At 29.6% G+C, this 57671-nt stretch carries 63 protein-coding genes and 1 other RNA gene (1 of these 64 running past the window's edge); 51 read left to right on the top strand and 13 right to left on the bottom strand.

Annotated features, from left to right (window positions below; translation table 11 throughout):
- From B3N22_RS00830 to ppdK, 18 genes are all read left to right on the top strand, one after another.
- Positions 1–567, top strand: the 3' portion of a protein-coding gene (locus tag B3N22_RS00830; RefSeq protein WP_286904118.1) for a CPBP family intramembrane glutamic endopeptidase. The gene continues 237 nt to the left of window position 1, outside the view; the window shows 567 of its 804 coding nt (coding positions 238–804); the start codon falls outside the window, past its left edge; the stop codon is at positions 565–567.
- A gap of 119 nt (positions 568–686) precedes the next feature.
- The gene (gene prmA / locus B3N22_RS00825; RefSeq protein ID WP_286904124.1) at positions 687–1628 is read left to right on the top strand and encodes a 50S ribosomal protein L11 methyltransferase; all 942 of its coding nucleotides are present in this window, start codon (positions 687–689) and stop codon (positions 1626–1628) included.
- 12 nt (positions 1629–1640) lie between these two features.
- Positions 1641–2387, top strand: a complete 747-nt coding sequence (locus B3N22_RS00820; RefSeq protein WP_286904117.1) for a 16S rRNA (uracil(1498)-N(3))-methyltransferase — start codon at positions 1641–1643, stop codon at positions 2385–2387.
- On the top strand, positions 2387–3694 hold the full coding sequence (mtaB, locus tag B3N22_RS00815) for a tRNA (N(6)-L-threonylcarbamoyladenosine(37)-C(2))-methylthiotransferase MtaB (protein ID WP_286904116.1): 1308 nt from the start codon (positions 2387–2389) through the stop codon (positions 3692–3694). Before B3N22_RS00820 ends, mtaB begins: the two co-directional genes overlap by 1 nt.
- Positions 3695–3706: 12 nt before the next feature.
- Positions 3707–4051, top strand: a complete 345-nt coding sequence (locus B3N22_RS00810) for a histidine triad nucleotide-binding protein (RefSeq protein ID WP_286904115.1) — start codon at positions 3707–3709, stop codon at positions 4049–4051.
- 119 nt (positions 4052–4170) lie between these two features.
- On the top strand, positions 4171–4347 hold the full coding sequence (gene rpsU, locus B3N22_RS00805) for a 30S ribosomal protein S21 (protein WP_021801013.1): 177 nt from the start codon (positions 4171–4173) through the stop codon (positions 4345–4347).
- A 44-nt stretch (positions 4348–4391) separates the two neighbouring features.
- Positions 4392–4841 (top strand): GatB/YqeY domain-containing protein, encoded by a 450-nt coding sequence (locus B3N22_RS00800; RefSeq protein WP_073018782.1) that lies wholly within the window; start codon positions 4392–4394, stop codon positions 4839–4841.
- Between the two features lie 145 nt (positions 4842–4986).
- A complete protein-coding gene (yqfC, locus tag B3N22_RS00795) occupies positions 4987–5271 on the top strand; it encodes a sporulation protein YqfC (protein ID WP_286904112.1) in 285 nt (94 codons plus the stop codon).
- Positions 5272–6408 (top strand): sporulation protein YqfD, encoded by a 1137-nt coding sequence (gene yqfD, locus B3N22_RS00790; protein ID WP_286904110.1) that lies wholly within the window; start codon positions 5272–5274, stop codon positions 6406–6408.
- A 27-nt stretch (positions 6409–6435) separates the two neighbouring features.
- Positions 6436–8493 (top strand): HD family phosphohydrolase, encoded by a 2058-nt coding sequence (locus tag B3N22_RS00785; RefSeq protein ID WP_286904108.1) that lies wholly within the window; start codon positions 6436–6438, stop codon positions 8491–8493.
- 1 nt (position 8494) lies between these two features.
- The gene (gene ybeY / locus B3N22_RS00780) at positions 8495–8998 is read left to right on the top strand and encodes an rRNA maturation RNase YbeY (RefSeq protein WP_286904106.1); all 504 of its coding nucleotides are present in this window, start codon (positions 8495–8497) and stop codon (positions 8996–8998) included.
- Between the two features lie 12 nt (positions 8999–9010).
- On the top strand, positions 9011–9709 hold the full coding sequence (locus B3N22_RS00775) for a diacylglycerol kinase (RefSeq protein WP_073018790.1): 699 nt from the start codon (positions 9011–9013) through the stop codon (positions 9707–9709).
- Between the two features lie 19 nt (positions 9710–9728).
- Complete coding sequence (locus B3N22_RS00770) at positions 9729–10136, top strand: cytidine deaminase (RefSeq protein WP_414632210.1); 408 nt, start codon at positions 9729–9731, stop codon at positions 10134–10136.
- Between the two features lie 8 nt (positions 10137–10144).
- Complete coding sequence (gene era / locus B3N22_RS00765; RefSeq protein ID WP_073018794.1) at positions 10145–11035, top strand: GTPase Era; 891 nt, start codon at positions 10145–10147, stop codon at positions 11033–11035.
- Between the two features lie 12 nt (positions 11036–11047).
- Positions 11048–11791 (top strand): DNA repair protein RecO, encoded by a 744-nt coding sequence (gene recO, locus B3N22_RS00760; RefSeq protein ID WP_238902517.1) that lies wholly within the window; start codon positions 11048–11050, stop codon positions 11789–11791.
- Between the two features lie 2 nt (positions 11792–11793).
- The gene (locus tag B3N22_RS00755; RefSeq protein WP_073018799.1) at positions 11794–12396 is read left to right on the top strand and encodes a DUF4342 domain-containing protein; all 603 of its coding nucleotides are present in this window, start codon (positions 11794–11796) and stop codon (positions 12394–12396) included.
- 201 nt (positions 12397–12597) lie between these two features.
- Entirely contained in the window at positions 12598–13227 is a 630-nt protein-coding gene (gene ccpN, locus B3N22_RS00750) for a transcriptional regulator CcpN (protein WP_238902516.1), read from the top strand.
- 72 nt (positions 13228–13299) lie between these two features.
- Positions 13300–15930, top strand: coding sequence for a pyruvate, phosphate dikinase (gene ppdK / locus B3N22_RS00745; protein WP_238902515.1), 2631 nt, complete (start codon positions 13300–13302; stop codon positions 15928–15930).
- 41 nt (positions 15931–15971) lie between these two features.
- Here ppdK and B3N22_RS00740 read toward each other — a convergent pair whose 3' ends face one another.
- The gene (locus B3N22_RS00740; protein WP_073018804.1) at positions 15972–17036 is read right to left on the bottom strand and encodes a CotS family spore coat protein; all 1065 of its coding nucleotides are present in this window, start codon (positions 17034–17036) and stop codon (positions 15972–15974) included.
- 196 nt (positions 17037–17232) lie between these two features.
- Here B3N22_RS00740 and B3N22_RS00735 point away from each other — a divergent pair, with 196 nt between their 5' ends.
- The 14 genes from B3N22_RS00735 (at position 17233) to minE (ending at position 28432) form a co-directional block, all read left to right on the top strand.
- On the top strand, positions 17233–18261 hold the full coding sequence (locus B3N22_RS00735) for a deoxyguanosinetriphosphate triphosphohydrolase (protein WP_286904100.1): 1029 nt from the start codon (positions 17233–17235) through the stop codon (positions 18259–18261).
- A 207-nt stretch (positions 18262–18468) separates the two neighbouring features.
- Positions 18469–20244 carry a DNA primase gene (gene dnaG, locus B3N22_RS00730; RefSeq protein ID WP_286904098.1) on the top strand — a complete coding sequence of 592 codons (1776 nt, stop codon included), beginning with the start codon at positions 18469–18471 and terminating at the stop codon, positions 20242–20244.
- A gap of 26 nt (positions 20245–20270) precedes the next feature.
- Positions 20271–21383: an RNA polymerase sigma factor RpoD gene (gene rpoD / locus B3N22_RS00725; RefSeq protein WP_073018821.1), complete on the top strand. Its 1113-nt coding sequence runs from the start codon at positions 20271–20273 to the stop codon at positions 21381–21383.
- Between the two features lie 66 nt (positions 21384–21449).
- The gene (locus B3N22_RS00720) at positions 21450–22337 is read left to right on the top strand and encodes a PH domain-containing protein (RefSeq protein WP_286904097.1); all 888 of its coding nucleotides are present in this window, start codon (positions 21450–21452) and stop codon (positions 22335–22337) included.
- 12 nt (positions 22338–22349) lie between these two features.
- Positions 22350–23048 (top strand): tRNA (adenine(22)-N(1))-methyltransferase, encoded by a 699-nt coding sequence (locus B3N22_RS00715; protein ID WP_286904096.1) that lies wholly within the window; start codon positions 22350–22352, stop codon positions 23046–23048.
- A complete protein-coding gene (locus B3N22_RS00710; RefSeq protein ID WP_286904095.1) occupies positions 23045–23845 on the top strand; it encodes a Nif3-like dinuclear metal center hexameric protein in 801 nt (266 codons plus the stop codon). The genes B3N22_RS00715 and B3N22_RS00710 overlap by 4 nt, the downstream gene beginning before the upstream one ends.
- Before the next feature lie 135 nt (positions 23846–23980).
- Positions 23981–24328 carry a hypothetical protein gene (locus B3N22_RS00705; RefSeq protein WP_073018832.1) on the top strand — a complete coding sequence of 116 codons (348 nt, stop codon included), beginning with the start codon at positions 23981–23983 and terminating at the stop codon, positions 24326–24328.
- A gap of 64 nt (positions 24329–24392) precedes the next feature.
- Positions 24393–24734: RNase P RNA component class A (gene rnpB, locus B3N22_RS00700), an RNA gene on the top strand.
- A gap of 218 nt (positions 24735–24952) precedes the next feature.
- Positions 24953–25231 (top strand): hypothetical protein, encoded by a 279-nt coding sequence (locus tag B3N22_RS00695; RefSeq protein WP_286904094.1) that lies wholly within the window; start codon positions 24953–24955, stop codon positions 25229–25231.
- 87 nt (positions 25232–25318) lie between these two features.
- Complete coding sequence (locus B3N22_RS00690; RefSeq protein ID WP_286904093.1) at positions 25319–26251, top strand: sensor histidine kinase; 933 nt, start codon at positions 25319–25321, stop codon at positions 26249–26251.
- A gap of 25 nt (positions 26252–26276) precedes the next feature.
- Entirely contained in the window at positions 26277–26504 is a 228-nt protein-coding gene (locus tag B3N22_RS00685) for a response regulator (protein ID WP_286904091.1), read from the top strand.
- A gap of 70 nt (positions 26505–26574) precedes the next feature.
- Positions 26575–26991 (top strand): LytR/AlgR family response regulator transcription factor, encoded by a 417-nt coding sequence (locus B3N22_RS00680; protein WP_286904089.1) that lies wholly within the window; start codon positions 26575–26577, stop codon positions 26989–26991.
- 372 nt (positions 26992–27363) lie between these two features.
- On the top strand, positions 27364–28161 hold the full coding sequence (gene minD / locus B3N22_RS00675; protein ID WP_286904087.1) for a septum site-determining protein MinD: 798 nt from the start codon (positions 27364–27366) through the stop codon (positions 28159–28161).
- 13 nt (positions 28162–28174) lie between these two features.
- Positions 28175–28432, top strand: coding sequence for a cell division topological specificity factor MinE (minE, locus tag B3N22_RS00670; protein WP_286904085.1), 258 nt, complete (start codon positions 28175–28177; stop codon positions 28430–28432).
- Between the two features lie 50 nt (positions 28433–28482).
- Here minE and B3N22_RS00665 read toward each other — a convergent pair whose 3' ends face one another.
- Positions 28483–28707, bottom strand: coding sequence for a hypothetical protein (locus B3N22_RS00665; RefSeq protein ID WP_073018839.1), 225 nt, complete (start codon positions 28705–28707; stop codon positions 28483–28485).
- Positions 28708–28841: 134 nt separating this feature from the next.
- Between B3N22_RS00665 and B3N22_RS00660 the strand changes: the two genes are divergently transcribed.
- Positions 28842–29384, top strand: a complete 543-nt coding sequence (locus tag B3N22_RS00660; protein ID WP_286904083.1) for an AAA family ATPase — start codon at positions 28842–28844, stop codon at positions 29382–29384.
- 85 nt (positions 29385–29469) lie between these two features.
- Positions 29470–29931: a hypothetical protein gene (locus B3N22_RS00655; RefSeq protein ID WP_286904081.1), complete on the top strand. Its 462-nt coding sequence runs from the start codon at positions 29470–29472 to the stop codon at positions 29929–29931.
- Between the two features lie 34 nt (positions 29932–29965).
- Here the strand turns inward: B3N22_RS00655 and B3N22_RS00650 are convergent, their stop codons facing one another.
- Positions 29966–30331, bottom strand: coding sequence for a hypothetical protein (locus B3N22_RS00650; RefSeq protein WP_286904079.1), 366 nt, complete (start codon positions 30329–30331; stop codon positions 29966–29968).
- 205 nt (positions 30332–30536) lie between these two features.
- Here B3N22_RS00650 and B3N22_RS00645 point away from each other — a divergent pair, with 205 nt between their 5' ends.
- Entirely contained in the window at positions 30537–30689 is a 153-nt protein-coding gene (locus B3N22_RS00645) for a hypothetical protein (protein ID WP_286904077.1), read from the top strand.
- A 44-nt stretch (positions 30690–30733) separates the two neighbouring features.
- On the opposite strand, the gene B3N22_RS00640 is transcribed toward B3N22_RS00645, so the two are convergent.
- From B3N22_RS00640 to B3N22_RS00620, 5 genes are all read right to left on the bottom strand, one after another.
- Positions 30734–31771: an alanine racemase gene (locus tag B3N22_RS00640; RefSeq protein ID WP_286904075.1), complete on the bottom strand. Its 1038-nt coding sequence runs from the start codon at positions 31769–31771 to the stop codon at positions 30734–30736.
- Positions 31772–31851: 80 nt separating this feature from the next.
- Positions 31852–33141, bottom strand: coding sequence for a lipid II:glycine glycyltransferase FemX (locus B3N22_RS00635; protein WP_286904073.1), 1290 nt, complete (start codon positions 33139–33141; stop codon positions 31852–31854).
- A gap of 88 nt (positions 33142–33229) precedes the next feature.
- Positions 33230–34375 carry a TolB-like translocation protein gene (locus tag B3N22_RS00630; protein ID WP_286904072.1) on the bottom strand — a complete coding sequence of 382 codons (1146 nt, stop codon included), beginning with the start codon at positions 34373–34375 and terminating at the stop codon, positions 33230–33232.
- A gap of 2 nt (positions 34376–34377) precedes the next feature.
- Positions 34378–35832 (bottom strand): sensor histidine kinase, encoded by a 1455-nt coding sequence (locus B3N22_RS00625; protein WP_286904070.1) that lies wholly within the window; start codon positions 35830–35832, stop codon positions 34378–34380.
- Between the two features lie 9 nt (positions 35833–35841).
- Entirely contained in the window at positions 35842–36537 is a 696-nt protein-coding gene (locus tag B3N22_RS00620; RefSeq protein ID WP_286904068.1) for a response regulator transcription factor, read from the bottom strand.
- A 259-nt stretch (positions 36538–36796) separates the two neighbouring features.
- Between B3N22_RS00620 and B3N22_RS00615 the strand changes: the two genes are divergently transcribed.
- Complete coding sequence (locus B3N22_RS00615; protein ID WP_286904066.1) at positions 36797–38800, top strand: methyl-accepting chemotaxis protein; 2004 nt, start codon at positions 36797–36799, stop codon at positions 38798–38800.
- 160 nt (positions 38801–38960) lie between these two features.
- Positions 38961–40061 carry a GGDEF domain-containing protein gene (locus B3N22_RS00610; protein WP_286904064.1) on the top strand — a complete coding sequence of 367 codons (1101 nt, stop codon included), beginning with the start codon at positions 38961–38963 and terminating at the stop codon, positions 40059–40061.
- A 70-nt stretch (positions 40062–40131) separates the two neighbouring features.
- Here the strand turns inward: B3N22_RS00610 and B3N22_RS00605 are convergent, their stop codons facing one another.
- Complete coding sequence (locus B3N22_RS00605) at positions 40132–40986, bottom strand: CorA family divalent cation transporter (RefSeq protein WP_286904062.1); 855 nt, start codon at positions 40984–40986, stop codon at positions 40132–40134.
- Between the two features lie 117 nt (positions 40987–41103).
- Here B3N22_RS00605 and namA point away from each other — a divergent pair, with 117 nt between their 5' ends.
- The 4 genes from namA (at position 41104) to B3N22_RS00585 (ending at position 45141) form a co-directional block, all read left to right on the top strand.
- Entirely contained in the window at positions 41104–42120 is a 1017-nt protein-coding gene (gene namA / locus B3N22_RS00600; protein WP_286904060.1) for an NADPH dehydrogenase NamA, read from the top strand.
- Between the two features lie 154 nt (positions 42121–42274).
- Positions 42275–42652, top strand: coding sequence for a helix-turn-helix transcriptional regulator (locus B3N22_RS00595; protein ID WP_073018869.1), 378 nt, complete (start codon positions 42275–42277; stop codon positions 42650–42652).
- Between the two features lie 20 nt (positions 42653–42672).
- Positions 42673–43257, top strand: a complete 585-nt coding sequence (clpP, locus tag B3N22_RS00590; protein WP_286904057.1) for an ATP-dependent Clp endopeptidase proteolytic subunit ClpP — start codon at positions 42673–42675, stop codon at positions 43255–43257.
- A 144-nt stretch (positions 43258–43401) separates the two neighbouring features.
- Entirely contained in the window at positions 43402–45141 is a 1740-nt protein-coding gene (locus B3N22_RS00585; RefSeq protein ID WP_286904055.1) for a methyl-accepting chemotaxis protein, read from the top strand.
- 58 nt (positions 45142–45199) lie between these two features.
- On the opposite strand, the gene B3N22_RS00580 is transcribed toward B3N22_RS00585, so the two are convergent.
- A complete protein-coding gene (locus B3N22_RS00580) occupies positions 45200–45541 on the bottom strand; it encodes a hypothetical protein (protein WP_286904053.1) in 342 nt (113 codons plus the stop codon).
- A 230-nt stretch (positions 45542–45771) separates the two neighbouring features.
- On the opposite strand from B3N22_RS00580, the gene B3N22_RS00575 reads away from it, so the two are divergent.
- Entirely contained in the window at positions 45772–46485 is a 714-nt protein-coding gene (locus B3N22_RS00575; RefSeq protein ID WP_286904051.1) for an ATP-binding protein, read from the top strand.
- Between the two features lie 100 nt (positions 46486–46585).
- The gene (locus tag B3N22_RS00570; RefSeq protein ID WP_238902491.1) at positions 46586–47554 is read left to right on the top strand and encodes a Gfo/Idh/MocA family protein; all 969 of its coding nucleotides are present in this window, start codon (positions 46586–46588) and stop codon (positions 47552–47554) included.
- Between the two features lie 45 nt (positions 47555–47599).
- On the opposite strand, the gene B3N22_RS00565 is transcribed toward B3N22_RS00570, so the two are convergent.
- Positions 47600–49441, bottom strand: a complete 1842-nt coding sequence (locus tag B3N22_RS00565) for a zinc-binding metallopeptidase family protein (RefSeq protein ID WP_286904047.1) — start codon at positions 49439–49441, stop codon at positions 47600–47602.
- A gap of 119 nt (positions 49442–49560) precedes the next feature.
- Here B3N22_RS00565 and B3N22_RS00560 point away from each other — a divergent pair, with 119 nt between their 5' ends.
- Complete coding sequence (locus B3N22_RS00560; protein ID WP_073018882.1) at positions 49561–50145, top strand: TetR/AcrR family transcriptional regulator; 585 nt, start codon at positions 49561–49563, stop codon at positions 50143–50145.
- A 97-nt stretch (positions 50146–50242) separates the two neighbouring features.
- Positions 50243–50719, top strand: coding sequence for an HIT family protein (locus B3N22_RS00555; RefSeq protein WP_286904043.1), 477 nt, complete (start codon positions 50243–50245; stop codon positions 50717–50719).
- A 26-nt stretch (positions 50720–50745) separates the two neighbouring features.
- On the opposite strand, the gene B3N22_RS00550 is transcribed toward B3N22_RS00555, so the two are convergent.
- The gene (locus B3N22_RS00550; protein ID WP_286904041.1) at positions 50746–51453 is read right to left on the bottom strand and encodes a YjgB family protein; all 708 of its coding nucleotides are present in this window, start codon (positions 51451–51453) and stop codon (positions 50746–50748) included.
- Positions 51454–51660: 207 nt separating this feature from the next.
- Here B3N22_RS00550 and B3N22_RS00545 point away from each other — a divergent pair, with 207 nt between their 5' ends.
- Together B3N22_RS00545 and B3N22_RS00540 are read left to right on the top strand one after the other, a co-directional pair.
- Positions 51661–52086: a DUF3788 domain-containing protein gene (locus B3N22_RS00545; protein ID WP_286904040.1), complete on the top strand. Its 426-nt coding sequence runs from the start codon at positions 51661–51663 to the stop codon at positions 52084–52086.
- A gap of 320 nt (positions 52087–52406) precedes the next feature.
- Positions 52407–52961: a GNAT family N-acetyltransferase gene (locus B3N22_RS00540; RefSeq protein ID WP_286904039.1), complete on the top strand. Its 555-nt coding sequence runs from the start codon at positions 52407–52409 to the stop codon at positions 52959–52961.
- Positions 52962–53009: 48 nt separating this feature from the next.
- Here B3N22_RS00540 and B3N22_RS00535 read toward each other — a convergent pair whose 3' ends face one another.
- Positions 53010–54137, bottom strand: coding sequence for a tocopherol cyclase family protein (locus tag B3N22_RS00535; protein WP_286904038.1), 1128 nt, complete (start codon positions 54135–54137; stop codon positions 53010–53012).
- 158 nt (positions 54138–54295) lie between these two features.
- Between B3N22_RS00535 and B3N22_RS00530 the strand changes: the two genes are divergently transcribed.
- The 4 genes from B3N22_RS00530 (at position 54296) to B3N22_RS00515 (ending at position 57635) form a co-directional block, all read left to right on the top strand.
- Positions 54296–54868, top strand: a complete 573-nt coding sequence (locus B3N22_RS00530) for a phosphatase PAP2 family protein (protein WP_286904037.1) — start codon at positions 54296–54298, stop codon at positions 54866–54868.
- Positions 54869–54949: 81 nt separating this feature from the next.
- A complete protein-coding gene (locus B3N22_RS00525; RefSeq protein WP_286904035.1) occupies positions 54950–55345 on the top strand; it encodes a metal-dependent hydrolase in 396 nt (131 codons plus the stop codon).
- 283 nt (positions 55346–55628) lie between these two features.
- A complete protein-coding gene (locus B3N22_RS00520) occupies positions 55629–56372 on the top strand; it encodes an alpha/beta hydrolase (protein WP_286904033.1) in 744 nt (247 codons plus the stop codon).
- An 18-nt stretch (positions 56373–56390) separates the two neighbouring features.
- Positions 56391–57635, top strand: coding sequence for a glycosyltransferase (locus B3N22_RS00515; RefSeq protein ID WP_286904031.1), 1245 nt, complete (start codon positions 56391–56393; stop codon positions 57633–57635).
- Positions 57636–57671 lie beyond the last annotated feature (36 nt).

Genomic DNA, 57671 nt, shown 5'->3' with positions numbered 1-57671 from the left:
CTCAAAACTGTATTTTATGTCAAGAATAAAATAGCTCTCTATTTGTTCGTTATTGGAGGGCTTGCGCTTTATTTTTTGACTCATATGGTAGTTACAGGAACCACTAAAATGGTCCTTCCATTTTATATGATTTTTCTTTCTTTGCCTGGCAATCTTATTATTGGTGGCTTAGAGGAATCTGGTTGGATGTACGTATTGCAGCCTAGACTTGATAAAAAATATGGTTTTATTATATCTTCTATTTTGGCTGGCCTCATTTGGATTCCATGGCATATCCCACTTTTCTTTATTCCAGGTACGAATCATGGAGATGGACTAATTAACTTTTGGATGTTTTCGGTTCAACTCATTGCGTTTCGTTTTTTCAACGGAGCAATTTACAAGATATCAGGAAAAGGCCGTGTGTTTATGTGTGTATTATTTCACACCATGTTTAACGCAGCATCCCCTCTATTTGGTACAATGACTATGACTTGGACAGGGACTATTGCTGCGAATTCTGTTATTGTTCTTGTGTCGATTATAACAGTTGTAATATACAACAAAAAGAGTAAACCAATAGTATAAAATAAGGTGATTAGGTAATATTTGATAGTCAATTGTTAATTATAAAATGCCATAGACATAATTACTCTTTACGTGTAAAATATTATATTAGTCAATGGATGTAGAAAGGAATGAATTTAATGCAAGGAACTTGGATGGAAGTTAAGGTAATAACAAAAAGCGAGGCTCTTGAACCAGTATCAGCTATTTTTTACTCGTTAGATTGTAAGGGGGTAGCTATAGAGGATCCTAATGATATATTAGATAGAGAGCAAGGACCTTTAACTTGGGATTTTGCAGATTTAAATATATTAGAATATAAAGGAAAAGCAGCTTGTGTAAAAGGGTATTTTGCAGAAGAAGATAAGATAGAAGAAGTAGTTACTTATATTAAAGAGAAAGTTGAAGAGCTAAAAGAAATGGGCTTCGATTTGGGAGATGCAGAAGTTATCTCTACAAAGATGAAAGAAGAAGATTGGGCAAACAACTGGAAGCAGTACTACAAACCAACTAAGATAGGTAAAAAGATTGTAATTAAACCTATATGGGAAGACTATAAGGCAGAAGGCGAGGATTTAATAGTTGAACTAGATCCGGGTATGGCTTTTGGCACAGGAACTCATGAAACTACTAGAATGTGTGTTGCGGCTTTAGAAAGATACACAAAAGAAGATACTGTAGTTTTTGATATAGGAACTGGTTCAGGAATTCTTGCAATAGTTGCAGCTAAACTTGGCGCTAAGCATGTAGTTGGTGTTGACTTAGACCCCGTAGCAGTAGACTCTGCAAAAGAGAATTTAACATTTAATGATGTTAACAATATAGAAATACTAGAAGGTAATCTTTTAGATGTAGTTGATGGAAAAGCAGATTTAGTTGTTGCAAACATCATAGCAGAAATCATCTGTATTTTAACTCCAGATGTTAAAAAGGCACTTAATAAAGATGGAATCTTTATAACATCAGGAATAATTCATGATAGAAGAGAACTAGTTATAGCTAACCTTGAAGAAAATGGGTTTGAAGTTATAGAAGTTAATAAAGATGGCGAGTGGAATTGTATAATTGCAAAGTTAAAATAAGGAGAGAAGAGAATGCATAAATTTTTTACTCCTAAAGAACTGTTTTATGAAAATGAGGCTAGAATACTAGGTGAAGACGTAAAACACATATATAGAGTTTTAAGACTTGAAGAAGGAGAAAAAGTAGTTATAAATAACCTTCAAGGAGAAGAGTTTTTAGGGAAAATAGCAGAAATAACTAAGACTGAAGTTAAAGTAGTTATAGATAAAAAGTTAGAAGTTAATAATGAAAGTCCACTTGAAGTATATCTTTTTCAAGGACTTCCTAAAGCTGCAAAGATGGACTTAATTGTTCAAAAAGGAACAGAACTTGGATTTAAAGAAATAACTCCAATAATAACTGAGCGAGTTGACGTTAAGTTAAAGGGCGAGTTTAAGAAGTTAGATAGACTTGAGAGAATAGCTTTAGAAGCTTCAAAACAAAGTAAGAGAACTTTTATACCTAAGATAAACTCTCCTATTTCTTTTAAAGAGTTAGAGGAAGAGTTAAAACTTATGGACTTAGTTGTAGTTCCTTATGAAAATGCTGAAAACTTTGGAGTTAAGTCTTTAGTTAAGAATATAGATAAAAGTATAAAAAAACTTGGGATTATAATAGGTCCTGAGGGTGGATTTGAAGAAGAAGAAATAGAAAAACTTAAAGATAATGGAGCTTATATTGTAACTTTAGGACCAAGAATTCTAAGAACTGAAACAGCAGGTTTTGTTTGTGGATCATTGCTTCAATATGAGCTTGGAGATTTAGGAGGAAATGAGTAATGAAAGTAGCATTTGCGACATTAGGTTGCAGAGTTAATGTATATGAATCAGAAGCTATGATGGAGAAGTTTATAAGAGAAGGATATGAAGTTGTAGACTTTAGCGAAGTTGCAGATGTTTATGTTATAAATACCTGTTCAGTTACTAACATGGGAGATAAAAAATCTAGACAGATGATTTCTAGAGGAAGAAGACAAAATCCAGATGCTGTTATTGCGGCGGTAGGATGTTACTCTCAGATAGCTCCTAATGAGGTTAGTAGCATAGAAGGTATAGATGTAGTATTAGGCTCAAGAAACAAGGGAGAAGTGGTCTATTGGGTTAATAAAGCTAAAGATGAAGGCAAGATGCAGGTTCAAGTTTCGGAAGTTCTTAGAAATAAGGAATTTGAAGATTTGAGAATCGAAGAGTATCAAGATAAAACTAGAGCTTTCTTAAAAATACAAGATGGTTGTAATAGATTTTGTGCCTATTGTTTAATACCATATACTAGAGGTGCAGTTTGCTCTAAAGACCCTAAAAAGGTTATTGAAGAAGTTAAAGTTTTAGCTGAAAATGGATTTAAGGAAATAATCCTTTCAGGAATACATATAGCTTCCTATGGAGTAGAATTAGATGAGAAGATAACTCTTATAGATATAATAGAGGAAATTGAAAATATAGATGGGATTGAAAGAGTTAGAATAGGATCTATTGATCCAACTTTCTTTACTGAAGAAGTAGTTGAAAGAATCACAAAGTTTAAAAAACTTTGTCCTCACTTCCATCTTTCATTACAAAGTGCTTCTAATGGAACTCTTAAAAGAATGAATAGAAGATATAACATAGAAGAATATGAAAGTATAGTTAATATTTTAAGGGGAAAGATAAAAGATGTGTCTTTAACTACAGACATAATAGTAGGCTTCCCAGGCGAAACAGAAGAAGAGTTTAATGAAACTTACGAGACTTTAAATAAAATAAAGTTATCTAAGATGCATATATTTAAATATTCCCCTAGAAAGGGTACTAGAGCTGCTGACATGGAAAATCAGATAGATGGAAATGTCAAAGAGGAAAGAAGTAAAAAACTAATAGAGTTAGATTTAAAAAATGAAAAAGAACTTATAGAAAAATATATAGAAACAGAAATTCCTGTTTTATTTGAGCAAAAGGTAAAAAATGAACAGGACTTATATGAAGGATATACTCATAACTACATAAAGGTTATAGTTTGTTCTAAAGAAAAAAACTTAATAGGTAAAATTATTAAAGTAAAAATAAATGATGCAGGAAATGGAGTAGCCTATGGAGAAATAATAGATTAAGGGGGTGAAAACATGAATGATTGTATTTTTTGTAAAATAGCAAAAGGAGAAATTCCGTCAAAAAAAGTCTATGAAGATGATAAAGTGTTTGTTTTTCACGATATAAACCCGGAAGCTCCAGTACATGTATTAGTTATTCCTAAAGAACATATAGCGAGTGCTAATGATATAGATGAAAGTAAAAGTGATATAATAGCACATATATACTTAGTTATCCATAAGATAGTAAGAGAACTAGGTATATCAGAGTCTGGCTACAGAATAGTTAATAATTGTGGTGAAGATGGTGGTCAAACTGTAAATCATCTACATTTTCATATTCTAGGAGGAAGAAGTCTTAAATGGCCTCCAGGCTAACAATAATTATATGAAGTTCTTGACATTGTAAAATATAGTATTGTATAATATAGCGTGTGTTGTTTAAAGCCCACGGCTGTGCATTATAACATATTAGCTAGCGGAGGGAGGGATAGTAGATGTCAGAAATTAGAGTTGGAGAAAATGAAACACTAGAAAGTGCTTTAAGAAGATTCAAAAGAAAATGCGCTAGAGCAGGTGTTCTTTCAGAAGTAAGAAAAAGAGAACATTATGAAAAACCAAGCGTTAAGAGAAAGAAAAAATCAGAAGCTGCTAGAAAGAGAAAGTTTAAATAATAGCAGAGTTCTATAAAAGAATTTCTTTGAAAGAAGGTATTATATTGCCAACAATAAAAGAAAGACTTCAAGAGGACTGGAAACAGGCTTTAAAGGCAAGAGAAAAATTTAAGGCTGAAGTTTTAAGCATGGCTAAAGCAGCTGTACTTTTAGTTGAAAAAACTAACAATGTCAAAATTGAAGATGAGCAAGTTATAGAAATTTTAGCAAGAGAAATCAAGCAAAGAAAAGAAGCTATGCTTGAGTTTGAAAAGGGAAATAGACAGGATCTTGTAGATAAGTCTAAGACTGAGATTGAGATTTTGCTAAATTACCTTCCTCAACAGTTAAACGAGAATGAAATTCTTGAAATTGTAAAACAAGCTGCGCTTGAAGTTGGTGCCAACTCTCCTAAGGAGATGGGAAAAGTTATGGCGAAAGTCAGACCTTTAACCGTAGGCCGTGCTGATGGTAAACTTGTAAGTTCAATTGTTAAAGAATATTTAAGTAAATAATTTTACGTTATAAAAGGAGTTCACTTTGTGAGCTCCTTTTTTACATGTCATGAAATATCAATATAAATGATATTTTTAAATTTGTAATTTAATAAACCACATCATCATAAATTAATATGAAATGATTTTTTTTTTGAGGGGTTTTATGGAGTCTAAGTGGAATAGAGCAAAAATGAAGTTAGCTGAAAACCTAGAAATACCAAATGATGTCATATTAAGTACGCCGAAAATAACTATCTCAAGTAATAATGAAATATCTATAGAGAATCATAAAGGGATAATAGCCTTTGAAAGAGAGTATATAAAGATAAATTCTAAAATAGGGACTATAACCATAAGTGGAAAAGACTTTGAGATAGCTTTTATTGGGGGGCAGACTATAGTAATTCAAGGAGAGTTCAAATCAGTAATTTATGAGGGGATGGGGTAAATGGAGATATTAAAAAAACTTAAAAAGGGAACAATAACTATAGAGGTAAGAGCTATGATTCCAGAGAAATTTATCAATTTACTTTGGAGTCATGGCATTTATTCTAAAAATATTAGAAAAGTTGATTTAACAACATTTCTTGTGGAGATAAACTTAGTAGACCTTAAAGAAGTTCAAACTATAGCCAAAAGAATAAATGCAAAAGTAAAGGTTGTTGGGAAAAAGGGTTTAGCTTTTTATCTTATAAAAGCTAAAAGGCAAGTTTCTTTATGTGTAGCTGGAATAATATTTTTGGGGGTTATGTTCTACTTGTCTACATATATTTGGAGTATAGAGATTAACACTAAAAAAATATTGTCACCTTTTGAGATTAGAAGACAATTAAATTCATTAAATGTAAAACCTGGTGTTAAGAAAACATCTTTAGATGTTTATGCTTTAGAAAAGCAGCTAGAAGACACGAATAGCGATATAATGTGGGTAAAAGCAAGAATAGAAGGCTCTACCTTAAAGGTAGATATTGAAGAGAAGGTAAACCCGCCAGAGATTAAAGAAAAAGAAGACAATGAAGGTGTAATTGCTAAGATGGACGGGGTTATAAAAAGGATTTATACAATTTCTGGAACTGCTGTTGTTAAGCCTGGTGATATAGTTAAGGCTGGAGATTTGCTTATAAAGCCATATCAAGGAAAAGAAGGGCTTGAATATCCAACTAAAGCAGAAGGTAAGGTTATGGCAAGTACGGCCTATGAAAAGATATTAGAGGTACAAATAAGCGGTAAGTCAAAAGAGAGAACAGGAGAAAAAGACAAAGCTATATATGTCGAAGTTCTAGGAAAGAAAATTTATCTAAAAAAGCCTATAAAAACATATAAGGACTATGATAAAATAGAAGTCAAAGATAACTTTATAAAAAGTGAAGTTTATTATGAGGTATCAGAGAAAGAGCTAAACTTAAACGAAGATGAAGTTAAGCTTGATGTGCTAAATAAGTCAAGAGAAGCAGTTTTAAAAGAGATTGATAAGAAAGATACCATAGTACAAGAAATTCAAGATGTTGAAAACATAGGGGATGGAAAAATCATAATAAAAAATAAGTTTATAGTAGAGCAAGATATATCACAAATGAACAATTAACTTTAATAATAAAAAGTAGGTGAAACTATGGCTAAGAAATTGGATAACCAAAGAAATATACAACTAAAAAGAATTTTAACTTTCTTATTCACCTTCTTATTAGCTTTTTTGATTTTAATGACTGCTATTGTCACTAAGAAATATAATTTAAATCCAGGGGATATAGCTAATGCGGATATAAAGGCCCCTAGAGATACAATAGATCAGATGGCTACAAAGGCTAAGGAAGATGAAGTTGTCCAGCAAATAGATAAACAGTATACATTGAAGACAGATGTATCAAAAACAGCAGAGGATAACATAAAAAACTTTTTTCAAAAGATAATAGCACTTAAAGATTCTACAGTACAAGAGAATGACAAAATAGCTGCTATAAAAACCTTAAATGTAGTTAAGTTAGATGATGAAGACTATAAATATTTACTTTCAGTTTCCAAAGAGGACATCACTTTATTTCAAAATAAGTCCTTAGAGATAATAGGACTTGTTTACAAGAAGAACATAGAAGAAGATAAGGCAGAAGATATACAAGCTGCAAAAAATGAAGTTGAAAACAACTTAAACAACAGTAGCTTTAACAGAAGACCTAGAGATATACTGAATCTTCTTATAACTTCTCAAATAAAACCTAACTTCTTTTATGATAAAGAAAAAACTGATGAAAAAATTCAAGAAGCACAGAAAAATGTCCCTAAGATAGTAATAAAGAAAAATCAAACTATAGTAAAAGAGGGAGAGCCTGTTACTGAGTCTCAGATAGAGCTTCTAAATGAATTAGGACTTCTTAAAAATTCTGCAGATGGAGATAGTTTATATGTATATTTTGTATTAGGTATATTTGTTGCTGTAATATTAACTATTGAATATTTTTATATTTATAAATATTACAGAAAGATTTTTGATAATACAAACAATCTAATACTTATAAGCATAATTAACATAATATCTTTAGTTTTAGCAAGAAGTACGGCTCTTATATCACCTTATTTAGTTCCAATGATATTTGGACCAATAATGCTAACTTTGTTATTGAACTATAAAATAAGTTTAGTAGTTAGTTTGTTAAACTGTGTTCTAATAAGTGGAGTTATAAGCTTTAAGCCAGAAGTTATGATTTTAGCTTTTGTTTCAAGTGTTTTAGGTTCAACTTCACTAAGAAAAATGCAACAAAGAAATGATATTCTTTTATCAACTGCATATATAGCACTTATGTGTGCAGTGCTTACATTTTCAACAGGTACATTATTATCAAATGATATGATGGAAGTGCTTGAAAGTACAGCTATGGGGGGAGTCGGTATACTTTTATCGGGAATACTTGCTATAGGATTTTTACCCGTATTTGAAACTACATTTGATATAGTAACTACTGTTAAGTTACTAGAACTATCTAATCCTAATAGTCCGCTGCTTAAGAAACTTTTAATGGAAGCACCAGGTACTTATCATCACTCAGTTTTAGTATCTAACTTAGCAGAGCTTGCAGCAGAAGAGATAGGTGGTAACTCAGTATTAGCTAGAATAGGTTCTTTTTATCATGATATAGGAAAAACAAAAAGGCCTTATTTCTTTAAAGAAAACCAAATAGGGAAAGACAATCCTCACGATAAAATAACTCCGAACTTAAGTACATTAATTATAACATCTCATGTTAAAGATGGACTTGAGATGGCTAAAGAATACAATTTACCAAAGGTAATAAGAGATATTATAGCTCAACATCATGGTACAACCTTGGTTAAGTATTTTTATTATAAGATGAAAAACTCACCAGAGGGTGGAGAAGAAGTTAAGGAAGCTGATTTTAGATATCCAGGACCAATACCAGAAAGCAAAGAAGCTGGGATAATAATGTTAGCTGATTCTGTAGAAGCTGCGGTAAGGAGTATAAGTGAACCAACAAAGGGGAAAATAGAGGAAATGGTTAATAATATAATTAAAGATAAGTTGCATTCAGGTCAGTTAGACAACTGTGATTTAACTTTAAAAGACTTAACCAAAATAAGACAATGTTTTTTAAAAGTTTTAAGTGGAATATATCATGAGAGGATTGAATATCCTACAGAAGAAAAAGGAGTAAAATAAATTGGTATATACTGATAATAGACAATCTAAATTAGAAGTGACTAAGGAATTTCAAGAGTTTATAGAAAGTACTATAGAGTTTGCACTTAAAGAAGAAGAGGTTAAGGGTGAAACTCAGATATCTTTAATATTTGTTGATAATGATGAGATAAAAGATATAAATAGAGAAACTAGGTCTATAGATAAGGAAACAGATGTATTAAGTTACCCAATGATAGACTATGAGAAAGGAAAAGTATTTAAAGAGCAATATAGTAATTATGAGTTTGATGAAACTTATTTTGATGGTGAAGAGTTAGTACTTGGGGATATAGTAATATCTTTAGAAAAAGCTGTTGAACAGAGTGAAGATTATAATCATTCCTATGATAGAGAAGCTGCTTATTTAGCAGTTCACTCTGTTTTGCATCTTCTAGGATATGATCATATGGAAGAGGATGAAAAGAAGGTCATGAGAGATAGAGAAGAGGCTATACTTAATAAATTAAATATAACAAGAGGTTAAAGGGGTGATACTATGAAGGTTAAAAATTTGGTGGATAGCTTTAATCATGCTATAAATGGTATAATTCATTCTGTAAGAACTCAAAGAAATATGAAAATTCACATGTTCGCAGCAATATGTGTTTTAGGAGCTTGTTTCTTTTATGATATTTCTAAGGTTGAATTTCTTATATTGGCAGTAACAATAACAATGGTAATAAGTGCAGAATTAATAAATACTGCTATAGAGTATGCCATAGACTCTACCACGAATTTTTATCACCCTTTAGCTAAAATAGCTAAAAATGCTGCTGCTGGAGGAGTTTTAATAACAGCAGTTAATGCGATACTAGTTGGATATATAATATTTTGGGATAAGTTAAATAGAGCAACATTTGAGGTGGTAAACAAAATAAAAAATTCTCATCCTTATATGATATTTATTGTATTGATTATAGTTTGTATTGCAACAATAATAGTGAAGGCTATATTTGGTGAAGGAACGCCATTAAAAGGTGGTATGCCATCAGGACATAGTGCGTTAGCGTTTTCATTAGCTACAGCTATTTCTTTAATAACAGAGGAGCCTATTATAATAAGCTTAAGCTTCATAATGGCCTTTATAACAGCCCAGAGCAGGGTAGACTCAGAAGTACATTCTGTGGCAGAAGTTATCGTTGGAGCCATTTTTGGAACGGTTATGACTTTCATAATTTTTAAGCTTTTTAGTTAAAATAAGAGGAGGATTACGTATGGAGATAAATGTTGAAGAGCTGGTTTTAGCTGCTATAGAGATTAGAGAGCAAGCTTACGTTCCTTATTCAAAATTTAAGGTAGGAGCAGCTGCTTTATTTGAAGATGGAAACATATATAAAGGATGTAATATAGAGAATGCTTCTTTTGGAGCAACAAATTGTGCTGAAAGAACAGCAATATTTAATGCAGTATCAAAAGGCAATAGAACATTAAAAGCAATAGCCGTTATAGGTGATACAGAAAAGTATACTGCACCTTGTGGTATATGCAGACAGGTAATGGCTGAATTTGCAGAAAATGAAAATATAAAAGTGATAATAGTAAAAAATTCAAAAGATTATATAATAAAAACATTAGATGAAATGTTACCAGGATCATTTACTAAAAAGGATCTTGAGATTTAGGAGGAAGAATGTTTAAATCAGGTTTTATAACTATAGTGGGAAGGCCCAATGTAGGTAAGTCCACTTTAACCAACTATATTATGGGAGAGAAGCTATCAATAGTTTCTAATAAACCCCAAACAACTAGAAATAATATACAAACTATATTGACTGAGGAGGAGTATCAAATAGTGTTTGTTGATACTCCTGGAATACATAAACCAAAACATAAGTTAGGCGAATACATGGTTAACTCTGCGAAGGATTCTATAAAAGATGTAGACGTAGTATTATTCTTAATAACTCCAGATGTAACAATTGGAAGAGGCGATAGATTCATATTAGAGTCTTTAAAAAATCAAAAAGCCCCTGTTTTTCTTGTAGTTAACAAAGTAGATGAAAACACACATGATAAAGTTGCTGAAACTTTAGTAAACTATTCAAAAGAATTTGAGTTTGCTGAAATAATACCTATATCTGCCTTAAAGGGTAAAAACGTAGATACACTTAAAGAATTAATAGTTAAGTATTTACCAGAAGGTCCTAAGTACTATCCTGAAGATATGATTACAGATGTACAGGAAAAGTTTGTTGTAGCTGAAATTGTTAGAGAAAAAGCCTTAAAGACCCTTAGAGATGAGGTTCCACATGGTATTGCTGTAGATATAATTCAAATGAAACAAAACGACAAGGGAATGTACACAATAGAAGTAGATTTAATCTGTGAAAAAGACTCTCATAAGGGTATAATTATAGGTAAGAATGGACAGAGTTTAAAGAAGATTGGAGAAACGGCAAGATATGAAATAGAACGTTTCTTAAGAGAAAAAGTAAACTTAAAGATTTGGGTTAAAGTTAGAAAAGAGTGGAGAGATAATCCGCTACTACTCAAAGATCTAGGTTATAAGAAGCTTAAGTAAGCGGGTGGAGATATGTCACTTTTTGAAACTCAAGGAGTTATTATAAAAACCCAGGATTTTAAGGAAAATGATAAATTAGTTTGGATTTTTACAGAAAAGTCTGGAAAAATTACTACAATTGCAAAAGGTGCAAAGAAAGCTAAAAGTAGACATTTTTCTATAACACTTCCTCTATGTTATGGAGAGTATATGATGTTTAGAGGTAAAAATCTTTACTCATTATCAGAAGGGAAGATTATTAATTCCTTTCAAGGGTTATTAGGTAATTTAGAAAAACTTACTTATTCATCTTATCTTTGTGAACTTATAGATATATCTTTAATAGATGGAGAAAGTAATCCAAACTTGTTCAAAGATTTTGTTACTTGCTTATATTTATTAAATACCGATGCCATAGATTATGAACTTTTAGTAAGAAGCTTTGAACTTAAACTGCTTAAGTCTACAGGATATGGTTTGAACCTTAATAACTGTGCAAACTGTGGCAAAAAGATTAATACTAGTAGTTACATCAGTCTTGCAAATTATGGAGGAATATGTGGAGAATGTACGAAAGAATATAGTATTCGTATTTCTACTGCCGCTTATAATGTATTAAGGTTTCTAAATTCTTCACCAATGGATAAGGTTCATAGGGTTAATGTAAATACAGAAATTAAGGATGAGATATTTAAAGTAACATCAAGTATCTTTTCTTCAAACTATGCTAAAAAACCTAAAAGTTTAGAAATGTTAGAATATATAAAGGAGAGATAGCTGTGAGTGAAATAACATTAGAAAAAGTAGATAAAGTAAGAGAAAGAACTAATACTACTTATGCTGAGGCAAAATATGCTTTAGAACAATGTGACGGAGATGTTTTAGAAGCTATAATATATTTGGAAAATATAAAAACATCAGAAAAAGAATCTCAAAAAGAAGGAAAGTATGAAAGCTTTGAAGAATTTAAAGCTTACATCAAAGAAGTAGTTAGAAAAGGAAATGTTACAAGAATCAAAATTAAAAAAGATGATAGAACTGTGGTAGATATACCTGTAAATGCTGGAGTAGCAGCAGGGGTTATAGCTATAATGCTTCCACAATTATTAGCTATAGGAGTAGTTACGGCTATAGTTACTAAGCTTACTATTGAGATAACTAGAGAAAATGGAGAAGTTGAAGTAGTAAATAAGTATATAAAAGGGGCATATGATGATATAAAAGACAAAGCATCAGATGTTGCAGAAAGTATAAAAAGCAAAGTTTCAGAAGTGAAAAACGGAGCTTATAACAAAAGTAATACCCAAAAAAGCTCAAATGAAGAAGAAACTTTTTATACCTACACTGTTAATTTTGAGGAAGAAGAAAAAGAAACAGATTGATAAGACTGTAAAATAAAGAAAATAGAAGCAAATTAACATTAATGAGATGAAAATTAAAGAATCATGGGAATATTCAGTAAATTTAATTAATTATTCAGAAAATTTAGTATAGTAAAAGTTGTATAACATGTTATAATAATCTTGTAAATATTATAACTAATTTGAATTGTCTGAATATTCCTTGATGAAACGAGGGATAGTATGAAGTTTTCCAATAGACAAGAAGAAATCATTAGGTTGGTGAAAGAAGGACAGCCTATAACATCAGAAGCCTTAGCAGAAAAATTAGGAGTAACAAGAGCGGCAATAAGACCAGATTTATCTGTATTAACAATGATGGGAATATTAGATGCAAGACCTAAGGTAGGATATGTATATTCATCGAAAACTACAAAAAGTCGAGTTTATGATTTTATTTCCAACATAAAAGTTAAAGATATAATGTCAAAGCCAACAATTGTTTCAGAAGAGACTATGGTATATGACGCTATTGTGTATCTTTTCCTTAAGGATGTTGGAACTCTTTTTGTTGAAAACGATGGAAATTTGACGGGAGCTGTTTCTAGAAAAGACTTTCTAAAGATAGCAATTGGAGGTACAGATATACATAAGGTACCTGTAGGCGTCATAATGACAAGGATGCCTAATATAATTTATGCTAGTCCAGAGGATTCGGCGTTTGTTGTGGCAAAGAAAATAATAGAACATGAAATTGATAGCATTCCAATTATAGAAAGAGAAGCACGAGAAGATAGAGAAATAATAAAAATGGTAGGGAAGGTATCCAAAACAAATATTACGAAGCTTTTTGTAAGACTAGGAGATAGTTAATAGTGCAACTTTCGGGAAAGTCCCGTTAGTATATATAACAATAATTTTCGTATCGAACGGAGGAGTATTGAGATGGAAGAAAAGAAGTACGTGTACCTTTTTAGTGAGGGAAATGCATCAATGAAAAACCTTTTAGGGGGAAAGGGTGCTAACTTAGCGGAAATGACAACTCTAGGAATACCAGTACCACAAGGTTTTACAGTAACGACTGAAGCATGTAACAAATATTATGATGATGGTAGAGTTATAGCTAACGAAGTTATAGATGAAATTTATGAGAAAATGCATGAACTTGAAAAAATCACTGGCAAAGAATTTGGAAATGTTGAAAAACCTCTTCTTGTTTCAGTAAGATCTGGAGCAAGAGCATCAATGCCGGGTATGATGGATACAATATTAAATTTGGGGTTAAATGATGAATCTGTTGAAGCAATGGCAAAGCTTACAAACAATCCAAGATTTGCTTATGATTCATACAGAAGATTCATACAAATGTTCTCAGATGTAGTTATGGATGTTGAGAAAAGATTATTTGAAAATCTTATCGATGAGATGAAAGAAGAAAATGATGTTCATCTTGACACTGATTTAACTGCTGATGACTTAAAAGAGTTAGTAAAAAGATATAAGGCTCTTTATAAGAAAGAAAAGGGAGAAGAGTTCCCACAAGATCCTAAAGTACAGTTAATTGAATCAGTTACAGCTGTATTTAGATCATGGGATAATCCTAGAGCTATAGTTTATAGAAGACTTAATGACATTCCAGGAGCATGGGGAACTGCTGTAAATGTTCAAGAAATGGTATTCGGTAATAAAGGGGAAACTTCAGGAACAGGGGTTGCTTTCTCAAGAAACCCAGCAACAGGTGAAAATGCTATATATGGTGAATACTTAATGAATGCACAAGGTGAAGACGTTGTTGCAGGTATTAGAACACCACTCCCAATTTCTAAATTGCAAGTTCAAAATCCAGAAATATATAAACAGTTCGAAGATATTGTTAATACATTAGAAACTCACTACAAAGATATGCAAGATATGGAGATAACTATAGAAGACGGGAAATTATATTTCCTACAAACAAGAAATGGAAAGAGAACAGCTCAGGCTGCACTTAAAATAGCTGTAGATTTAGTTGAAGAAGGAATGCTTACTAAAGAAGAAGCTATATTAAAAGTTGAACCTAAGCAATTAGATTCATTACTTCATCCAAACTTTGATGAAACTGAATTAAAGAACACTGAAGTAATAGCTAAAGGATTACCAGCATCACCAGGAGCTGCTTCAGGAAAAATAGCATTTACTGCCGAAGAAGCTAAATTAAGAGCTGAAAATGGTGAAAAGGTTATCTTAGTTAGACTAGAAACTTCACCAGAAGACATAGAAGGTATGATTGCAGCACAAGGTATACTTACAGTAAGAGGAGGAATGACTTCTCATGCTGCGGTTGTTGCAAGAGGAATGGGAACTTGCTGTGTTGCAGGTTGTGGAGCTATTAAAGTTAATGAAGCAGCTAAGACAGTAGAAGTTAATGGAAAAGTTTTAACTTCAGAAGATTGGTTGTCTATAGATGGATCAACAGGAAATGTTTATCCTACAGCATTAAAAACTGTTGCACCTGAAATATCAGGATATTTTGCAACTTTCATGGGCTGGGCTGATGAAGTTAGAAAGTTAAAAGTAAGAACTAATGCAGATACACCAAAAGATACTATGCAAGCTGTTGAGTTTGGTGCTGAAGGTGTGGGATTATGTAGAACAGAGCATATGTTCTTTGCAGAAGATAGAATAATGGCTGTTAGAGAGATGATAGTAGCTAAAAATGAAGAGCAAAGAAGAAAGGCCTTAGAAAAGCTTCTTCCTATGCAAAAAGGAGACTTTGTTGGAATATATGAAGCCCTAGAAGATAGACCAGCTACTATAAGATTCCTAGATCCACCACTACATGAATTCTTACCACATTCTGATGAAGATATAGAAGCATTGGCAAAAGAAATGGGATTAACTTTTGAAGATTTAAAAGCTACAGTGGAAAGTCTTCATGAATTTAACCCAATGATGGGACATAGAGGATGCCGTTTAGCAGTTTCCTATCCAGAAATAGCTGAAATGCAAACAAGAGCAGTTATAGAAGCTGCAATTGAAGTTAAAAACAATAAGGGATACAATGTAGTTCCTGAAATAATGATTCCTCTTATAGGAGAAATAAAAGAGCTTAAGTTCGTTAAAGATGTTGTAATTAGTACTATCAAAGCAGTACTAGAAGAAACAGGAGCAGAGTTAGAATATAAAGTAGGTACTATGATAGAGATACCTAGAGCTGCAATTACTGCAGACGAAATAGCTAAAGAGGCAGAGTTCTTCTCATTTGGAACAAATGACTTAACTCAAATGACATTTGGATTCTCAAGAGATGACGCAGCTAAGTTCCTAAATGCTTACTATGAAAATAAAATATATGAGCAAGATCCATTTGCTAAGTTAGATCAAAATGGAGTTGGAACATTAGTTAAGATTGCAGTTGAAAAAGGAAGAGCAACTAGACCAGACATTAAACTTGGTATATGTGGAGAACATGGTGGAGATCCATCATCAGTTGAGTTCTGCCATAACATTGGTTTAGACTATGTTAGTTGTTCACCATTTAGAGTTCCACTAGCAAGACTTGCAGCAGCTCAAGCACAAGTTAAAAATCCAAGATAATTAAATATAAAAAGGAGGCTTCAAGTAAAATCTTGAAGCCTTTAAATTTTTATTTTATAATTTTCTTCAATTGCAGCTATTATGTCAGTTGAAAAACTAAGTTGAAAATCAGTTCTATCAACAACTTTAGATAAAAGCAAATTAAACGAATTTTTATTGCACTTCTTTATATTTTTATAGTAGTCACGTGAAAGCTTCCAATACTTTTGTGGAAATATTAGATATGCTAAAATATACTTTATATCGTCTTTATTAAGTTTATTAATTGATAAATAGTTATTTATTAAAGATAAAGCTAACTCCACATTCCATTTAGTATTTTCTCGTTTTAATAATCTTCTCAAAAGATAGGAAATATCTTTTGCTACATAATCATATCTACACTTGTCAAAATCGATAACCCAAACATAACCATCAACATTAAAAATTATATTTTTATTAACATAATCACCGTGACATAGAGATTTTGTAAGATTATCAAAGTTTACAGTAGAAAGAATCTCTAATGATGTTTTAGCTAAATATTCATTAGCATCAAAATGTTTTAAATAGGTCTTAGAAAATTTATCTTTGTATTTAAATGCATAGTTTGAACAATTAAGCATGTGAGAAAAGTGTTTCATTGTAGATATGTATAAATTATCAAAACCCTTTCTAATAGTTGCGCCGTTAATAGGGAAAAAGTTTTCTCCTTCCTTATGCATTGTTGCTAGGTTTCTTATTGAATATATAACATGTTCTAAGTTATCAAAATCACATTTCACCCCATCAACCCAAGGAGTTAATATAAATAACATGTCCTTATAAGATACATATCTTCCTTTATTTATATTTGGTATTAGGTTAGGTACTTTAATACCTTTTTGGTGATACCACTCAATTGCAGAGTACACAAAAAGAAGATCCTGTTCACTATAATAAACTTTTTTTAAACAGAAATCCCCATAAACAGAAGAAATTTTATATACAGCACGTTGTTTTGCAGTATCCTTAAATTTTACTGGAGTAATGTCGCAATCAAAAATATTATATTGTGATAAAATAAATTCCTTAATCTCGTATATACTTAGTAACTCTCTTTTTTTATCTACAGCCTCTTTTGCCATAAATACCTCCTCTTTAAAAGCTCCTATTAATATGATATTAATGAATTTATTTATTTATTCTAATGGATAATAAAATTAAAGGATAAAATAATTATATGAAATAAAATATTAAAAACTTTCATAAATAATATATAGTGATTAAAAAATGAAGGAATTTTATGATTGATATAGAATAATAATTTAAGAGGTGAATTATATGAACATTAGGGAAAAAATTGAAAGAAATGAAGAGTTGACATTGATAAAAGAAGCCTCCTTTTCTAGTAAAACATTAGGTAGGAATACTCCTGAGGAAAAGGATGTTACTAGAACTGATTATATGATAGACAGAGATAGGGTTATACATTCTAAATCTTTTAGACGTTTGAAACATAAAACGCAGGTTTATATAAAAACTTTTGGAGATCATTACAGGACTAGATTAACTCACACTTTGGAAGTATCCCAGATAGGAAGGACAATTGCAGCAGGAATTGGTTTAAACGAAGTATTAGTTGAGGCTATAACTTTAGGTCATGATTTAGGTCATGTTGCTTTTGCTCATAATGGAGAAGAAGTTCTTAATGAATTTTTGCCAGGTGGATTTAGACATAATGAACAAAGCGTTAGAGTGGTTGAGAAATTAGAGAAAAACGGCAAGGGACTTAATTTAACAGCTGAAGTTATAGATGGGATTTTAAATCATAGTGGATTTTCAAATGGAAAAGCAAAAGCAAAAACTCTTGAAGGGCAAGTTGTGAAATATAGTGATAAGATGGCATATATTAATCATGACATAGATGATTCTATAAGAGCTAATCTTTTAAGAGAAGATATGCTTCCTAAAGAAATTATAAAGGTTTTAGGAAATACCCATGGCGAAAGAGTGGATACATTAGTTAATGATTGTATAGAAAACACATTAAAAAACATAAATGATAATAATATTAAGGTTAGTTTAAGTAAAGAGGTTGGGGATGCTATGGCTGAACTTAGAAAGTTTATGTTTAAAAATATTTATTTAGGTGATGTATTAAAGGTTGAAAGAAACAAAGCTAAGTTTGTCTTAGAGAATGTAATAGAACATTTTTATAAAAACCCACAAGAAATGCCAGAAATTTATCAGAACATAGTGAAAGCAGAAGGATTACATAGAGGAGTTGCAGATTATATAGCAGGAATGAGTGACGATTATTGTATCAATATCTTCAATAATCTTTATGTTCCAAAGTTTGTAATTTATTAAATAATTAAGAATAATAGAAGATAATTTTTGGTAAAATAAGTGAAGCTGGAAAGAATTTTGAAAATTTTACAGGAGTATATGATTGTTTTTAACAAATAATCGTAAAAACTTCTATATTTATTAAATTTCCCAAGAAGGATTTATAAAATTTATGTCGAATATAAATATAATTGTTGAAAAAAATATCAAAGTAAGGAGGGGAACTCCTTGCAGATTCAAGAAGCATTGATAGAAAGGATAAAGCAGGAAAATGATATTGTAGAAATCATTTCTGAAACTGTAAGGCTTAAGAGATCAGGAAGAAATTATATGGGGTTATGTCCATTTCATAATGATAAGACTCCGAGTTTTTCCGTGTCTCAGGACAAACAAATTTATAAGTGTTTTAGTTGTGGAGAAGCTGGAAATGTTATTACTTTTTTAATGAAAAGTAAGAAACTAACCTTTATGGAAGCGATAAAAGTTTTAGCAGATAAAGCTAACATTCCTCTAAATTTAGAAAATGGAGAAAAAAATTCAACTGCAATTAAAAAAGAGTTGATGTATAAGATTAATACAGAGGCAGCTAGATTCTTTTTTTCTAATTTATTTAAAAGTAGAGATGTTATGAGTTACTTCCAAAATAGAGGGTTATCTTTAAAAACAATTAAAAGTTTTGGGTTAGGTTTTGCTAAAAATGATTGGAATAGTTTAAGATTTTATTTAAAATCTAAAGGTTACAATGAGGCAATACTTGAGGAAGTAGGGTTGATAATTAAATCAGAAAAAGGAAACTATTATGATAGATTTAGAAATAGAGTAGTATTTCCGGTTTTTGATTTTAAAGGTAGAGTAATAGGATTTGGAGGTAGAGTACTAGATGATTCTAAGCCAAAATATCTTAATTCTCCAGAAAGTTCAATCTTTGTTAAAGGCACTAATTTATATGGATTAAATTTTGCTATTAAAGATGGGCTTCCAGAAAGATATTTTGTAATAGTTGAAGGTTATATGGATTGTATATCCCTTCACCAACATGGAATTAAAAATGCAGTTGCATCACTAGGTACAGCACTAACACTAAATCAAGCAAGATTATTAAAGCGATATGCAGATAAGGTTATAATATCTTACGATGCTGATGCTGCAGGACAAAATGCTACCATAAGAGGATTAGAGATTTTAAGAAGTGCAGGTTTTGATGTTAGAGTACTCACAGTTCCTAAAGGAAAAGATCCTGATGAGTATATAAGAAGTAATGGTAAAGAAGCCTTTTTAAAACTTATAGATGAATCTCTTCCACTAATTGAATATAGGTTAAAAAGAGCAAAAGAAGGAATAGATTTTACTAACAACGAGCATGTAATTTTATATGGGCAGAAAGTTACAGAAATATTAGCAGAGTTAAATCCCATAGAAAAAGATGTTTATGTTAAAAAGATTTCAGAAGAAACAGGAATAAGAGAGCAGGCATTATATGACCTACTTTCTAAAAAAGTGACAAAATTCCAAAAAGATGAAAACTTTATGAATAATAAGGAAGAAAATGGAACAAAATCATATATAGAGCCTGCTTACCTTAAGGGAGAGAGGCAACTTCTTAAACTAATGACAAAAGATGAATATTTTCAATTAATAAAAGAAAATATAAGTGAACAGGAGCTAATTTCAAAAGCTCATCAAAATATTTACCGACTTATTATAGAAGGTAAAGAAGAAAAAAAAGACCACTTGGAGGATTTTGTAGAATACAATTGCAAAGATACAAATTCTCAAAGTGAATGGATTAAGATAAGAGAATTAGAAATATTAGAGGGTAATATAGAAGCATCTATCAAAGATTATATTTATAACATAAGAAAATATAGATTAGAGAATAAAATGCATACTATAAAGAAAAAGCTAAAGGAAAGTGAAGATAAAGGGGTTTTTGAGGATTTAATTAATCTAGCGAAAGAATTAAAGAATGTTGATTTAGAACTCAAAAGATTAAAAAGAGGTTAAATGGCGTAGCGGAAGGAGGTATTTTAATGGCTGAAAAAATTACTAAAGGTAAGGATAAGGTTGAAAAGACTGAGGATTTAAAAGATAAAAGTACAAAAATGACAGTTGTTAAGAAGTTAATTGAGAAGGGTAAGAAAAGTGGAAGCATAACATACAAGGAGATAATGGATGAACTTGATGAAATAGATCTAAACCCTGAACAAATAGAAAAGATATATGAAGTATTAGAATCCATGGGAATTGAAGTTTTAGGTGATATTGGAGAAGCAGAAGTCGAAGAAGAACTTGATTTATCAATCCCAGAAGGAATTGCTATAGATGACCCTGTTAGAATGTATTTGAAAGAAATAGGTAAGGTTCCACTGCTATCTTCTGAGGAAGAAATTCAACTTGCTCAGAGAATTGAAAATGGGGATAGTTATGCTAAAAAGAAGTTAGCAGAAGCTAATTTAAGATTGGTTGTATCTATTGCCAAAAGATATGTTGGTAGAGGAATGTTATTTTTAGATTTAATTCAAGAAGGTAATTTAGGACTTATAAAAGCTGTTGAAAAATTCGATTTTACTAAAGGATTTAAGTTTTCAACATATGCTACTTGGTGGATAAGGCAGGCTATAACAAGAGCGATAGCAGACCAAGCAAGAACAATAAGAATACCAGTTCATATGGTTGAAACTATAAATAAACTTATAAGAGTTCAAAGACAACTATTACAAGAACTTGGAAGAGATCCTTTCCCAGAAGAAATATCTAAGGTTATGGATTTACCTGTAGATAAGGTTAGAGAGATTCAAAAGATAGCTCAAGAACCAGTTTCATTAGAAACTCCTATAGGAGAAGAGGAAGATTCACATCTTGGAGACTTTATTCCAGATGATGATGCTCCAGCACCAGCAGAGCAAGCAGCATTTACAATGCTTAAAGAACAATTGATTAATGTATTAGATACACTAACTCCTAGAGAAGAAAAAGTTTTAAGACTAAGATTTGGTTTAGATGATGGAAGAGCTAGAACTCTAGAGGAAGTTGGAAAAGAGTTTAATGTAACTAGAGAAAGAATAAGACAGATAGAAGCTAAAGCTTTAAGAAAGCTAAGACATCCTAGTAGAAGCAAAAAGTTAAAAGATTATTTAGATTAGTTATTAGCACCTTTTTAGGTGCTAATTTTTATATCCTATGCTATAATGATTTTTGAGGTGATTTTAATGGAAGAATTTAAGCCTAAAAAAGGCTTAGCATTATTGGAAATTATAATGTATATAGTAGTTGCTAATGGGCTGTATTTAGCAGTAAATAGCTTTGTAAATTCTTACATAGAATTAACATTACTGCAGCTTTTAGTTATTTTATTTAATATATATTGTATTTACTATTTATTAATCACACTAACTTTGAAGTATCAGATAGAAAATAATATAGTAATAATAAATTCGTTAATGGGTATAAGAAAAATAAAAATATACTTAGATGATATTGATGGATACAATATTAGTACAGGTCCTATAAAAGGATTTAAACTTTCGGGGTTTGGAAGAGATAGGTATGGGTTTGGTAATTATGTTGTTGATAAAGTTGGGGTTACCCATATGTTTGCATCCTCTAATAGTGAAGTAATATACTTACATTCATCAGAGATAAGTTATGGAATATCACCAATAGACGCTGAGAAATTTAAGAATATAATAGAAGAAAAAGATATAGAATTACAGGAATTTGAAACTAAAGTAAACAAAAACAGAAGATTATATAAAGATAAAAAGTTATTTGTTCCATTTATATTAACTACAGTAATAATCTTTTATATAATCTTAAATCCATTTATATTGTATTTAAAACAAGCATTGCCAGCATCAATGCCACTAAGCTTTGATGGTAAATTTAAACCCATAGTAATGGGAACTGGTAAAAACTTTGCGTTTAAACAAATGTCATATGGAGTTTTAAATATGATTATTCTATTTTGCATGTATTATGCTTCACATTTTAATGCAAAATATGATAAGAGATCTGCATATAAATTTATATATATAGCTTTAGCTATAGCCTTAGCATTTCTCTTGTTTCAAATTAAGATATTAAATGTCTATCTATAGAACGGAGTAATTATGGAGTTAAGCAAAAGATTAATGTGTATAGTGAATAACATGGATAAGTGTGAAAGTGTGATTGATGTTGGAACAGACCATGGATATATTCCTATTTATGCAGTTAAAAATAAAATATGCACTAAAGCGATTGCTTCAGACATAAACAAGGGGCCAAAAGAGAAGGCAGAAAGCAATGTTAGGTTTGAGGGTGTTTCTGATAAGATTCAATGTAGATTAGGTGCAGGTTTGGCCAATGTAAAATTTGGAGAAGTTGAGTCTGCTATTATTGCTGGAATGGGCGGTAATTTAATAAGAGATATTATTGTACAAGACATAAAGAAGGTACAAAAATTTAAATATATGATTCTACAACCAGCTCAAAATGCAGAAATCTTAAGAGCGTTTTTATATAAAGGTCCTTTTGAAATTTTAAAAGAAGATTTAGTTATAGATGAAAATATATTTTATGAGGTTTTTAAAGTAAAGTACAATAAAAATAAAATAGATGAAGTAAAAGTTAAGGAAGATTCCTTTTATTATGAAGTTAGCACAAGACTTATAGAGGATAAACATCCATTAATTAAAGATTTTATAGAAAATAAACTTGATAGATACAAAACTATTCTTTCTTTTATAAAAGAGGATACTGAAAGTGCTGTTAAAAGAAAAGAAGAAATAACAGCTAAAATAAAAAGATTAAAGGAGCTAATAATATGAAGTTAGAACAAATAATTAATATTATGGAAAAGATAGCTCCACCTATATTAAAAGAAGACTATGATAATGTTGGGCTTATGGTTGGAGATAAAACATCGGATATTAAGAAGGTGTTAATAGCATTAGATTGTACATTAGATGTAATAGAAGAAGCTAAAGAACATACTGTGGATCTAATTATTACTCATCATCCATTAATTTTTAGAAAACCATCTACCATAACTACAGATACTTTGATGGGTAAAAAAATAATTAATCTTATAAAAAATAATATAAATCTCTATTCAAGTCACACAAACTTTGATTCTGTTAAAGAAGGTTTAAATGATAAAATAGTTGAACTTCTTGGATTTTCAGCTAAATCCATATTAGAACCAACAAAAGTTAAAGGTTTTGATGAGAGTGGGATAGGAAGATTTGTGGAATTAGAAGAAGTAATAACATTAGATGAGTTAATAGATAGAGTTAAAACCTCTTTAAATATTAGTAATTTGAGATATGTTCCATCTGGAAATGATAGAATTAAAAAGATAGCTATAATAAATGGAAGCGGTCAAGATTTTTTCTCTATAGCTTATAATAATGGGGCAGATTGCGTAATCACAGGTGATACTACTTATCATTATGCAAGTGATTATAAAGAAATGGGATTAAATATTCTTGATATAGGACACTTTGGAAGCGAGTGGCCAGTGTTTATGGAACTATCTAAGAAAATTATAAAAGACATTAAATCAGTTGAAGATGTTGAAATTTTAATATCGAAAAAATCAGAAGATCCATATAGATTTATATAGAGTTGATATAATAAGAGCTAGAGATAGCTTTTATTTTTTTGTAGTAGATATTTAGGTGAATAAGATTTTTATCATAAAACGAAACTAAAGCATATATATGTAGTAATATAATAACAATACTTTTAGAGGGAAAAAATGAGTAAAAAAAGAGAAAGCAAATATAAACCAGGGGTAGGTTATGTTAGCGGTAATAGAGAAAACTTAGCGGAAGATTCTAAAAAAGTTCTTGAAGATATAAAGGATATATATGAAAGTTCTAAATTAAAGAAGAATATAGAGTCAGGAAAAATAGGTAATATGAAAATCGGAAATATGAAGATCGGAAAGTACATTAGTAAGAAGAAATATTCTTCTATTGAGCTAACACCAACTAAACTTGGAATACTTGGAGTCATGTTTTTAGTTTTGTTATTTTCAGGAGTTGGAATGTTTGGTGTGGTTATTATTTTTCTTTTACTTATCGCATTGAGTATTTGTAAGTAATTCACTAAAGTTAGTAAAATAAATAATTTGCAAAATACACTCTTATATGATAAGATAAATCTTGCGAGTAAGCCAGTCAATCGCTGCTGACTTACGTCAGGAGAGGAAAGTCCGAGCTCCGTAGAGCAGGGTGCTGGTTAACTGCCAGTGGAGGCGACTCTAAGGAAAGTGCAACAGAGATATACCGCCCAAGTTTTTGGGTAAGGGTGGAAAGGTGAGGTAAGAGCTCACCAGCATATAGGTGACTATATGGCTATGTAAACCCCACCTGGAGCAAGACCGAATAGAGAGGCAAATGGGGCTGCTCGTCCCGCCTCTGGGTGTGTCGCTTGAGCCTATTGGGAACAATAGGCCTAGATAGATGATTGACTAATACAGAACTCGGCTTATAGACTTATCTCGCAAAAAAACACTAAGTTTTGAACTTAGTGTTTTTTATTTTGCAACTCAAAAGCCTTTTTACTTTCTCACTACCATCGTTTTGTATTTCGATATTAACATGGGAATAAATATCTACAAACTTAAGAAATTTATGGAATAAAAAAGCAAGATTTTTGTAAGTTTTTATTATATAATGTATTATTAGATGTTTTAAATTAAGAGCTAATAAGTAGGAGTTATATAATGAAGTTTTTGATAAATTCAAGTGTTTTGCTTATTATTAATATTACATATATGAACTTATTGCTTAGTAGGAGAAAGAGCGTTAAGTACTCATCAGCCATACTTGCTATAAACATACTTATTATGGTTCTTGGCTCAGTAGTCTCAGATATACTTCTTATAGATACTGTTTTTTATAAGTATGTTATATTTCTTTTATTGTGTACTTTAATATTTTATATATATCTAGTTTTTGATGAGCCTATTTCAATTAAAATATTTACCTGCATAACGGTATGACTCTTTTCTGTAATTATACTTATAATATCAAGCTGTATTGTTGGATTATTCAAAATAGAGGATATAGATGTATACAGACATATATCTATGATTTTAAGAACATCAATTCAACTTTCTATAATACCAGTAATATATTTCTCAAGTAAAATATATAAGGAAATGATTAGACTTGTATCAAGTAGATTTATAGCTATAATCTCTTTGTATAGTATAATAATGTTTCTTTTTTTAGCTAAATTTTATGAACTTAATACCAATAAAGCTATAGTTTCTTATGGTGTTTTTAATAGCATAATGTTTGTAGTTGTAATATTATTATCTTATGTAATAATATTTATTGCTATCTATTCAGTAAATAAAAATATGGAATTACAATATAAATTTAAGATTATAGATACTCAAATAGAATTACAAAAGCAAAATTATAATGCTTTAAGTGAATCAATAGAGAACTACTACACATTTAAACACGATATAAGATATCATATCCTTGCAATAAAATCTTTGATAGAAGCTGAAAATTATTCTGGAGCAAAAGAATACATTAGTAAGTTTGATAACAGCGAAATATTCCCAAATGTAGGACGAATATGTGAAAACTTTACTATGGATTCATTTCTTAAATATTATCTTGGAATATCAGCAAAGTATGATATTGACTTTAAAATTGATGTAAATATACCCCAAAATATAAGTATAGAGGAACTAGATTTATTGATAGTTTTAGGAAATTGTATTGAAAATTCTGTGGAGGCTTGCAAAAAAGTTAATATTAAAAATAGAAGATATATAGATCTAAAAGTTGATATTAAAGGACTACAGATGGTAATAAAAATACAAAATAGTTTTGATGGACAGGTTTTAGTAGAGAAAAACTCCATAAAAACAACTAAAGATGAAGAGGGTCATGGTATAGGTTTATCTAGTGTAAAGAAAGTAACTGAGAAATATAAGGGTTACTTTAATACAAAATATAATAATCAAGAATTTCAGGTTAATATTATTATTAATTTGAATTAATTAATAAATCAAGATGGTGATATAAATGATAAATATAGCAGTCTGTGATGATATTAAGGAAGAACTGGAGCTAATATCTTCTTATGTATCAAAAATTATTAACAATATAAATATAGAGTTTAAAATTAGTACTTTTAATGACGGGGAAGAGTTTATTGAGCATGTTAGTTCCTCTAAAGAAAGCTATGACATTGTTTTTTTAGATATTTATATGAAATTTTCTAATGGAATAAACACTGCAAAAAAAAATTAGGGAGTTTGACAAGGAGTGTAAAATAATATTTATAACTTCTTCAAAGGAGCATGCAATAGAAAGTTATGAAGTGAGAGCACTATATTATATTTTAAAGCCTATTGAGGAAGATAAATTAAAAGATGCTATATTTATAGCTATAGAGGACTTAAATTTAAATGATAAAAATATTGTTATAAAAAATAAAAAAGGAAGCTATAAAATTATTTATAAAGATATTCTGTATGCAGAGAGCAGTGCTAGAGTAGTTATGATACATTTGGTGTCAGGACAAACTATTAGTTTTTATTCTAAACTTAAGGATTTTATTGAACTTATTCAGGATGATAGATTTATTAGATGTCATAAAAGTTTTGTTGTAAATATGCATCATGTCATAAAAATAGAAGGCAATTATATTTTTATGAGTGGAAATCTCAAAATACCAATAAGCAGCGTAAATTCAGGAACAGTAAAAGAAAAATACTTTAATTACTTATTAAACTAAATAATATATTTGAAATACATGTGAAAGGTTGCATGTATTTTTTTATTAATTTTTACATTTTAAGACGCAGTTTTTACATTAAATGAGTTTAAATTACAAAATATGATATTTTATAGAAAAGGGACTAAAAGTTATAAAAAAAGATAAGTGAGGAGTGAAAATTATGGTTAATAAAATAATTTGCTGTATGTCTGTAAATAAGGTTACTTTAATATATAAATTATTTAAGGTAGGCTTTAAGTTTCATAATGGTAAAGGAGAAGCTTTTATAGAAATATGATTATTAAAGATATACTAAAATTTAATCTAGTGATATTTCTATAAATATTAAGGGCACAGCCCTTGAAATTTATAAAATGGAGGTTAATTTCTATGGGAGAAGTAATTGTAATAACATCGGGTAAAGGTGGGGTTGGAAAAACTACTACTACAGCTAATATAGGTACGGCATTAGCTGCCTTGGGGAAAAGTGTTGTACTAGTAGATGGAGATACTGGACTTAGAAATTTGGATATACTTTTAGGTCTTGAAAATAGAGTTGTTTACAACTTAGTGGATGTCTTAGATGAAAGATGCAGCTTAAGACAAGCTCTAATAAAAGATAAAAGAAGCGATAGGTTATACTTACTTCCAACGGCTCAAACTAATAATAAAAATGATATAGATACTTCAAAGATGTTAGAGCTAGTTAATCAGCTTAAACTTTCTTTTGACTATGTGTTAATAGATTGTCCTGCAGGCATTGAGCAAGGATTTGAAAATTCAGTTATAGGTGCTGATAGGGCACTTGTTGTAGTAAACCCAGAACTTACATCAATAAGAGATGCGGATAGAGTTATAGGGATGATTGAAGATAGAAACATTAGGGACATAAAGCTTATAATAAATAGAATTGACTATGAAATGACTAAAAATGGGGATATGCTAGATGTTGAAGATATAGTTAATAGTTTAAATATAGAATTAATAGGTATTATCATTGATGATAGAACAATAACAATTGCAACTAATAGAGGAGAGCCAATTACACTAAATAAAAATTCTAAACTTAGAATGTCTTTTATGAGGATTGCTATGAGAGTAACTGGTAAGAAGTTGCCATTTAAATATAATGATAGAAGTGATAAATCTTTTAGTTCAACTTTTAGAAAGTTATTTGCTTCAAAATAATTGAGGATAAGTGATGAAAAATTTTTATAATAAAACATCCTCGAAAGAAGTTGCAAGCAAAAGATTGAAACTTATATTAATTAATGACAGGGATAGTTTAAGTTTAGAGTTATTAGAGAAAATAAAAAGTGAAGTAATAATGGTAATTGCCAAGTATATTGAAATACATAATACAGAGGTGGAATTAAAAATAATAAAAAATAGTTCACCTGGAGTTGATTCATCAATACTAGTAGCCAATATACCTATTAAGGTTAATAGATATAGATAAAAGTCCATAAATTTAAAGGTGGATTAGAGTATCCACCTTATTTTAATTATTTAAAGTACAACGCTAACAGCGCCATCTTTTTCTTCTAACTTTCTATTACTTTTAATAACAACTTTATCACGATATTGATAAGTATCTAATATTAAACCGTTTGGGTACTTAAATAAGTTTCTAGTGTATTCATTAGTTTGTGTAACTTCTGTTTTAACTTGATCAAAATCAACTTCGAATGGTGTAAGAACTTCTATAACGTTAGTAAATGTATATTCAAACATAATTGTCACCCCCTTTAAAAAGTAATTCTACATGTAGGATGAAAATCCTTTAATAATAGATTAAAAATTGAATGAGGAATTTTAAACTGATTTTGTGTATAATATATTTATCAAATTTTATAAGGAGTCATAAAATGGATAAGATAATATGTATAGTAGGTGAAAGTGGAAGCGGAAAGTCTACTATTGCAGAAAGATTAGAAGAAGAAGGATATAATTATATTCAAAGTTATACAACAAGGAAAAAAAGATATGATGGAGAAAAAGGTCATATATTTGTAGATGCTGCTACATACCATGAGTTTGCAAGTAGAGAAGATGAAGTAATAGCTTATACATATTTTAATTCAAATCATTACTGGGCTACTAGGGAGCAATATAGAAATAAAGGTGTGTCCGTTTATGTAATTGATCCAATTGGAGTAGATAAAATAAAAAAAGAGATAAAAGATGCTAAGATAATAGTACTATATATAAAGACAGATAAGGAAATTAGAATTGACAGAATGTGTTTGAGAAAACATAATAGGCTTAATGTTGTAGATGAGGATATTTTGCAAAGAGTAGAGCATGATAGTAAAGCATTTAATATTATAAAATGTGATTATGTTATTGATGGTAACAGAAGTAAGGAAAGTATATTTAGAGATGTTGTTAAAATAATAAATTATAAATAACTATTTTGGAAAACATTAAAAACCTAACCTTCTAATAATACAAATAATAATTGAGAATACTATAGAATAATTAGGAGGTGCAAAATTGCAAATAAATGAATATATATTAAATATAAAAGAATTAACAAAGGATTTTATAAAAGAAAACCTAGGAGAATTAATTGATTTTGATGTAATGAGCCTTCCAGAAGAAAAAGGGATTTTCTTTATATATAAAAAAGACAGTAATGAGCTAGAATATATAGGAAGCGCAGATGAAGCTAACTCTAATATTAAAGATACATTATCAGAATATTTAAATCCAGAGTTTACTCAATTAGAATTTCGTAATAAAGTTATGCACAGTATTTATAACTCCATTAATTGGGTGGAAAATGAAATAGGGGAAGAAGTAAAAAATGTAGAACAAATAAACAAAACCATAGAATATATTAAAGGGAATTACAAGATAAGAGTAATAGTATTTCCTTCAGATACAGAGATTAAAGATATAAAACTTATAAAAAAGGCTTGTATATCTTTAGAAAGTCCAAATTTAAATGATTAAAAATGGTAGTTCACGAATGAACTACCATTTAATTTTAAAGTATAGATCCTAATAAGAACCAAGGAAGTGGATTAAATCCTTGATTAGGGTATGGATGGTAAGGGTAGCCGTAGCCATATCCATGATTCCAATATGGATTCATAGGATATGGATTCATTGGATACGGAGGTCTAGGGTTAGACTTTGATTTTTTCTTTTTTCGCATATCTTGGGAATCCTCAAGGTCTGCTCCAATAGGCATATAATAAGGATTAAGTACAAAAGGTATTTGGTGAATATCCGTATTAAAAGGGGTATATTCGCTATCTTCGTAGTCGTCATCATAAGATAAAGATCTGAAATAGTTACTGTAATCATCCAGACTCTCAGTTCTTATTTCTTCATCGATATTAACGTACATTTACATCCTCCAAAAAACATTCTTATATGTATAGTGTATAGATTTAGTGATTAAAATGTGAATTAATTATATAGAGAATTTAAAAAAACATATAAAGCTATATTTAGAAGCATAAAATGATAATAATTATCTATTGAAAGTATTTATTATTTGATATTTATAGTGTATAATGAAATAAAATATTTTATAAAAAGGATGGTTGTACATGGAGAATACACAAAATAAAAAACAATGTCGCTGCGGAGGCAATAAAACAGTTGAATTAGTAAAGGATCCAAATGCAACATGCTCATGTGGCAAAAGAAAGTTAAGTGAAAAGAAAGAAGAGGGCTGTGGCTGCGGTTGCGGGTGTAGTTAGTTAAATTTAGCTGTTTAGGAGATTTTACTTCCTAAACAGCTTTTTTATAGATATATTCTTTTAATTGAACTGTCAGCAATAATAGGAGAGAGTTTAACTGTTATTATATCTCCAACTTTTAGATTTGTAGCATCTATTAAAGTATTATCCATGTTTGGTTGACTAATTATATTGATAGGCTTATCTTCAAAATATAGTTCCTTTAGAGGTACAAAAAATCTATAGATTATTCTTAGTAGATTTATTAAAGATAAACCATGTCTATTTACAGAACAATAAAAATTATGAATTTTACCGATGGGTAAGACACCGATAAGCATATCTTTAGGAGCTTTATATTTGTCTCCATAACCAACGGTATTACCTTTTGAAACCTTAAAAGATTTTAGTATTTTACTTTTAAAAGAATAAGTTTGTTTAAATCCTTTATCTAATCCGCTATATCCATAGAGTAAGTTCCCGATTCTAATGAAATTAGTAAAATCACATGCCTCATATAAAACATCATTTAAAAAGCCATTAGAATTTAAACAATGTATATTAGGAATAATTCCAATATAGGGGTTTACACATTTCTTAAAGTTTTCAATTTGTTTTAAAGAGTAATTAGTGTTTTTAGTATTATGAAGGTGAGTATAGATACCTTCGATAATAACATTTTTATAATTACTTTTTATATATTCGATAAAATTAGGAAGTTTATCTATTTCAATTCCAAATCTATTCATACCAGTGTTAACGTAAATATGAACTCTATATTGTTTTTCCATATTTAGATAAGATAAATCTTCTTCATCATCTATAGTTAAAATGATATTACTATTTATATCGTTATAATCGTGAAATACGCATAAAGGAGTTAAAACTAAAATATCTTTTTCTATAATTAGACTTTGAGCTTCTTCTAAAGTTGAAACAGCAAAGCTATCCACTAAAGGACTTAAGATAGAAGATATTTCGTTTATACCTAATCCATATGCATTGGATTTAATTACTGCCATAAGTTTTTTTGAAGATTTCTTTTTTATAAGGTCTACATTGTGAATTATTTTATCTTTATAAACCTCACACCATACATTCATATTCATCACCTAATTTAAATATAGCCATAATTTGTTTCGTCTAATACAATAGTTGTATCTAAGTTGTAAAAAGTAATAGATTATTTTTTAAAGTTACTTCTGATTTCCTTAAACTTTGGAAAAGCAGTTTTATATAGAAAGTATAACAATTTACTTCTGATTATATATATTTCTCCTATAAATTCTATGAAGTCCCCACCAAAGCCTTTCTTAAACTTATATAGTCCAGAAAGATTCTTGTTTTCTTCAGTAGGTTTAGGGGTTCCTCTAAAGTCATAAAGCTCTAAACCTAAATCAATTGAGTGTTTAATCATTTCCCATTGCATTAAATAATTAGGCATAGTATTTCTTAAGATATCCTGTGATGCACCATAGAGATACCAAGCTTTATTTCCATAGTGAGCATAGATAGCTCCACTTAAGTATATAGTTTTACCTTCATATACACTTATGGAGGCGATTTTAGCTTTAGTTTCAAGTACCTGTCTGTCTAGATCTTTAATTGAGTTTTTTAGTTTATCACTTATATTTATGTTTGATGAATCTTTGTTAAGTTTATCAAGAAGTATATCTTGTTTTGCTCTCAACTCCATGAGTTTTGCATTCATATATGAAAAATCTTTTTCATAATCATATTTAACTAAATACATTGTTATGTTAGGATGTAATTTATTTAAAAGTATATTAAAATAATTCCTGTCTCTTATTAAAAAACCATCTCGTTTGCCTGTTATTTTCATAAGTTCATAAAAGGTAGTTAATGTTTTCTGAGATATGTTAGTGGAATCATAACACTCAGTAGTTAAACCTCTAGAAGAAGCTGTTTTTATATTACGTTTAGTAGTTGAAGAAAATTTATTAAATGTAGCTGCTTTTATAGTATCTTTATCCCATTTAGGAAGAGCTAGTCTAAAAACAGTTCCAGGTTGTATAGAATCAAAATTAGTAGATGAGTTAACTTTGATTTTTTTTGAGGATAAAAATTTAAGTAATTTAGCCGACTTAGAGTTTATGGAGTCATTAACTTTGTAAGGTATGTCAGGATCTAAAGTTATAAAAGCTATCTTATTATCTTTCATAAACTTATCTAGGTATCTAAAAAATTCTTCTAAGAGGGTTTCATTTTCATAATTACAAATAAACCCTCTAGGAATATAACCTATATATCTAGGTAGAAAGGGCAGTTTTCTTATTAGGATTAAAGAACTTAGAACCATCTCATCGGTGTTTTCTTTAAAGCCTCCAATATATTTAGAAATCCAACTTTCTTTAACTTCTCCCCAGTTAGAACATTGAAATAAATGCCCTTTTTGAGAAGAATAGTTGAAATTATTAAGTTCATCTTTTGATATATCTTTAAAAACGTACATATTAAAACCTCCTAGGAAAAGAGTTCCTAGGAGGTATTTTATAATACTGATGTATCAAAATAACTAGATATTGTATCTAAGTTGTAAATTATTTGAAGGAGAAAGTATAGATAACATTGTTTCCATTATAGCCATCAGTGATTTGAAAAGCTAGTTTGTTATCGTTACTCCAGCTTATGTTTGAGATAGAGTTTTTGTTTCGAAATATTTCCGTAGCAGTTAAATTGGGATCATTTAAATTAACTAAACTTAATTTTGTAAAATTACCTCTCTCAAGAAATACAAGCATACTTTTATCATTACTAATATAGAATTCAGTTGAAGTTGTAGTAATTTTGTATCTTGAGTGTTTTTCAACATCATAAGTAAATATAATACCACTAACTTGGTCCGTAAGTAGAAGTAAGTTATTATTGACAACTTCTATAGCAGGTCTAATATACATATCACTAGGTATTTTTTTTGGAGCCATGTCTTCTTTACTCATTTTATAAATTGAATACAATTCTAATTTATAATCATAACAAGAAAAATAATAAGTTGAACCATCGTTTGAGATGGAGATTGGAGATATTTCAGTTACATCTATACCAAAAGAACTATCAATAAAAGTGCGAGTACTCTTACTATCAAAATCATAAATAACTAAACTACTAAAATCACTTGAACTTGCTATAAATCCGCTACCATCAGGGAGCCAATTCATAGGAATTAGCCCTTCAGGAATTGGAGTAGATGTATTATCTAAAAGTGAATAGTAATAATATTTAGTGACATAGTCATACATTTTTTTATATACTTCTGGATTAAAACCATTAATAAATTTATTAGTGTAGTCCTCTCTACTTCCATATAAAAATCCATTACCTAAAGGAGATACTAAAAACATTGAAGATAAATTTTTAATATCTAGTTTTGTAGAGGAATTAGTTTTTGTATTAAACACCTCTACATCACTATTTAAACCCTTATAATGAAACATGGTTGCTAAAAGAATATCTTCATTATTTATCCAGAAACTGTTATCAAAGGATTTATCTATATTAAAGCTATTTGTAGAATCTATTTTAACATAAGAGGAAGAGTCCTCAATAGATGAAATATTAATAGGTCTATCATTAAGTACTATGGTATTTGTTTTTTTTCTAAAAATAGATGTAGGATTAAACCATAATGAAAGTATAGAGAAAGAAATAAATAATACTAGAACTTTTAATATAAAATGCTTTTTCATCTCTAAACCTCCATTTTAGGAAAACTAAGTGTAACCTCAGTTCCAATATCAACCTTACTTTTAATAGCTATAGAAGCATTGTGTTTAGTCAAAATATTTTTAACAATGCTTAACCCTAAACCTGTACTTCCTTTTTCTTTAGACTCTATCTTAGTAGCTCTATAAAAAGGAGAAAATATATTTTCTAGCTCAGTTTGTTTAATACCTATGCCTTCATCTTGAACTATAAGTTTATAAGATGAATTTTCAGTTAAAGAAGTAATCTTAATAGAAGAGTTTGGATAACCGTATTTTATAGAGTTATCTAGAATGTTTATTATAACTTCTTTAATCTTATCTTCATCACCATATATAGTCATATCATCAAGTACATTTAAGTTTATAGATATACCATATCTATGAGCTTTAATACTTAGTTCTTCTGCAGTACTTTTTATGACTTTAGATAAGTTCAATTCTTTAAACTCATAACTAAAATCATTTGATGAGCTTTTAGATAGTTCGAGAAGTTGAACAACCATACGGTTTAATCTATTTCCCTCAGAAACAATCTTATTAATACCTCTATTAAAAAACTCTTCATCTGTAAAACCGTTATCTTTTAATATCTCACCATAACCAACAATTGTTGTAATAGGAGTTTTAAGTTCATGAGTAACATTGTCAAAGAAGTTTTTTTGCTGAGCAGACAACTCTTTTAAAGTATCTCTATCTTTACTTATGATGTCTAGTTGACTCTTTATCTTATCAACCATGAGTTTAAAACTCTTACTTAACTTACTTACTTCATCTTTGTTAGAGTTAGTTTTAAGAGAGACATTCCAGTTGCCTTCTGTAATCTTTTCTGCTTGAGTTGTAAGAGTTGTTATGGGTTTTGTTATTTGTTTAGAGATTAAGTAAGAAAGAAACACACTTACAATGAATATAAGCACAGAAACTGGAATAACCCTGTTTAAGAAGCCGTAACTTTGACTAAATAAGTAAGTATAATCTCTAGAATATCTTAGAACAGCGATAACTCCATCATTACTGACTATTGGATAAGAAAAGTAAACTGTAGTTTCTTGATTTTTGTTATCAATAGTATAGGATATGTTTCCAGCTAAGGCTTGAGTTAAATCTTTAGAGTTAGTCAAAGAACTATTCCCCATAGAATATAAAACTTGAGATCCAGTGTTATATAAAGTTACACTAGTACCTAGCTTATTACTGATCTCTTTAGATAAGTTAGGGGCTTCAATCCTAATAGAGGTTTCATTAAGCTCTATTGTTTTTCCCAGGAAATATTGCTTCAAATATAAGTCAATACCATTTTTGGTATCAGTTACTTCTTTATTAATAAAATACTCATTATTACTATTTAAAACTTCATAAGATGAACTTATTAAAGCCATTAGAGAAATAGATGTAATAAATATAAATGAGATTAAAAGTTTGTTTCTTATAGATAAACTCATATTCACCTCTTAATTAACAAGCTTATAGCCAATGCCAAAAGCTGTTTCTATAATAGAGTTGTTCTTATTTTCATCAAGTTTTTTTCTTACTCTTTGAACATGGATATCAACAGTTCTAGTATCACATACAAAATCTATTCCCCACACACTATCTAAAATCTGACTTCTTGAGAGTATTCTTCCTTTATTTTGAGCTAAGTAAAGTAGTAGGTCATACTCTTTATTAGTCAAGTCTACAATACTATTATCCTTAATTACAGAACGTTCATCAGTATGAATTTCTATATTATCTCTCAATTTAATTACATTAGAGTTATAAGAAGAAACATTAGAAGAGATTAGTTCAATTCTCCTAAACAAAGCTTTAACTCTTGCTATAACTTCTCTTATATTAAAGGGTTTAGTTATATAATCATCAGCACCTAATTCAATTCCTAAAATCTTATCTACTGGATCAGATTTAGCTGTTATCATAATTATAGGTACATTGTAGTTTTTAGTTATTAATTTACATAAATCCAAACCATTTATATCAGGTAACATTAAATCTAAAATAACTAAGTTGGGGATAAACTTATCTAATAGTTCGCGAGCCATAGCTCCATTATTAGCAACTTTAGTCAAAAAGCCCTCTTTACTAAGAGCATAGGAAAGAATATCTCCTATAGACTCCTCATCTTCAACAATCAAAATTTTTTTATTCATGTTTAACACCTCGCATAAACATAGCTTAAACTTATTTTAGCATATAATACGTAATTTAAAGATAGGAACACCTAATTTGTTACAATACTGATACAAGTTAAAGTAAAAGATTAATAATTACTTTAAAATATTTAAATAATAGTAAAAATTACATTTATATAGTAGCTTAAGTGTGATAAAATAATGTCGATAATTAAAACACAGGCATGATAAATAATAAGGAGTTTTGTCATTTATCACAATAAAAGGGGGAGTTTAATTGCCTAGAAACAGGAAAATGAACATAAAAGGGATACGTACTAAGCTTATGGTTAGTTTAATATCCATATGTCTAATACCATTAATTATATTAGGATTGTCAAATTATAGACAAGCAAAAAACACTTTAAGTAAAAATTTCGAACTTACAAGTAAACAAACAGTACATGAAATTAATACATCACTTAATTATTACTTTGATGCGATGTCTATTCAACTAAAGATGGCAAGTCAAAATGTTAACTTTACAAAACCAGAAGGTACTGCGGATAGAAGTCAGTATACTGAAGCTTACTTAAAAGATATAAAAGCAAGTAATGTTGATGTTTTAAATGCTTATTATGGTACAGAAAGTGGGAAGTTTTTAGTTTATCCTAAAGTTGAATTACCTAGCGACTTTAACCATAAAGAAAGAGATTGGTATAAAGAAGCTATTAAAAATAAAGGAAAAGTTTTCTATACAAGTCCTTATGTAGATGTAGCAACTGGACAAACAGTTGTAAGTTTAGTTCAAACTGTAGAAGATAATGGCACTATTGTAGGGGTTGTAGGAGTTGATGTTTCACTTGAGAGAATGACAAATGTTTTTGAAAGTTCTAAAGTTGGAAAAAATGGCTATGCGTATATAAGCGATAGTAACGGAATTATAATAGCACACCCAAATAAAGAGATAGTAGGTACAGAAGAAGCAAGTAAGCTTTCTGTTTGGAATTATATAAAGACAAGTACAAGTGGATTTACAGATTATGAATATAATGGTGATAAGAAGTATGCAACTTTCACAACTAATGAAAACACTGGTTGGAAGATAATTGGTTCAATGAGTGAAGATGAAATAAGTGAAGATGTAGATTCAATAAATAATGCAATGTTTATTACAATAGGAGTAATGATTTTAATATCAACTATATTATCCTATTTTTTAAGTAAATCAATGGCAAGTCATGCAAAGGCATTAAGAGATGCCTTTAGTAAAACTGCAAAAGGTGACTTAACAACTCGAGTAGATATAAAGTCAGGAGATGAATTTGGATTCTTAGGAAAAGACTTCAATATGATGATAGATAATATATCTGGTCTTATGTCAGAAGTTAAAGTGTCATCAGAAGTTGTATTAGAAACTTCTACAAATCTTGCAGCTATGGCAGGAGAAACAACAATATCCATAACTCAAGTTTCTAGAGCTATAGAAGAAATATCTCAAGGTGCTACAGAGCAAGCATCTAATGCTCAAGATGGTGCAATGGGTATGAGTGTATTATCAGAAGGAATAGATGAAATTGCAGATACCACAAACCATTTAGAACAAGTAGCCTATGATGCATTAGATTTAGGACACATTGGATTAGATGTGGTTAAGGAACTTGCAGGTAAGTCAGACAGGACTAAAGAAGCTTCTAATGAAGTAAGTCAGATAGTTACAGACATGAGTCAGAAAACAGAACAGATTAATATGATTTCTGATGCTATAGCAGATATCACTGAACAAACAAACCTTTTATCTTTAAATGCAAGCATTGAAGCTGCAAGGGCAGGTGAAGCTGGAAGAGGTTTTGCAGTAGTAGCAGATGAAATAAGAAAACTTGCAGAACAGTCTAAACAATCAACAGAGGAAATCAGAAAAATAATTGAAAGCATACAAACTATGTCTAAAAATGCAGCTAAGGCAATGAATGAATCAAATGACTTAGTAAAAGATCAAGATATAGCAGTAGAAGAGACAGAAAAGATATTCATGAAAATATTGGATGCTATAAATGATTTAACTGAAAGAATCAAACAAATAGGTAGTTCGGCAAAAGTAATTGATGCTAAAAAAGATGAAGTAGTAGGTCAAATTGAAAATATATCTTCTGTATCAGAAGAAACTGCTTCAGCATCAGAAGAAGTATCAGCTTCAACAGAAGAAATAAATGCAACTATGGATGAAGTTACAAGATATGCACAAGATCTTCAAGAGTTAGCTAAAGCTCTTGAATTAGGAATACAAAGATTTAAATTATAGTAAAAAAAGGTCATTCTACTTAGGTAGAATGACCTTTTTTAATGTATAAATACAAAATAAGTAAAAATAATTATTATATAAAAATAATTACGAACAAATATTGTAAAATAGGCTATAAAATAGTATAATTTTAAGAAATAATATTTTAGGGGGTGAAATTATGGTTAGTGAATTATTTATAAATACACTGTTACTTATTTCTTTTACATTCATAGGGGAACATTTATTAAAGGAATTACCTCAAAATATTATGAAAGATGTAAAAGAAAGAATATTATTAGGAATAGCTGGAGGAATATTAGGTATTTTCATGATGATCTATACCATAAATATTTTTGAAACACAAACATTCTTAGATCTTAGAATATTAACTATAATGATTGTGGATATAGTAGGGGGAATAGCAAGCGCAGCAATATCAGGAGTAATTATTTTATTTTTTCGTATAAATTATTTTGGATTAAATCAATCTTCTTTAGTTGCAATTATTCAAGTTATATTGTGTCTAATGTGCTTTTATATTTTAAATAGAAAGATTAAAGAGTTTAATAAAAGATGGTTTACAGCCTTGGGAATTTCATGGGTGATTTTATTTTTAACTTATGGATATTTATTAAATGAAGTAGAAAAAAAATATTTAATTATATCAGAATTTTCTATAGCCTTTTTACTTGCAGGAACACTAGAATATTTTTTATTAAAATACGTTCAGGAATCAAATGAACTCTATAGAATATATAAAAAAAATTCCACTCAAGATTTTTTAACTGGACTAAATAATACAAGAAATTTTGATAAATTAGTAAATGAAACTTTTGTACAAGCTAAGGAAAATAAATTTGATTTATCTTGTTTTATGGTAGATATAGATCATTTTAAAAAAGTAAACGATACTTATGGACATCCTGTAGGAGATATAGTTCTAAAGGAATTAGCATATATTCTTAAAAATAACTGTAGATCTTTTGATATTATAGGTAGAGTTGGAGGAGAAGAGTTTTGTATACTGCTTTTAGATTGTGGACAAGAAGAAGCCTTCCAAATAGCATCAAGAATAAGAAAAGCAGTAAAGATATATGATTTTGAAATTGGGAATAAAGAGTATATTAACATAACTGTATCTATAGGAGTATCAACTTATCCAGATAAAGTAGTTGATTTAGATAAGTTAAAAGAAATGGCAGATAGAGCATTATATACAGCAAAAAGAACTGGAAGAGATAAGATTTGTAATGATGATAGATGTATATTTGAGATATAGTAATTTTAGCTAAAAGAGTGAGACAAACTTATTAAAAGAAGATTTGTAGCACTCTTTTTATGAGATAAAATTACATATATTTGTTTTTTCTAAATAAATATATTTCTATGATTATTATTAAAATTAATAAAACCATAGATAAGGTAAAACCATAATAGTTATGAAGAAGAGGCATAATATCAAAGTTCATACCAAATATACCTGTAATTATAGTTGCAGGTAGGGATATAACAGTAATTATAGTTAAAACTTGCATTGTTTTATTCATCTTATTAGATGATAGGGAGTTATACATATCTATACATGAATATATTGAGGATTCTATATTTTCAACCATGTTTATAGTATTATCTAGAACAAAAATCAACTTTTCATATAGAGGTAAATCGTCTAACTCATCATCAAGATAACTTATCATAGACTTATAGAAAGCAGTATTTCTTTTTATTAAGGAACTTTCTTTTTTCATTATAAGAAGTTTTTTGAAATCAATATGACCTTTATCTATAGCTTTCTCAAATAGTTCATTTAAATCATCTTCTAAACCTAATAAGGTATCAGTGTAGGTTATAGCTAGATATTGAAAAAGGAAAAGTAATATAATTCTAGAATTAAACCTGCCAGCGATAGAACCTTTTTCTTTTAAAAAGTCTATAAAATCTTGTTCTTCAAAATCTAAAATAAGAATATCATTGTCTATAACTGCACGTATTTGTATATTGAGATTATTAGTATTATAGGGAATCTTTAAAAATATGTTCTTTTTATCCTTTACAACTATATCAGTATGTATATTAGTAGTAAATTTTTCGCCCATACTTATGGTGTGATCTTCATCAATTATATAAGAAACTAAATTTGGAATATCTTTATTCCATTCTTTATCATATTCAATATTTAAATCGGAGAAAATAAGTGTGCTCATGTATTCACCATCCTTAAAAATAATTTTAACACAAATAATATATAGAGCAACTTTAAAAAAATTAGTAAGTAATATATAATTAGCTTAAATATAAACTAAAATATTGGAGGTAGTCTAATGGCAAAAATATTTGATACTTTTAAAATCAAAAACATAACTTTTAAAAACAGAATTATGATGGCACCTATGTGCATGTATTCAAGTGATGAAAGTGGAGAAGTTAAGGATTTTCATATTCATCACTATATAACAAGAGCAATAGGAGGAGTTGGCGGAATAATTATTGAAGCTACAGCTGTTGAAGAAAGAGGTGTAATATCTCAAAAAGACTTAGGTATATGGAAAGATGAACACATAGAAGGATTAAAAAAGCTAACAGATTCAGTTAAAGCTTATGGTGCACCAATAGGAATTCAACTAGCTCATGCAGGAAGAAAATCTGAATATCCAGGAGATATAGTTGCGCCATCTGAGATAGCTTTTGACGATAAAAGCAAAACTCCTAAAGAGTTAACAAAGGATGAAATTAAAGATGTAGTAGAGTCATTTAAAAAAGGTGCCCTTAGAGCTGTAAGAGCAGGCTTTGACTTTATAGAAGTACATGGAGCGCATGGATATTTAATAAATGAGTTTTTATCACCACTATCAAATAAAAGAGAAGATGAATATGGTGGAACTTTAGAAAATAGGGCTAAATTCTTAGACGAAGTATTAAAAGCAATAAAAGAAGTAGTTCCAGAAACTATACCTATAGTTTTAAGAGTATCTGCCTCAGACTTTACTGAAGGTGGAAACACTCCAGAAGATACAGCTAAGATAATAAACTTAGTAAAAGAAAATGGAATAGATTTAATAAACGTAAGTGCGGGAGCTGTAGTTCATGCAAAGATCAATCTATATCCAGGTTATCAAGTAAAGTTTGCAGAAGTTGTTAAAAAAGATACAGGAATACCAGTTATGGCTGGAGGGTTAATCTCAGATAAGAAAATGGTAGATGAGATACTTGGAAATGAAAGAAGCGAGTTTGTCTTCCTAGCTAGATTACTACTTAGAGATCCATATGTGATTTTAAAATGGGCTAAAGAAGAAGGAAGAGATGACTTAATACCGGAGCAATATAAAAGAGGATTTTAAAACATAATCATGAAAATCACTCCTTATACTCTTTAACCAAATTATAACATATCTAAATTATGCTATAAAATACTTTAGCAAAAAAAGACAGGATTTATAAAAAAACATAAACTATAATATAATCAACAGATATAAACAAGGTAGGTGTTTAAGCTTGAACCATGATGCCTGTATTAAAAAATCTATTGAATACATTGAAGATAATTTGGATAACAAAATAGAGTTAAAAGAACTTGCGGATAAAGCTTTTTTATCAAAGTATCATTTTCATAGAGTATTCCATTCTGTTGTTGGGGAACCAGTGGCAGAATATATAAGAAAAAGAAGACTTAAAGAGGCAGCAAGTGAACTAGTAACTACAGATAATAAGATAGTGGATATTGCGTTAAAATATCAGTTCAGTTCTCAAGAGGCCTTTACAAAAGCGTTTAAAAGGATTTATGGAGTTCCTCCAAGAGAATTTAGAACAAGTAAGGTTATGGTATTTGATAGAAGAAGTTCTAATGTAACTAAACTTTCTATGGCAGCATAAAGTTAAAAGGAGTGATAAATATGAGTTATGTACCAATGGTTGTTGAACAGACTAATAAAGGGGAAAGGTCTTATGACATATATTCAAGACTTCTAAAGGATAGAATAATAATGTTAAATGGACCGGTAACAGATGAAAGTGCAAATACTATAGTTGCTCAATTATTATTTTTAGAGTCAGATAATCCTGATAAAGATATTAACTTGTATATAAATAGTCCAGGAGGTTCTGTAACAGCAGGCATGGCTATATATGATACGATGCAGTATATAAAGTCAGATGTATCAACTATATGTTTAGGATTAGCTGCAAGTATGGGATCTTTTTTATTAACTGCAGGAGCTAAAGGAAAAAGATTCGCTCTTCCAAACAGTGAGATTCTAATACATCAGCCTTCAGTACATGGAGGTTTTCAAGGACAGGCGACAGATATAAAAATTCATGCTGATTGGTTATTAAAGACTAAAGCTAAGCTAAACAGAATATATAGTGAAAGAACAGGTCAACCTCTTGAAAGAATAGAGCAGGATATGGAGAGAGATTACTATATGACGGCGGAAGAAGCTTTTAAGTATGGAATAGTTGATAAGGTTTTAAACAAATAGAAATAGTGTTGCAAATAGAGTTAAGATTATTTGCAACACTATTTTTATTTATAATTATATAAAAATAAATTTCACAATATATATTAAAGAAAGTGAAAAAAATGTCGAAATATAGATATAGGATTTCTGTTAGGAGGAAAATTAATGAAACGAGAGGTAGGAATAGGAACCAAACTATACTCATTGATAATATTTGTAGTTATTTTTATAGTTGGAATGTGTACATTCTCTTGGTATACAGTCAGTAAATTTAATAACAGTACCAAAGAAAGACTTGAAGTGTCAAGAAGTTATACAATATTAGTTGATGAGGCTAGAGATGCTCAAGTAGAATTCAAAATACAAGTACAAGAATGGAAGAATGTTTTATTAAGAGGAAATAGTAAGGATAATTTTGATAAGTATTATAATCAATTTATTAAAAGTAATAACAATGTTCAGGATAAACTTCTAAAACTTAAAGAAAGTATGAAAAATAACAGCCTTGATACAACATCTGTAGATACCTTAATGCTCAATCATAAGGAGTTATTTGATAAATATAGTACTGCTATTAAAAGTTATGATGTTAATAATTCAGAGAGCTATAAAACTGTAGATGAGTTAGTCAGTGGCCTTGATAGACAAACTACTTCAGATATGGATTCATTAGTTGAGAGCATACAAAGTAAGGCAACAGAAGCTGCTGAAATGATGATTGAGACATCAGAAAGCGATAAGAATACATTTACTAAGTATTTGATTATTTTAGAAGCTTTAGGTCTAGTAGCAACTATTGTATTCACAATTATTATAATGGCTACATATAAAGGAATAAAAATGTTCATTAATCAATTTAAAGCTTTAATGGAACAAGCTGAAAAAGGAGACTTAACTACTAAGGGTGAAATACATAAGAAAGATGAACTTGGTGAAGTTACAAGTAAGTTTAATGAGTTTATAACAAGTATAAGAAACTTAATTAGTGAGACCAAAGAAGCAACAGAGACCGTTGCACTATCTTCAAATGAGATAATGAAAACTACTGATGAAATAAGTAACACATCACAAGAGGTAGCCAATACAGTTTCTGATTTAGCAGAAAGTACTTCAAAGCAAATAGAGTTTGCTGAACAAAGTAATGAAAAGGTTAAAGTTGTAGTAGAAGGATTAAAGAAGATTACTACAAACTCAATATATATAAATAAGCTTACAAACACTGCAATAGAAACTGTTAATAGTGGAGCATCAACAATTAAGGAACAAATTAAAATTATGGATAATACTAAGGATTCCTCAAAAAAAGTTAGTGAAGTAATTTGGAATCTTTCAACTAAGTCAAACGAGATCGGAGAAGTAGTTGAGTTTATAAATGGAATAACAGAACAAATCAACTTACTTTCTTTAAATGCAGCAATAGAAGCTGCTAGAGCAGGAGAAGCTGGTAGGGGATTCACGGTAGTTGCAAATGAAGTTAAAAAGTTAGCAGAGTTATCTCGAGAATCTACTTTAAAGATAAGCAAACTTATAACTGAGATTCAAAGTGATATTAAAAAATCAGTTGAAGAAGTATCCAACACTAATCAATCAATTGATAAGCAGGCAGTAGCACTTAAAAACACAGATGATTCTCTTAAAAAGATAGAGACATCAGTATTTGAAGTAACACAAAAAATAAAAGAAGTTACTGCTGAAACAGAAGCTATTAATAACAGTACTTCAGTAGTAGAAGATGCTATAGGGAAAATGGTTGCATTAATAGAAACAAATGCATCAAGTACAGAGGAAGTAGCTGCCTCTACTGAAGAGCACACTGCATCAATTGAAGAAATATCAGCATCAATGAATGTACTTACAGACTTATCAAATAATCTAGAAAAAACAATACAAAAGTTTAAAGTATAATAAACTTAAGGGCATTTATAGAAATCTATAAATGTCCTTTTTACATATAAAAACATTATTAACTAGGGTTGTAGTTTTCTCCTCCAGTTCCAAAGAGCAAATATTCATCCTCACCAATCTTAAGATAGATAGTTCTTGCAGGTCCTTTAAAATCTAAAGTATCACTATAGATTTTTTTGCCTGTAAGTTTATGTAATGGATCAGAAATATAGTATTTAGGTTTATTTTCCCCAGTTAATCGTATTGTCTTTTCAGAACTAGGAAAACTAAAGCTGTCAAAAGTCAATTTAGTTGGATAAGCAAAAATATTAAAAGTTCCGTAAAGAGCTCTATTACTAAGTGCAATAAATAACAATAGTAGTAGAAAAATTTTCAAAAACCTTAGTTTTGATATTTTCATATTAATCACCATAAAACCTTATTTAAAAGATGTTCTCAACTTAATTATAAAGGGCATTTACAATGTTTTCAATTAATTGGAATAATGGTAAGAAACATTTAAGATATTCATATTTATGTCTAAATAACATTAATCTAATTAAATTTCCGTGACGATGGTAACATTAGTTACTGAATTTATAAACTTTATTTACTATAATTTAAATATAAGTTAATAGTGGAGGGGTTAAAATGATTAGAAAAATTGTTAATATAGATAAAGAAAAATGTAATGGGTGCGGTATTTGTATAACAGCATGTCATGAAGGAGCATTAGAACTTGTAGATGGTAAGGCTACTTTAGTTAGTGATATATATTGTGATGGACTTGGGGATTGTCTTCCAGGATGTCCAATGGATGCTATTAATATAATTGAAAGATCAGCAGAAGAATATGATGATGATGCAGTTCAAGAAAGAATCAAAAGCAAAAATGAAAAGAAGAATAGAAGCATGGACATAATGGACTTTACACCATTTGGGATGGCTTCTCACAATAATAAGAGTAAGACTACTAAAGAGAAGGAAAAATCAGAAGAGGATGAGGTTTCTGTATTAAAGCAATGGCCATGTCAAATAAAATTAGTTCAGCCAACAGCAGGTTTTTTTAGAGATGCTGAACTTTTAATAGCAGCAGATTGTACTGCTTATGCTTATAGAGACATGCATAGCTTAATGGAAGGAAAAGTTACCCTTATAGGGTGTCCTAAACTAGATGAAGGAGACTATTCTGAAAAACTTGCCTTAATATTAGAGAAAAATAATATAAAAAGTTTAAAACTTGTTAGAATGGAAGTACCTTGCTGTGGTGGTTTAGAAGTAGCTATTAAAAATGCTATGCTTAAGAGTGGTAAGGTAATACCTTGGGAAGTAGTAGTTATAAGTAGAGACGGAAGAATATTATAATAAAGAAGGTCACTTTATAGTTAAACATTATAAGGTGACTTTTTGTTTTTAGGCATGGTATAATTCTCCTATATCAATAAAGATAAGAGGAGGAATTATTATGAGAACTATAAAGTGGGGAATAATAGGACTTGGTGGTATAGCAAATAAGTTAGCTCAAGCTGTAACTTCAATGAGTAATGTTGAGTTAGTAGCAGTTGCTTCAAGAAGTAAAGAGAAGTCAGAAGCTTTTGGAAATAGATATGGTGTAACTAAAGATAAGTGTTATGGAAGTTATGATGAAATAGTTAAAGATAAAGAAGTTGAAGTAATATATGTAGCAGTTCCACATAATTTTCATAAGGAACTTTCTATATTGTGTCTTAAAAATGGTAAAGCAGTATTATGCGAAAAACCTGTAACTATAAGTGAAGAAGAGATAAGAGAAGTTATTAAAGTTGCAGAAGAAAACAAAGTATTCTTTATGGAAGCTATGAAGACTAGATTTTTACCAGTTCATAGAAAGACCAAAGAATTAATTGAGGAAGGAAAAATAGGGGAAGTTAGATTACTTCAAGCGGACTTTGGAAGTTTAGTTCCTTTTGACCCAGAAGGAAGAATATATAACAAGGATTTAGCTGGAGGAGCATTGTTAGATGTTGGAGTATATAATATATCCTATAGTGCATTTATATTTGGAAACAAGCCAAAGGCTATTGATAGCACTCTTTATATAGGTAAAACTGGTGTGGATGAAAATGTATCTGTAACCTTAACCTATGAAAATGGGGAACAAGCACAGCTTTATGGTGCAGTAAATGCTCCAACAATAAGAGAAGCTAACATAATTGGTACCAAGGGAAGAATATGCATCCCAAGATACTCAAGTGGAGAAAAAGTTATTTTAATGTCAGATGGAAAAGAGGAAGTAATAGACCTTCCTTTTGAAATAAATGGTTTTGAATATCAAATTGAAGAAGTAAGTAACTGCATAAGAGAAGGAAAACTTGAAAGTGAAGTTATGAGTTGGAAAGACTCCATAGAAGTAATGAAGATTATGGATGAAGTTGCTAGAGGGAAGAGAGTATAATTAAAAAACTGTGCAATTTGGAGTAATTGCACAGTTTTTATGTTTTTATTTTGTATTTCCCCAAAAATAACTATAGCTATCTCCAATCCCAAGTTGTTCTTTAGGAAGATCATCTAATATTAAAGCTGCCTTTAACAAGGATTTTACTTGATTATGCATAAGGGTGATATCAAATTTATCCATTTCTCTATTATTACTGTTTGTTAGCAAATAATCTGGCATAGGTATAAAGCCAATAACAGGGATGTTTTCTTCAAAGAGAGGTTGACTTTCTCCAAACTCAAACTTATTGTGACCATGTAGAAAAACAGTTTTTGTATTTTCTCTATCTTTAATAGCTTCTTTCCATACCTCAAGCATAATAGGGTTATTTACATAGGTGTATTCGCTTTGAATGTTTCCAGTTGCTTTATATACTCCGTTTTCATCATCTTTCCATTCCAGGCTACCTAGATGTTCTACAGTAATGGCTGATACAGCTTTTTTATGACCATTTTTTCCATCCCATAGTTCTTTATTATCATTAAGCCATGTAGAAGTTGCTTGAGAACTTCCTTTAAAAACTGGAAGTCTAAAGTGACCAGTTACAAAAGCGAAAACAATATTTTTATCTAAAGGCTCATCCTTTAGGTATTTAAGCATAGAAAGCATTGCAATGGCACCATTTTCTTCTACAACATTAACTCCATCAGTATGAGAGTTTATGATTATTGTTTCATATTTATTTTTACCTTCTAACATTACATAAAAAGATTCAGTTTTTGCATCTGATTGAGTATTTGCTTCAAGAGTTAAAGTGGCTGTGGATTTGGTATTTGAATAATTTATTACTTTTTCACCTTCTGTTTCATTTACGAAAAGTGCAGGTATTCCAGCATAATCAGTTGTAAAAGGAAGATATTGATCCTTTATTTTTTCATTTGATACACCTTTCCAAACTAAAACAACTGCTTTTACCCCTAAATCCTTTAACTTATTTAAGTTAGGTGTTTGTAAGGTTGAGGATAAAACAACATCACCATCACTTGACACAACATTAGTATGAAGTGGAAATGAGTCTAACTTATTCATGATAAGAGGTAAAGGTAGTTTCTTGGTGTTGTCAATTTCTACAACAGCAATTTTTCCTTTTGCAGGCTTGTAATCATTATTTTTAATATATACTAACTCACCTGTTACACCATCTTTATCAGTTATCCCAGAGTAGGGGTAGGCTGAGGATACCTCTATTTTTTCTCCATCTATAGATAATTCAGAAGTTTTTTCTTCCCATTGCTCGAAGATATATTTATTAGTATGGACTTCTAATCCCATATCAGTTATCTCCGATTTAAGCCAGTTTATAAACTCATTATGTCCTTTAGAGCCAGTGACTCTGCTTCCAAAGGAATTCATAATCTCAATGTTTTGTAACATTACTTCTTCTGAATCTAAATTATTTTCTTTTAAGGTTACTTTTTTTAGATTAGGTGTTGTAAAACTATTAGATGGCTTAGAATGAATACCAAATATAAGAACTACCACACTAATAATAACAAGAAAACTAAATATGACTTTACCAACTTTATAGATAGTTTTTCTTCCTCTTTTCTCTATGTGTAGAGAAAAAAATTCAACTACAGCTAATACTAAAAGTAAAAATCCTGATATGTAGTTAAAAACATTTAAATTTGTAGTGAAAGAGAGTACTTCTATAAATGTAATCAACAGATAAATAAATCTTAGCTTGTTTTTGCTTTTTAGTAATAATTCATAATATAGATATATTAAAAAACTTAATATCATAGTAACTAAGGAAGTGTCTTTTTGCATTCCTATGAAAAAACCTTTAGAAAACGCTAAAAGAAGTAATAAAATTCCTAAAAATAGTTTGAAGTATTTTTTCATATTGTTTATCTCTCCTTTTGAACTTACATTTGTAATGTCATATTAGATATAGTATAGTTAAGTTAATTTAAACATTCAATAAGATGAACCTTAAAACGTACAAATAGGAGGGATATGTAATGTCAGACAAGGATGAAAAGCTAATTAAGCGTTACTCAAATAAGATTACGAATAAGCTAACTAGAGAAGCTATATATACAGCTTTAGTCATTTTGATAAAACAGAAACCTTTTGACAGTATAACTGTTACAGATATTGTAAAGAAAGCAGGAGTATCAAGAACTGCATATTATAACAACTATAATACTAAAAAAGATATTTTAAATGATCTTGTAGATTCACTTATATTTGAAATCAATACGGAGCTTGCTCCATATACTGATTTAAATACAGGAAAAGCAAAAGAACCTGAGGCTTTCATAAGAACTATGTTTAAAGTTTTATATAAACAAAAAGATATTTATAAAATATTATACGAAGCAAACTTTAATCATGTTATTTTAGATAGATTAACAGAATCTATGCAGTCTCAAATATTAGATAAAAGCGATGAAAATATGTATCAGATCGCATTTAATGCAGGAGCACTATATAATGTTTTTTCTAGATGGATTACGAATACAGAAAATAACAATATAGATGAGATGACAAAGATAAGTTTAAAAATGTACTATAAACCAATGTCAGGAAAGCTTGAAGATTAAGTTGTGAGTTACATGATTCTATAGAAAGAATTAGAATTATTGATTAAGCTTATAGAGTAAAAAGGATATGATTAATATAATAATTATTGGAGGTAATATGATGTATAATCATGAACCACAAGGATATATTTGTCCATTTTGTAATATAGTTAAAGGAATAGAAAATGAACATGTATATACAAAACAAAAAGATATAATATATAAAGATGAGTATATAACAGCATTTATAGCTTCAGGATGGTGGGAAAATAATAAAGGACATGTTATTATAATTCCTAATAAACACATAGAAAATTTATATGATTTATCCTCTCAAATATCTTATAAAATACATGATTTTGAAAGAGAAGTTGCAATTGCATTAAAAGAAGTATATAAATGTGATGGAGTTTCTACAAGGCAGCATAATGAACCTTCTGGGGATCAAGATGTTTGGCATTATCATCTTCATGTATTTCCAAGATATAAAAATGACAATTTATATAAAACAGATAGAAGGAACTCAGAACCTGAGGAAAGAACAGAGTATGCAGAGAAGCTTAGAGAATATTTCAGAAATAAAAAGTCAGAATAAGAACTAACTTATTCTGACATTTTTAACTACCACTCTCTCCCTGGATCATTAGCCATAGAATTAACTGTTCCTTTGGGATAAAGAACAGAATAATGATCTAGTTTAGGATCACTATTAGATTTAGTAGGGGCAGAAAATACAAATAATAGTTTATATTCATCCCCAGCGGTGTAACCTATGATTTCTTCTCCATTAGATTTTACATCATGAGCTGGTGTTCCATAGGCGCTTTTTATTTCTGAAAGTGTTAGGTTTTTTAAGCTAGGATCAAAAGATCTTGCTTCAAATATTTGAGCTCCTTTATTAGAACCAAATACTAAATTATGTTTTGAGAAAGTTGAGTAGTTGCCTTTTGCAGAGGCTACCCAATCAGTTTTGTCAGCTGTACCTAATTTCTTTTCTATATCTGAAAGATTTGAGTTTTTTACTCCAAATTCGCTGTTTATTATTTTCCCTTCTATAGCAAGCTTTTTAATATTATCTAAAATAGTTTTATTATCAGTTTGACTAGTAGAGTTAGACGATGTTTGTGGCGTTGTATTTGGTTTAGAAGAAGAGTCACCACCAGTATTTCCGCTCTCATTAGTAGGATTTTGGGATACATTATTTTCTGATTCAGTAGAAGATTTATCTTCGTTTGTAGGTTTTGAGAAATTAGAGCAACCTACAAGGAAAACAAATGAAAGAGTAAAAATAGTACCAATAATAGTTTTTTTCTTAAAGTATTTTAACATAGTAATCCTCCTTCAATTTGAATTATAAGAAGCCAATAGTTCTTATAATATACAATTAAAGATTATGCTTATAAAAAGAGAAAGTCAATTACTATAAGGTTACAATAAAAGTATAAAAATGGTAAAATAATATTAACAATATGACGAACAGTTGTCATATTATTGATATTATAATTTAGGTAAGATTATTAAGAGGAGGTATGTAGAATGCTTGAAAATATACCAGAAGAAGAAGAGCTTAAACATCTTATGGGAGATAACATATTTAGAAACTGGAGTTTAATCAACAAGTTCATAGAAAAAAACTATGAAATGGATATTCTATGGAATAAAGGAGGAAAAACAGGGGTTTATGAGCTTAAATATCGTAAAAGCAGCAAAACTCTCTGTGCTTTATATCCAAAAAAACAAGGGTTGTGTATATTAATTATATTTGGAAAAGTTGAACGCGATAAATTTGAAAATTCAAGAGAAGAATTCTCAGAATACATTAATAAGTTTTATGATAATACCAAACAATATCATGATGGGAAATGGTTATACATAGATAGAGTAGATGATGAAATAGCTAAAGATATAGAAAAATTGTTATTAATAAAGAAAAGACCAAATAAAAAGTTGAAGAGTAGTTAGAGAATTTATAAGAGGTAGAGGTGAGTTGAATTTTTGAGTGATTATAACTATTGACAAGTTAATTTAAAGTATGTATGATAAAAAGTTAAATGTTTTTTGAGAACATCCTGTGCCTAACAATATTATTCTAACTTAAAAACTACAAGTGTACAAGAAAAAATAAGAATGTTTAAGTATATATTTGAAGCTTGGATGTTAGTTAATACTAATATATAGTAGAGGAATATATGAGACTTAGTACTTTTAATAACTAATGCTATAATGTTTTTGGGTAGAGACGTCTTTATACTAATTGCAGATAAATTTGGAGAGTGATTTTAGTGAAAACAGTTTATGAAACTGAAAGGCTTTTATTAAAAGTAGTAGATAAATCTTATGCAGAAATGGTTGTTGATTATTATTTAAGAAATAAGTCCTTTTTAGAAGCCTGGGAACCTGTGAGAAATGAAGAGTTTTATACAAAGCAATATCATGAGGAGCAGCTAGATAAAGAACTAACAGAAATTAAAAATAATAATTCATTTAGACTATGGGTATTTAAAAAGGAAGATGATTCTAAAATAATAGGTTCAATAGCCTTTACAAATATAGTAAGAGGGATATTTTTATCAACTTATCTTGGTTACAGATCAGACAAAGATGAGATAAATAAAGGGTATATAACTGAGGCAATTCAAAAAGGAATTGAAATTATATTTGATGAGTATGGATTGCACAGGATTGAAGCCAATATTATGCCAAAAAACAAAATGTCTTTAAGAGTAGTTGAGAAATTAGGTTTTTATAATGAAGGTTTATCATATAAATATTTAAAGATAAATGGAAATTGGGAAGATCATATACATATGGTTTTATTAAACAATAATATTAAATAAAGGTGTAGAAAATAAAGGAGCACTTCATAAGCGAAGTACTCCTTATTTTTATTTAGAATATTCTCCATACTCGCAGCCAGTATTTTTAATTTCCATATGATCAATAAGAACTTTTTCAGTGCCTTTTTTTTCATATAGCTTAATTTCACCATATCCTGTGCCACCATTCCACAATCTATTATGAAGTTTTTTACCGTTTGGAGCTTCATAATTTATTAAAAGCATTTCTGATTTTGGACATTCTAAGGTTAGTTCCATTATGGAGTCTGAATTACTGGAATTAACAAACCATTTATTAATGCTCTCTCCTTCAGTAAATCCAAACTCTACATTTGATTTCTCCCAAAATTTTGAGAAATTATATTCATACATTTTTCCTTCATAATATAAAGCAACTAAAATCTTTCTATCTAGAGCTACACCTAAAACTTTAGGTTTTCCACCTCCTACCTCAACGGCAGAATTGGTTAAAGTTTTATTTGTAATTAAACTTTTTATATTGCAGCTGCTTATCCATAACCAAGGAGATGTAAAATCTTTTCCCCAGTTTTTATCGGCATAACCATAAGATTTTTCAGGAATAACATCAAAAACCTCACCATCAAGAACAACTATCCCTGAATATTCGGTTTTAATTCCTTCTGCATGCCAAAACATTTCAAAGGCATTTAAGTTACGTAAGGATTTAGAGGCTCCTAACCCAACATTATAAGTAATCTTTTTATCAACAGAAAGCTTCCAAGACATTTGACCAGCATCACACATATATTCAGGGTGGTCTTTAGCATCTTCAGGAGTAACCCTACAGTGGCCTTCTATATGTTTTTCAGTTAATGTACACTCTCCAATTTTCACATTCAAAATATTTTCGTCAGAAGAGAAGGCGTTAATTGGATAAAAGTTATGTATTTGTTTAGCATTTTCACCCCAAACTCCAACCTTAATCAAAGCATAAGAAGGTTTTACTCCATTTTTTATATTCTCAGGAAGTTGTCCTAAAATAGCTTTTTCTCCACCTAAAGCAGGGTTACAAACAAAGTATTCAACAAAAAAGGCTTTAGCTTCACCAGTTTTTGTATTATAACCAGTAAAATTATGCCACCACCAGTCGTACCCTTCTTTAGATAAAGGGCCTTTAAGCATATATAAATTTCTACTTAAATCACTTTTATTCATACTAAACACCTCATTGCAATAATTTTAAATTTATTATAACATAAATAATAACAAAACTTGAGGATTCACAATTCTTAAAGAAAAAATAACCATATTTTAATCTGTTTCTAATTAAAATGGTTAATAATATAAACAATAAGAAAAAGGGGGGGCACAAAATGGATATATTAAGAAGAATACATACATTTGATAATTATATACTATTCACTATAAGTAGACGTATTAAAAATAGATATTTAGATAAAGCGATGCCCATAATAACTAGCTTAGGCAACCTGGGTATTATATGGATTATAATTGCTGGGTTTTTGATGATAAATGAAGAGCGTAGATTAATTGGAGAAGTGGTTCTATTAACTTTGATTATCAGTACTTTAGTTGGAGAAGGAATTATAAAACATATCGTTAGAAGAGCAAGGCCATGTAGTTATAAGGAGAGTATGCACTTATTAATTGACAAGCCTTTATCATATTCTTTTCCATCAGGGCATACCTTATCATCTTTTGCTGTTGCAGAAGTTTTATCAGCTTATTTTGTGCAGTTTAGAATAATATTTTTAGCAATAGCTTTTTTAATAGCTTTATCGAGAATTTATTTATATGTGCACTACCCAACAGATGTATTAGCAGGAATGATAATTGGTATAGTCTGTTCTAAGATAGTGTTTATAATATTGCATGGGGGATATCTTCAGGGAATGATTTTATTAGATAGAATATTTACATATTAGCATAGAAATCTTTATTTTAATGACAGGGAACGTATATTCTGGTATAATGTACAGGCATTAAAATAAAGGGTGTGTTTAGATATGCTAAAAAGAACTCATTTGGCTATGGGAATTGCAACTACAATTACACTCGTCACGAAAGATAATATGCTAATAGCTCCAATAGCATTAGTAGGATCCATAGCCCCAGATTGGGATATATACCTTGGAATAAAACACAGAACCTTTACACATTCATTATTGGCACTTGGGATAAGCTCTTATTTTCTTTATACCTTTAATGAACAGTTAGGAATCTTATGGGGAGTAAATTATTTTACCCATTTGTTTTTAGATTCATTAACTAAGGCTGGTGTTCCATTTTTATATCCCCTTAAGAAAAAACATTATGGTTTTAAATTATTTAAAACAGGTGGAGCAGAGGACTTTTTTATAGGTCTGTTACTTATATACATAATATTTTCTTTGGTTAAATAGAGAAAATATAAGAAAAGAGATTTGTCATGTTAAGTAAGAGTAGTTTGGCAAATCTCTTTTTTTATTCTTTTATGATACTTAACTGTCATTAATGGGAGGTTGTCAATGTTTATAAAAATCTAAAATTAATAAAAATGAAATTTTGGATTTATTGACATTAAATTGTAGTTAGCATACAATAAATATATGAACATATGCTCATATATTTATTGTATATGAATACTGAATTTTTTTTAATAAATGATAAGAATGTTTAGAAATTCTGTTTTAAGGGGGGAATCTAATGGTTATTAAAGAATATGGAGATAAAACATTTCCTAAAGTCGTAATTCTTCATCCAATGCTTGCAGACGGAGTTATATGTATGAATTTATTGAAGGGTTTGGGAAACAACTATTGCTATATAGCACCAGATATTTCATCTCATGGGGAATCGAAATCTAAATTTATTTCTGCATCAAATGAGGCGAGAGAGTTTATAAAATATCTGAAAGAAAATGATTATAAAGAAGTAGATTTAATATTTGGAGCATCTATGGGGGCTGTTGTAGCTCTTTATGTAATAAATGATGGAAGCATTAATTTTAAAACTATTGTTTTAGATGGAGCTCCAATGTATAGTAATTCTTATATTTTGTACAGTTTATTAAAAATTGCAATGATAATTAATCAAAAAAAAGCAAGGAAAAAACCGAAACTTATTATTAAAAAGATGGAGAAATACTATGGCGAATTAGGGGAGGTAATGGCAAAATCATTAATTAGAATTAGTAAAGAAAGTATGATAAATATATTGTGGTCCTGTACTCATTTTAAATTTATGAAGTATTCAGTAAATTTACAGAAAAAAATGTTTTTTGAATTTGGAGACAAAGATTTTTATTCAAAAAGAGCAAGGGTCATTAAAAGAAAATATCCTCATGTTAATATAAATATTAGAAAGAATTATGGTCACTGTGAATTTTTAGCTAATAATTCAAGAGAATATTCAGAAATGATAAAAGGCTATATGAAAATTACAAAGTAAAGACGAGGAGGATGTATTATGAATTTTGTAATTATTACAATTGGTTCACGGGGAGATGTTCAGCCTTTTCTTGCACTGGGCAGAGGACTTAAGAAAAAGGGTCACAAAATACGTATTTGTGCAATGAGTATTTTTAAAGAAGTAATTGAGCAGGAAGGTTTTGAATATGCACCTATGGCAGGTGATGCAAAAGAGATTATGATACGTCTAATTGGGGAACAGGTATCTTCGTTGGAGTATTTTAGAAACTTACCATTCTTATTGAATCCAGTGAAAGCAGAATTTTTATCAAATATTGAAGATGCATGTGAGGGCATGGATACGATTCTTTACAGCACCCTAGGAAGTGTAGCGTATCATGTTGGAGAGAAGCTTGGAATATGCTGCTTTAGATGTTTTTTTGCACCTTTAGATCCAACGTCAGAGTTTCCAGCAATGACTGCACCACGCTCTTTTCTTGGAGGTTGCTATAACAAGCTTACCTTTAAAGGAGGCGATATTTTATGGTCTAATGCTACAAGAAATTTACTCAATGACTGGCGTGTTCAAATGGGATTAAAAAAGATCAAAGCTTTTGAGTTTCCTTATAGGAGTATGAATGGAAAACCTATTACTACGCTTTATGCTTATAGTCCTACGCTTGCACCAAAGCCTAAAGAGTATGGAGAACATCAGCATATAACGGGATTTTGGATAAAGGAATTGGACAAGGAGTGGAGACCAGATGAAAATTTAAAACGCTTTTTAGCTGAAGGAAGCAAACCTATGTACATTGGATTTGGAAGTACAGTAGGTGGAGATTTTAACAGGATTATAAAAGTAGTTTTGGAAAGTCTAAAAATAACAGGGCAAAGAGCAATTATATCTGCTGGATGGCGCAATTTGAAATATGTAGATTTTCCTAGCAACGTTATACAAGTAGAAAATGTACCTCATGAGTGGCTATTTCCTAAAATGTTAGCTGTATCTCATCATGGAGGAGCTGGAACAACGGCAGCTGGAGTGCGAAGTGGTGTACCAAGTATAATTATTCCATTTGGTGGTGATCAGCCTTATTGGGGAGAACGTGTATATGAGATGGGAGTAGGTACTAAACCTATATGGTGTAAAAAATTATCAGTAGAAAACTACACAAAGGCAATTAGGGATGTCCTTAATAATCAGAAAATGAGAAATCGTGCATCTGAAATTGGAGAGGTTTTAAAAAGTGAAAATGGAGTCCAAAATGCAGTTACATTAATTGAAGAAACCCTTAATATGTAGTATTGATTAAGAAATAAATATATTAATTGTTGACAA

This window comes from Clostridium sp. UBA1652, from assembly GCF_002320975.1.
Taxonomy (GTDB): domain Bacteria; phylum Bacillota; class Clostridia; order Clostridiales; family Clostridiaceae; genus Clostridium_T; species Clostridium_T intestinale.
This window is presented reverse-complemented; position numbering and strand designations above follow the sequence as displayed.

Excerpts from the sequence above, each read along its gene's own strand:
- prmA (WP_286904124.1), top strand. The coding sequence starts at position 687 with ATGCAAGGAACTTGGATGGAAGTTAAGGTAATAACAAAAAGCGAGGCT.
- B3N22_RS00820 (WP_286904117.1), top strand. The coding sequence starts at position 1,641 with ATGCATAAATTTTTTACTCCTAAAGAACTGTTTTATGAAAATGAGGCT.
- mtaB (WP_286904116.1), top strand. The coding sequence starts at position 2,387 with ATGAAAGTAGCATTTGCGACATTAGGTTGCAGAGTTAATGTATATGAA.
- B3N22_RS00810 (WP_286904115.1), top strand. The coding sequence starts at position 3,707 with ATGAATGATTGTATTTTTTGTAAAATAGCAAAAGGAGAAATTCCGTCA.
- rpsU (WP_021801013.1), top strand. The coding sequence starts at position 4,171 with ATGTCAGAAATTAGAGTTGGAGAAAATGAAACACTAGAAAGTGCTTTA.
- yqfC (WP_286904112.1), top strand. The coding sequence starts at position 4,987 with ATGGAGTCTAAGTGGAATAGAGCAAAAATGAAGTTAGCTGAAAACCTA.
- yqfD (WP_286904110.1), top strand. The coding sequence starts at position 5,272 with ATGGAGATATTAAAAAAACTTAAAAAGGGAACAATAACTATAGAGGTA.
- B3N22_RS00785 (WP_286904108.1), top strand. The coding sequence starts at position 6,436 with ATGGCTAAGAAATTGGATAACCAAAGAAATATACAACTAAAAAGAATT.
- B3N22_RS00775 (WP_073018790.1), top strand. The coding sequence starts at position 9,011 with ATGAAGGTTAAAAATTTGGTGGATAGCTTTAATCATGCTATAAATGGT.
- B3N22_RS00770 (WP_414632210.1), top strand. The coding sequence starts at position 9,729 with ATGGAGATAAATGTTGAAGAGCTGGTTTTAGCTGCTATAGAGATTAGA.
- era (WP_073018794.1), top strand. The coding sequence starts at position 10,145 with ATGTTTAAATCAGGTTTTATAACTATAGTGGGAAGGCCCAATGTAGGT.
- recO (WP_238902517.1), top strand. The coding sequence starts at position 11,048 with ATGTCACTTTTTGAAACTCAAGGAGTTATTATAAAAACCCAGGATTTT.
- ccpN (WP_238902516.1), top strand. The coding sequence starts at position 12,598 with ATGAAGTTTTCCAATAGACAAGAAGAAATCATTAGGTTGGTGAAAGAA.
- ppdK (WP_238902515.1), top strand. The coding sequence starts at position 13,300 with ATGGAAGAAAAGAAGTACGTGTACCTTTTTAGTGAGGGAAATGCATCA.
- B3N22_RS00740 (WP_073018804.1), bottom strand. The coding sequence starts at position 17,036 with ATGGCAAAAGAGGCTGTAGATAAAAAAAGAGAGTTACTAAGTATATAC.
- B3N22_RS00735 (WP_286904100.1), top strand. The coding sequence starts at position 17,233 with ATGAACATTAGGGAAAAAATTGAAAGAAATGAAGAGTTGACATTGATA.
- rpoD (WP_073018821.1), top strand. The coding sequence starts at position 20,271 with ATGGCTGAAAAAATTACTAAAGGTAAGGATAAGGTTGAAAAGACTGAG.
- B3N22_RS00720 (WP_286904097.1), top strand. The coding sequence starts at position 21,450 with ATGGAAGAATTTAAGCCTAAAAAAGGCTTAGCATTATTGGAAATTATA.
- B3N22_RS00715 (WP_286904096.1), top strand. The coding sequence starts at position 22,350 with ATGGAGTTAAGCAAAAGATTAATGTGTATAGTGAATAACATGGATAAG.
- B3N22_RS00710 (WP_286904095.1), top strand. The coding sequence starts at position 23,045 with ATGAAGTTAGAACAAATAATTAATATTATGGAAAAGATAGCTCCACCT.
- B3N22_RS00705 (WP_073018832.1), top strand. The coding sequence starts at position 23,981 with ATGAGTAAAAAAAGAGAAAGCAAATATAAACCAGGGGTAGGTTATGTT.
- B3N22_RS00695 (WP_286904094.1), top strand. The coding sequence starts at position 24,953 with ATGAAGTTTTTGATAAATTCAAGTGTTTTGCTTATTATTAATATTACA.
- B3N22_RS00690 (WP_286904093.1), top strand. The coding sequence starts at position 25,319 with ATGATTTTAAGAACATCAATTCAACTTTCTATAATACCAGTAATATAT.
- B3N22_RS00685 (WP_286904091.1), top strand. The coding sequence starts at position 26,277 with ATGATAAATATAGCAGTCTGTGATGATATTAAGGAAGAACTGGAGCTA.
- minD (WP_286904087.1), top strand. The coding sequence starts at position 27,364 with ATGGGAGAAGTAATTGTAATAACATCGGGTAAAGGTGGGGTTGGAAAA.
- minE (WP_286904085.1), top strand. The coding sequence starts at position 28,175 with ATGAAAAATTTTTATAATAAAACATCCTCGAAAGAAGTTGCAAGCAAA.
- B3N22_RS00665 (WP_073018839.1), bottom strand. The coding sequence starts at position 28,707 with ATGTTTGAATATACATTTACTAACGTTATAGAAGTTCTTACACCATTC.
- B3N22_RS00660 (WP_286904083.1), top strand. The coding sequence starts at position 28,842 with ATGGATAAGATAATATGTATAGTAGGTGAAAGTGGAAGCGGAAAGTCT.
- B3N22_RS00650 (WP_286904079.1), bottom strand. The coding sequence starts at position 30,331 with ATGTACGTTAATATCGATGAAGAAATAAGAACTGAGAGTCTGGATGAT.
- B3N22_RS00645 (WP_286904077.1), top strand. The coding sequence starts at position 30,537 with ATGGAGAATACACAAAATAAAAAACAATGTCGCTGCGGAGGCAATAAA.
- B3N22_RS00640 (WP_286904075.1), bottom strand. The coding sequence starts at position 31,771 with ATGAATGTATGGTGTGAGGTTTATAAAGATAAAATAATTCACAATGTA.
- B3N22_RS00635 (WP_286904073.1), bottom strand. The coding sequence starts at position 33,141 with ATGTACGTTTTTAAAGATATATCAAAAGATGAACTTAATAATTTCAAC.
- B3N22_RS00630 (WP_286904072.1), bottom strand. The coding sequence starts at position 34,375 with ATGAAAAAGCATTTTATATTAAAAGTTCTAGTATTATTTATTTCTTTC.
- B3N22_RS00625 (WP_286904070.1), bottom strand. The coding sequence starts at position 35,832 with ATGAGTTTATCTATAAGAAACAAACTTTTAATCTCATTTATATTTATT.
- B3N22_RS00620 (WP_286904068.1), bottom strand. The coding sequence starts at position 36,537 with ATGAATAAAAAAATTTTGATTGTTGAAGATGAGGAGTCTATAGGAGAT.
- B3N22_RS00610 (WP_286904064.1), top strand. The coding sequence starts at position 38,961 with ATGGTTAGTGAATTATTTATAAATACACTGTTACTTATTTCTTTTACA.
- B3N22_RS00605 (WP_286904062.1), bottom strand. The coding sequence starts at position 40,986 with ATGAGCACACTTATTTTCTCCGATTTAAATATTGAATATGATAAAGAA.
- namA (WP_286904060.1), top strand. The coding sequence starts at position 41,104 with ATGGCAAAAATATTTGATACTTTTAAAATCAAAAACATAACTTTTAAA.
- clpP (WP_286904057.1), top strand. The coding sequence starts at position 42,673 with ATGAGTTATGTACCAATGGTTGTTGAACAGACTAATAAAGGGGAAAGG.
- B3N22_RS00585 (WP_286904055.1), top strand. The coding sequence starts at position 43,402 with ATGAAACGAGAGGTAGGAATAGGAACCAAACTATACTCATTGATAATA.
- B3N22_RS00580 (WP_286904053.1), bottom strand. The coding sequence starts at position 45,541 with ATGAAAATATCAAAACTAAGGTTTTTGAAAATTTTTCTACTACTATTG.
- B3N22_RS00575 (WP_286904051.1), top strand. The coding sequence starts at position 45,772 with ATGATTAGAAAAATTGTTAATATAGATAAAGAAAAATGTAATGGGTGC.
- B3N22_RS00570 (WP_238902491.1), top strand. The coding sequence starts at position 46,586 with ATGAGAACTATAAAGTGGGGAATAATAGGACTTGGTGGTATAGCAAAT.
- B3N22_RS00565 (WP_286904047.1), bottom strand. The coding sequence starts at position 49,441 with ATGAAAAAATACTTCAAACTATTTTTAGGAATTTTATTACTTCTTTTA.
- B3N22_RS00560 (WP_073018882.1), top strand. The coding sequence starts at position 49,561 with ATGTCAGACAAGGATGAAAAGCTAATTAAGCGTTACTCAAATAAGATT.
- B3N22_RS00555 (WP_286904043.1), top strand. The coding sequence starts at position 50,243 with ATGATGTATAATCATGAACCACAAGGATATATTTGTCCATTTTGTAAT.
- B3N22_RS00550 (WP_286904041.1), bottom strand. The coding sequence starts at position 51,453 with ATGTTAAAATACTTTAAGAAAAAAACTATTATTGGTACTATTTTTACT.
- B3N22_RS00545 (WP_286904040.1), top strand. The coding sequence starts at position 51,661 with ATGCTTGAAAATATACCAGAAGAAGAAGAGCTTAAACATCTTATGGGA.
- B3N22_RS00535 (WP_286904038.1), bottom strand. The coding sequence starts at position 54,137 with ATGAATAAAAGTGATTTAAGTAGAAATTTATATATGCTTAAAGGCCCT.
- B3N22_RS00530 (WP_286904037.1), top strand. The coding sequence starts at position 54,296 with ATGGATATATTAAGAAGAATACATACATTTGATAATTATATACTATTC.
- B3N22_RS00525 (WP_286904035.1), top strand. The coding sequence starts at position 54,950 with ATGCTAAAAAGAACTCATTTGGCTATGGGAATTGCAACTACAATTACA.
- B3N22_RS00520 (WP_286904033.1), top strand. The coding sequence starts at position 55,629 with ATGGTTATTAAAGAATATGGAGATAAAACATTTCCTAAAGTCGTAATT.
- B3N22_RS00515 (WP_286904031.1), top strand. The coding sequence starts at position 56,391 with ATGAATTTTGTAATTATTACAATTGGTTCACGGGGAGATGTTCAGCCT.